This window comes from Mesorhizobium sp. B2-6-4, from assembly GCF_006441495.1.
GTDB lineage: Bacteria > Pseudomonadota > Alphaproteobacteria > Rhizobiales > Rhizobiaceae > Mesorhizobium.
The window spans coordinates 1-55,785 of sequence record NZ_VFUE01000008.1 but is presented as its reverse complement, the minus strand read 5'-3'; the positions used below and the strand labels follow the sequence as shown (position 1 = coordinate 55,785).

The window sequence follows — 55,785 nt, the reverse complement described above, 5'->3', positions numbered from 1 at the left end:
TGTCTACCTGGCGCGCACGCCCGAGGGCTGGACGGTGATGCCGGGCGGGTTCGCCCGCGTCGGCCTGTCGCTCGATCCGACCGCGATCGCCATGCAGCGCGGCGGCCAGGCGGCCGACGTATGGGTGGTCAGCGACCGGCCGGTGGAGCGCGAGACGCTGCTGCCACAAGAGGGTGACAGCTTCAGCCGCACCAGGCCGGGCAGCCTGCCCAGCCGCGCAGCGGAAAACCTGACCTGGCTGGGCCGCTACATCGAACGCTCGGAAGACACGGTGCGCATCCTGCGCGCCTATCATGTGCGGCTCGCCGAAACCTCCGACCCGGATATGCCGTTGCTGGCCGACATCAGGGATCATCTCGAACCGTTCGGCATCGATGTCGAAACAGCGATCCCATCGGGGCTGATCGGCACGCTGGACAGCGCCGTCTACAGCGCCGGCCAGATCCGCGACCGTTTCTCGCCGGATGGCTGGCTGGCCCTCAAGGACCTGTCGAAGACCATCCATCAGTTCGCGACGACGGTGGCGCCGGGGGATGATGCGACACGGGCCATGACCGTCATCCTGCGCAAGCTCGCCGGTTTTTCCGGCCTGCTGCACGAGAACATGTACCGCTTTGCGGGCTGGCGCTTCCTTGAGATCGGCCGGCGGCTGGAGCGCGGCATACAGATCGCCAGCACGCTCGCCCGGCTGACCAGTGACAAGGCGCCGGACGGCTCGCTCGACATGATGCTGGAGATCGGCGACAGCGTCATGACGCACCGGCGGCAGTACCCTGTGCAAGCCGGCCGCCGCACGGTGATCGACCTTCTTGCGCTCGATCCGCTCAACCCGCGTTCCATCCTGTTCCAGCTCGAACGGCTGAAGGCCGAGATCGGACTGCTGCCGGCGATCGGTGGCGAGGGGCACATGTCGCCTGCTGCCAAGGAAATCCTGCAGCTCAACACAGCCATCGCCATCAAGGAGCCAGCGGACATGACGGTGAAGGCGCTGAACGATCTCGCCGGCGAGATAGGCGGGCTCTACAGCAGCCTAGCCAAGGCCTATTTCGGATAAGGCGGCGCTCCGGCATGCTCTACGACATCAGGCTTCACCTTCACTATGACTACGCCGCCGTCGCCGGCGGCGGCCGTCACCAGGTGCGCGTGTTGCCGCCGACCATCGACGGCGTGCAGCGCGTCGTCGCAGCGTCGCTATCCTTCGCGCCGGCGCCAAACGAACGCTCGGATTTTTCCGATTTCTTCGGCAACAACATCACCTCGATCGCCTTCCGCGACGCGCATGACGCGCTCGACATCAGGATGAGCGCGCGCGTGGCGGTGTCGCGACCGGAACCCGGGCTCGACGTGTCGCCCGACCTTAGCCGGCTGCGCCGGGAGCTCGCCGCCGTGCGCTCGCTGGCACCGGATACACCGCACCATTTCCTGGCCCCCAGCGGTCACGCCGGCATCGATGCGGCGATCACCGCCTATGCGCGCGATAGCGTCGGCGGCTCGGCCGCCGGTACGGCGATGAACCTCTGCAATCGCATCCACCGCGATTTCACCTATGATGGCGAGGCGACAACCGTGCGGACCCTGGCTGGCGACGCATTCCGGCTGAAGCGCGGGGTGTGCCAGGATTTCTCGCATATCATGATCGCCGGCCTGCGCGGGCTTGGCATACCGGCCGGCTATGTCAGCGGCTTCCTGCGCACCATTCCGCCCAAGGGCAAGGCCAGGCTGGAGGGCGCCGACGCCATGCATGCATGGGTCAAGGTGTGGTGCGGGCGCGATGCCGGCTGGCAGGAGTTCGACCCGACCAACGGCATGCGGGCCTCCAACGATCACATCACCGTCGGCTATGGCCGTGACTATTCGGATGTCGCGCCGATCGTCGGCGTTCTCAAGACCACCGGCGGACAGGTCGGAGAGCAAGCCGTCGACGTTATTCCGGTGGTGCTGGAGAAGACCTGACGTCAGGCCTGCTTGCGCAAAGCGCCTTGCAGGGTTCCGCCCCGGCGTGGGTGGCCGCCGACTTTTCGGACAGGAATGGAACCAGTGCTCGGCCCAGAGGCTTATCTACGGGTGTTTCCGTGGGGCCAGCATGCTGCAGAAATCCGGATTGACTATCGACGGCGAGGCCGCACCAAAGAACGGCGCTCAGATCTCTGCCGAGGATGCCGCACTGAACTATGTCAGCGATACCGAGCCCGGTATCCGCCGACTGAAAGCGGGCAAGGGATTTTCCTACAGGGGACCTGACGGAAGGCCGGTCTCGGATGCCACCCGAGCGCGCATCGAGGCGATCGTTATCCCGCCGGCCTGGACGGATGTGTGGATCTCGCCCGAGGCGGACGGCCATATCCAGGCAACCGGCAGGGATCAGCGCGGGCGCAAGCAATATCGCTACCATCCGCGTTGGGCCGAGGAACGCGACAGCGCCAAATATTCGAGCCTTGTCGCTTTCGCCGAAAGCCTGCCGGAGCTTCGGCGCAGGATCGACAGCGACCTGCGCCGCCATGGCCTGCCGCTCGAACGCGTCGTCGCCGCGATCGTCTGGCTGCTCGACAACACCATGATCCGAGTCGGCAACGCCGCTTACGCCCGCGACAACAAGAGCTTCGGCCTGACGACGCTGCGGGACCGCCATGTCGACATCAAGGGATCGAGCCTGCGGTTCGCCTTCAAGGGCAAATCGGGCAAGGAATGGAAATTGAAGCTGGTCGATCGCCGCATCGCGCGAATCGTGCGGGGCGCGCAGGACCTGCCGGGCCAAAAGCTGTTCCAGTATCTCGATGAGGACGGCAACAGACACCCGGTGCGCTCCGAGGACGTCAACCGCTACATCCGCGAGGCCATCGGCGATGCATTCAGCTCGAAACATTTCCGTACATGGGGCGGCACCATTCACGCCGCGTCGCTGTTCGCGCAAACGGTGCTGCCCGACAGCCAGGCACAGCAGAAACGGGCGATGAACAGCGTCATCGACAGGGTCGCCGAGCGGCTGGGCAACACGCGCGCCGTCTGCCGCCAATGCTATATCCATCCGCAAGTCTTCGAAGCATGGCTGCAGGGACGGCTGCTTGCCGAAATGGCGGAAGCCAACAAGCGCAAACGGTCGATAGACGGTCTCGATGACGAGGAAGCGCTCGTGCTGCGATGGCTGAAGACGCACGAAAGCGGACCCGCGGCAACCACCGGCCGCTGAATCCGTGGCTCCTCGATTTTTTTATCGACGCCGTGTCGGGATCGGTCCTAGTGTTTCGTCCTTTGACACAGAAGAGGACAAACCATGCTCTACGCGATCTTGTGCTATGCTTCCGAAGACGTCGTCTGCTCCTGGAGCAAGGAGCAGGATGACAAGGTCATGGCCAACATCCTCGATGTCCAGCAGAAATACGCGGACGCCGGCCGGCTTGGCCCGGTGGCGCGGCTTTTGCCGACGACGGCGGCGACGACGCTGAGGAAGGTCAAGGGCGAATCGATCGTCATCGACGGGCCGTTCGCCGAGACCAAGGAACAGTTCCTCGGCTTCTACACGCTCGAATGCGCCGATCTCGACGAGGCGGTGGAGTTCGCGCGCGAACTTTCCGAGGTCAATCCGAGCGGCGGCTCCTACGAAATCCGGCCGGTATCCATCTTCAATCCCACTAGGGTCGCCGTATGACCGAACTTGCCTGGATCAGCTCAGCGATCAGCGCCGCTCGCCCGCAGGCGATGGGTGCGCTGCTGCGCTATTTCCGCGACCTCGATACGGCGGAGGAAGCTTTCCAGGACGCTTGCCTCAGGGCGCTGAAGAACTGGCCGCAGAACGGTCCGCCGCGCGATCCGGCGGCCTGGCTGATCTTCGTCGGACGCAACAGCGGCATCGACGCGGTGCGCAAGCGCGCCAAGCAGGCGCCGATGCCGGAAGAGGACCAGATATCTGATCTCGAGGACGCAGAGAGCGACATCGCCGAGCGGCTCGATGGCGCGCACTACCGCGACGACATATTGCGGCTGCTGTTCATCTGCTGCCATCCCGACCTGCCGGCAACGCAGCAGATCGCGGTGGCGCTGCGCATCGTCTCCGGCCTTACGGTCAAGCAGATCGCGCGCGCCTTCCTGGTCGGCGAAAGCGCCATGGAGCAGCGCATCACCCGCGCCAAGGCACGTATCGCCGACGCAGGCGTGCCGTTCGAGACGCCGGGCGCGGTGGAGCGCTCGGAGCGGCTCGCCGCGGTCGCGGCCATGGTCTACCTGATCTTCAACGAGGGCTATTCGACCAACAGCGGCGAGGCGCCGGCCCGCGCGCCGCTGTGCGAAGAGGCGATCCGGCTGGCCCGGCTGCTGCTCAGGCTGTTCCAGACCGAGCCGGAGATCATGGGGCTGACGGCGCTGCTGCTGCTCCAGCATGCACGCGCACCGGCTCGTTTCGATGCGGACGGCGAGATCGTGCTGCTCGAGGATCAGGACCGCAGCCTGTGGAGCCGCAAGATGATCGACGAGGGGCTGGCGCTGGTCGACAAGGCACTGCGCCACCGCAAGCCCGGCCCTTACCAGGTGCAGGCGGCGATTGCCGCGCTGCATGCGCGGGCCGCGAAGGCCGAGGACACGGACTGGGTGGAGATCGACCTGCTCTACGGCCTGCTCGAACAGATGCAGCCGTCGCCCGTCGTCACCCTCAACCGTGCGGTCGCGGCCTCCAAGGTGCGTGGCCCGGAGGCCGCGCTCGCCATGATCGAGCCGCTGGAGCAGAGGCTTTCCGGCTATTTTCATTTCTTCGGCCTCAAGGGCGGGCTTTTGATGCAGCTCGACCGGGGCGAGGAGGCGCGGGTGGCCTTCGACCGCGCCATCGCGCTTGCCAACACGGCGGCGGAAGCGGCCCATATACGCATGCATATCGACCGGCTGATGAAGGACAGCGCAGCGCGCACCGCAAGCTGACGCTGGTTCAATGGTCTGGCCCGGGCTTGGACCATGCCGGGGTGGCGATTTTTTCCTGAAACCGCTATTGGCACGCCAAGACAGCGCCACCCTGCGCCTCATCGCATAGGGAACGCACGGCGCAATGCTTTGACCACGCCACATGAATGGCGGGATCTGAAAGGGACAGACATGACGATAGCGAAGGAAACCGCCGAGCTGCTGGCGAAACTGGGTGTTGCCAAGGAGGTGCTTGCCGGCGGCGACCTGATCGTGCGCAGCCCGGTGACGGGCGAGCAGATCGCGGCATTGAGCACGATCTCACAGGCCGATGCGGCCAGGACCATCGATGCCGCGCACAAGGCGTTCCAGGCCTGGCGGCTGGTACCGGGCCCGAAGCGCGGCGAGCTGGTGCGGCTGCTCGGCGAAGAATTGCGCGCGCACAAGGCCGAACTTGGCCGGCTGGTGTCGATCGAGGTCGGCAAGATCCCCTCGGAAGGGCTCGGCGAAGTGCAGGAGATGATCGACATCTGCGACTTCGCCGTCGGTCTTTCCAGGCAATTGTACGGGCTGACCATCGCCACCGAGCGTCCGGGACACCGGATGATGGAAACCTGGCATCCGCTCGGCGTGGTCGGCGTCATCTCCGCCTTCAACTTCCCGGTCGCGGTGTGGTCGTGGAATGCGGCGCTGGCGCTGGTCTGCGGCGACGCGGTGGTATGGAAGCCTTCCGAAAAAACGCCGCTGACGGCGCTTGCCTGCGAGGCGATCTTCAAGCGCGCCGTCAAGCGCTTCGGCACTGATGCGCCGGAAGGGCTAGCGTCGGTGCTGATCGGCGACCGCGCCGTCGGCGAGATCCTGGTCGATCATCCCAAGGTGCCGCTGGTCTCCGCCACCGGCTCGACCCGCATGGGCCGCGACGTCGGCCCGCGCCTGGCCAAGCGTTTTGCACGCGCGGTGCTGGAGCTCGGCGGCAACAATGCCGGCATCGTCTGCCCGACCGCCGATCTCGACATGGCGTTGCGCGCGATTGCCTTTGGCGCGATGGGCACGGCGGGCCAGCGCTGCACGACGCTGAGGCGCCTGTTCGTGCATGACAGCGTCTACGACGCCTTGGTACCGCGGCTGAAGAAGGCCTATCAGAGCGTCTCTGTCGGCAATCCGCTGGAGACGTCGGCGCTCGTTGGGCCGCTGATCGACAAGGCAGCCTACGAAGCCATGCAGAAGGCGCTGCAGGAAGCGTCCGCCCACGGCGGCAAGGTGACCGGCGGCACGCGGGTCGAGAATGGCCATCCGGACGCCTATTACGTGCATCCGGCGCTAGTCGAAATGCCCAGCCAAGTCTCGCCGGTGACCGAAGAGACGTTCGCGCCGATCCTCTATGTGATGAAGTATTCCGATTTCGACGCCGTGCTTGACGAGCACAATGCGGTGGGAGCGGGGCTGTCGTCGTCGATCTTCACCCGCGACCTGCAGGAGTCCGAGCGCTTTCTCGGCGTCGACGGCTCGGACTGCGGCATCGCCAATGTCAATATCGGCACGTCGGGCGCCGAGATCGGCGGCGCCTTCGGTGGTGAAAAGGAAACCGGCGGCGGCCGCGAGAGCGGCTCCGATGCGTGGAAAGCCTATATGCGCCGCGCCACCAACACGGTGAACTATTCCAAGGCGCTGCCGCTCGCCCAGGGTGTCTCCTTCGACATCGAGTGACATTGCGGGTTCCGGCTCGGGTGACCTTGCGCACCCGGGCCGTTCTGCGGCCTGAGGTTCACTGCTGAGGGCAGTTATGCTGTCATTCTTCGTATGGTGCTGACGTCCCGCCGCCGAGGCGGCTTTTTTGTTTCGAGGATACGCAGCGGCACGGACCGCCTTCATAGCCTGGGCAGCGGCGAGTCTCTCAGTGGTCGGTGGAAAAGCATGCTGCGAAGGCGGCATCCACGATGGCCAGCTTGGCGGCCTGGACGGTCATGTATTCCTGAAAGAAGCGGTGCGAGACCCACATCACGGAATTGCCGCGCTGGCCCAGCCAGCCGATGCTGCCGAGCGCCTCGGCATCGCGTAGTTTTCGGGCGAGGTGGGTGCGCGACAGTTTGAGCCAACTGGCGAATTCCGCCACCGAGACCACGCTGGTCGGAATCCGATCTAGGCCGGCATGGTCGGGGTCGATGCCGGACATGAGCCGATCCATGACGATGCCGCCATTGTTGAGCCAGATGAACAGGGAAAAGGTCTGGTTGGGTTCGCGCACCGGTTTGGACGAAAGCAGGCCGTCGGCCACGAGGGGCTGCAGGGCGGCGAGCATATCGGGCCGCTCCAGGTATCTCGCCAGCCGGTCCGCGCCGTCGAGCCGGTCAAGGGTCCGTAGATGTGCGTGCACCCATCCGGTGAATGTCCGCACCGTGTCCGCTGTCGGCTGCAACGGGTGGGTGCGCCCGTCTCCGCCCGCGACGTATTCGGCGATGCGGTAATTCAGCATCTCCTTGATGAAAGCGTCGGCGGTGTTGCGGCTGGCGATCTTGTGCTGATGCACGAACTCGATGAAGCGCGACACCGTCAACGCGGTGCGACGGTCGCCCGGGTCGCGCCTGAAATGCATGGCAAGGCCGACATGGCCCATCAGCCAGCGCTGCTGCGTGGCGAATATGGAAGCAAGCCGCGGGCTGGCTTCGTAGATGTGGATCAGCGCCAGCGACTGCTCCTGGACGTGGCGGTGCAGATCCGGATGAGCGGCTATGTCCTCGATGTCCAGCATCCGCCTCCTTCTGGTTGGCCAAGCTTACTGCGCTCCAAGAGCGGGTCGCGTCGAAGCGGATTCATGCGACGCGCTTTTGGCTTTTTTCGTGCATGTCGTCCTCCCAAAACCGAGGTTACTTTTGGGCGACATGCATTAAGACATTTTCAGCCTTGCGCTTTTGTGTCCAGATGAGACAGCTCGGACTAAAGTCCAGTTCTGTAGCCAATGATGGCGGCGAGACGTCGGCGGCAACCCACACGGCGGCAAGTACGGCGCGCTTAGCGATCTGGACAACCGCAGCTACGCCCCGGGTGTCGTCCTGCCGCCCGGCTATGATGGGCTGACGCGGGGTCCGCCGGCGCGTACGCATCGGGAGGCCGCCGATGGCGGGTTCTGCCGCCTACTCGGCCGCCTGAACGCGATGTGCCTGAATGATGGCGCGGATCTCAGAGCGGCAGGAGCCGCAATTGGTGCCTGCCTTCAGCGCGGCGCCGATGGCTTCCACGTTCGTGCAGCCGGAAGCCACCGCCGCCGTGATCTGGTTGATCCCGACGTTGAAACAGGAGCAGACGGTCGCGCCGGCATCGGGCCGTTCGGCACCGGCGCGGCCGGCGACGATGCGGAAGCGCTCGCGTTGGCTGGCATGGGCCTCTTCGAGCTGCTGCGTTGCCCATCCGCGCGACACGGCGACCGGGCCGGGAGCGACGAACAGGGCGCCCGCGAGCTGTACGCCATCGAAGGCGGCGATGCGATGCTGGCCGGCATCGCGGTCGTGATAGGCGAGTATTTCGGCATCGGTCGAGGCGCCGAACAGGGATTGGGCAAAAGTCGTCCAGTCAATTTTGTCGTCTGCAAAGGCGAGCTCGACCCGCCAGCCATCCCTGCAGCGGGCCACGGCCCAATAGTCGCCGGCGACCGCTTCGGGCCTTTGTCGGGTCACGGCGAAGCCGAACGCCATCGCGGCGAATTTCTCGATGTGCACCGCGACGTGCTTCAGTGCCGGCTGGCCGGAAACCGGGTCGGTGAGCGGCGCCGTGAGCGTGTCGAGTCGGCCCTTGGCGGCGAACTGGTCCGTCCAGTGCATCGGCGCAAACACGCTGCCCCGGCGCTGGCGGGACGTGACCAGCGCGCGCACGAGCACGGCTCCGCGCGGGCTGGAAACGCGCGCGATGTCGGCGTCGCCGATGCCGTATCGCGCGGCGTCGTCGGGATGGATCTCGACGAAGGGTTCGGCCATGTGCTGCGACAGACGCGGGCTTTTGCCGGTGCGCGTCATGGTGTGCCAATGGTCGCGGACACGGCCGGTGTTGAGGACGAGGGGGAATTTCTCGTCCGTGCGGGTTTCCGTGACAGGGCGGACGGCGATGAAGCGCGCCTTGCGGTCGGGCGTGTAGAAATTGCCGTCGGCGAAGAAGCGGGTGTTCGGTGGCCCTGCTTTATCGTTCTCCGGTTGGGGCTCAGCTTGAACGTTCCCCTCCGAGAGATGTCGAGCCCAGGCGCCCCCCTCTGTCCTGCCGGACATCTCCCCCTCTAGGGGGGAGATCGGCAGTTTTGTCGACGGCGCTCGTCCTGAGATATCGGCGATTGGCGAAGGCCGTCGTGGCATCCAATCTCCCCCCTTGAGGGGGAGATGGCCGGCAGGCCAGAGGGGGGTGGCCGGGCTCGGTGCTGGCCATTGGAAAGGCGCCAGCGCGTCGTATTCCTCCCCATCGAGGCCGGCATAAACCCCAATGTCGAAATCGCGCCCACCGTCGTTTTCAAATCCCGACAGCGCGGCATGCTCGCCAAAAACCTCCGCCGGGGACGCATGCGCGAACGCTTCGCCAAAACCCATCCGCTGCGCCACTTCGGCGATGATCCACCAATCCGGCCGCGCCTCGCCGGGCGCGGCCAGGAACGGGCGCTGGCGCGAGATGCGGCGCTCGGAATTGGTAACGGTGCCGTCCTTCTCGCCCCAGGCGGTGGCCGGCAGCCGGACATGGGCATGGCGCACCGTGTCTGTGTCGGCCTGCACGTCCGACACCACCACAAACGGGCAGGCCTTGATCGCTGCTTCGACGGCGTCGGCATCGGGCATCGAATCGACAGGATTGGTGGCGAGGATCCACAGCGCCTTGATCCGCCCGTCGGCGACCGCCCGGAACATGTCGACCGCTTTCAGGCCGGGCTTTTGCGCGATGTCAGGTGCATTCCAGAAGCGCTTCACGCGTTCGCGATGCCCCGAATTTTCAATCTCCATATGCGCGGCCAGCATGTTGGCCATGCCGCCGACCTCGCGTCCGCCCATGGCGTTGGGCTGGCCGGTGACCGAGAACGGCCCGGCGCCGGGCCTGCCGATGCGACCGGTGGCGAGGTGGCAGTTGATGATGGCGTTGACCTTGTCGGTGCCAGACGACGACTGGTTGACGCCTTGGCTATAGACCGTGACGGTCTTGGCGGTCGCGGCGAACAGGCCGTAGAAGCGGGCGAGCTCGTCCTCGCTCAGGCCCGTGGCGGCAGCGATGCCGGCAAGGTCGAGTGCCGAGGCGGCGAAAAGGGCTTGTCCGAAGCCGGTCGTGTGAGCGGTGATGTAGGCGCGGTCGAGCGCATTGTGCTGGCCGAGCCAGGCGAGCAGGCCGGTGAACAGGGCGACGTCGCCATCCGGTGCGATCGCCAGGTGCATGTCGGCGATATCGGATGTCATGGTGCGGCGGGGGTCGACCAGGACGATCTTCATTTCCGGGCGCTTCTCACGCGCGGCAGCTATGCGCTGGTAGAGCACGGGATGGCACCAGGCGAGATTCGAGCCGACCAGCACGATGAGATCGGCAAGCTCCAGATCCTCGTAGGTTCCGGGCACCGTGTCGGAGCCGAAGGCGCGGCGATGGCCGGCGACCGAGGAGGCCATGCAGAGGCGCGAATTGGTGTCGATATTGGCCGAGCCGATGAACCCCTTCATCAATTTGTTGGCGAGATAATAGTCCTCGGTCAGCAACTGGCCGGAGACATAGAAGGCGACCGCATCCGGCCCATGTTCGGCAATGGTTTGCGAGAAGGTCGACGCGACAAGATCGAGTGCCTCATTCCAGGAGGCGCGGCGGCCGTGGATCTCGGGGTGGAGCAGCCTGCCGTCGAGGCCGATGGTCTCGGCAAGAGCAGAGCCCTTGGAGCAGAGCCGGCCGAGATTCGCGGGATGGTCGGGGTCGCCGCGGACCGACACCTGTCCGTCCGCGGCGACCTTCGCCAGCACGCCGCAGCCTACCCCGCAATAGGGGCAAGTGGTCCTCACCTCGCGTGCTTCGCCAATCTGCATGGGTCAGGCCGCGCGGCTTGCCAGCGCTTCGAGCGCGATGAACAAACGCTCGCCCTCGATCTTCACCGGAATGGTGCGCACCGCGCCCTCGTCGGCGCCGAGCGCCTTGCCGGTCTCCAGCGAGATGACCCAATTGTGCAGGGGGCAGGTGACCGCCGCGCCATGCACGATGCCCTGGCTCAGCGGCCCGCCTCTGTGCGGGCAATGATCGTCGATGGCGAAGACCTGGTCCTCGGCGGTGCGGAAGATAGCGATCTTGCCCTGCGGCGTGGCAACACAGCGCGCGCCCCGGCGGGGGATGTCGGACAGGGAGCCGATCGGTGTCCAGGTCATTGGGTCGCCTTTATTTGATACGAATGCGCCCAGGCACCCCCCTCTGTCCTGCCGGCCATCTCCCCCTCAAGGGGGGAGATCGGCAGTTTTGCTGATGGCGTCCGTTCTGCGAAGTTGGCGATTGGCAAAGGCCGTTGTGGCATCCAATCTCCCCCCTTGAGGGGGAGATGGCCGGCGGGACAGAGGGTGGCTCGCGCGAACATCTCCATCACTCCGCCGCCTCCGCGAACCCGACCGAGGCCATCGGCCGGAACTCGTGCTTGTCCTTGCCTGACACGCGTTCCGACCACGGATCGACCTGGGCGAATTTCTGGGAAAAGACGAAGCGGTCGTAGAAGGCCTTGCGCTTGTCGCCATCGTCCATGATCTGGCGCTTGATCTCGGCGATGCCGACGCGCTTGGCCCATTTGTAGATGCGTTCGAGATAGCGGGCCTGCTCGCGGTACATCTGCGTCAGCGCCACGATATGCTCCAGCGCTTCGTCCTCGGTCTTGACCAGGCCAAGCACTTCGGTGCCCTTGATGTCGAGGCCTGCCGCACCCGCGAAGTGGATCTCGTAGCCACTGTCGACGCAGATGACGCCGACGTCTTTGCAGGTCGCCTCGGCGCAGTTCCTCGGACAACCCGACACCGCCATCTTGACCTTGGCCGGCGTCCACGAGCCCCACATGAATTTCTCGATGCGGATGCCGAGACCGGTGGAATCCTGCGTGCCGAAGCGGCACCAGTCGGAACCGACGCAGGTCTTCACCGTGCGCAGTCCCTTGGCATAGGCGTGGCCGGAGACGAAGCCGGCCTGGCCGAGGTCGGCCCACACCGCCGGCAGGTCTTCCTTGCGGATGCCCAGCATGTCGATGCGCTGGCCGCCGGTGACCTTGACCATCGGGATATCGAACTTATCGACGACATCGGCGATGGCGCGCAGTTCGGCGGCATTGGTGACGCCGCCCCACATGCGCGGCACCACCGAATAGGTGCCGTCCTTCTGGATGTTGGCGTGGACGCGCTCGTTGATGAAGCGTGACTGGTAGTCGTCCGCGTATTCGTCCGGCCAGTCGCAGACGAGATAATAGTTGAGTGCCGGCCGGCATTTGGCGCAGCCGCAGGAGGTTTTCCATTCCAGTTCCTGCATGATCGCGGGAATGGTCTTCAGCGCCTTGGCCTTGATCAGCCGGCGCACCTCGTCATGGCCGAGCGTCGTGCAGGAGCACATGGGCTGTACGGCGGCCGGGTTGTACTTGTCGCCGATGGTCAGCACCATAAGTTTTTCGACCAGCCCGGTGCAGGAGCCGCAGGAGGCCGACGCCTTGGTGTGCGCGCGCACGTCGTCGAGCGAAGTCAGCCCCTTGGCCGCGATCGCGCCCGTGATCTTGCCCTTGCAGACGCCGTTGCAGCCGCAGATTTCCGCATCATCCGGCAAGGCTGCAACGGCCGCCATAGGGTCCAGTGGGGCACCCCCCTGGTAGGACTGGCCGAAGATCAACGTATCGCGCATTTGCGATATGTCTGTTTGCTTCTTCTTGAGGTCGTTGAACCAGGCGCCGTCCGCGGTCTCGCCGTAGAGCACGGTGCCGATGATGCGGTCGTCCTTGAGCACGAGGCGCTTGTAGACGCCGGCCGCCGCGTCGCGCAGCACGATCTCCTGGCGGTCCTCGCCCTCTGCGAAGTCGCCGAGCGAGAACAGGTCGATGCCGGTGACCTTGAGCTTGGTCGGCGTGTCCATGTGGACAAAACCGGCCGCCTCGTCGCCGGCGAGCTGGCGGGCGGCGACGCGGGCCATCTCGTATAGGGGGGCGACCAGCCCATAGATCTGGCCGTTGACCTCGGCGCATTCGCCGAGCGCGTAGATGTCCGGGTCGTTGCTGCGCATGCCGGCATCGACGACGATGCCTCTGTTGACGGCGATGCCCGCCTCCTTCGCCAGCGCTGCGTTCGGCCGGATACCGACGGCCATCACCACCAGCGTCGCGGGGATGACGGTGCCGTCGACGAGTTCGACCTGCTCGACCTTGCCGTTGCCCGTGATCGCCTTTGTATTGGCCTTGGTGACAACCTTGATCCCGCGCTGCTCGACGGCGCGCTGTAACAGATAGCCTGCCGCCGGATCGAGCTGGCGCTCCATCAGCGTCGGCATGACATGCAGCACGGTGACGTCCATGCCTTGCGCGTTGAGGCCCGCGGCTGCTTCCAGTCCGAGCAGTCCGCCGCCGATGACCACAGCCTTGGCGCGCGACTGGGCCGCGAGCATCATCGCCTGGACGTCGTCGAGGTCGCGATAGGTGAGAACGCCGGGCAGGTTGTGGCCGGGCACCGGGATGATGAACGGCACCGAGCCGGTGGCGATGACAAGCTTATCGTAGGGTTCGGTGACGCCGTGGTCCGACGTGACGGTCTTCGCTGCGCGGTCGATGGCGACGATCTTGTGGCCCTTGTAGAGGGTGATGTTGTTGGCGATGTACCAGCCGTCGCCATGGATGATGATTTCTTCGTAGGCCTTCTCGCCCGAGAGGACCGGCGACAGCATGATGCGGTCGTAATTGACGCGCGGTTCGGCGTTGAAGATGGTGACGCTGTAGCGGTCCGGCGCCTGTTCCAGCAGGTGCTCCAGCATGCGCCCGGGGGCCATGCCGTTGCCGATGATGACGAGTTTTTGGGTCATGGCGTTACTCCGCGGCTTCGACGAAGCGGTGGCGTTCGTAGAGGAATTTCAGCACCGCCTCGCGGCAGTGCAGGAAGGTGCGGTCGGAAGAGAGCTCGATGCGCCTACGCGGCCGCGCCAGCGGCACCGGAAGCACCTCGCCGACGGTCGCCGCCGGACCGTTGGTCATCATGACGATGCGGTCGGAGAGCAGCACCGCCTCGTCGACATCATGGGTGATCATGATCGTCGTCGAGCCGAGCCTGGCGTGGATGTCCATCACCGCGTCTTGGAGGTGGGCTCGCGTCAGCGCGTCGAGCGCGCCGAACGGCTCGTCGAGCAGCAGGATCTTCGGCTCCATGGCGAGCGCGCGCGCAATGCCGACGCGCTGCCTCATGCCGCCGGAGATCTCGGCCGGTCGCTTGTCCCTGGCGTGCGCCATCTGCACGAGGTCGAGATTGCGCATGATCCAGTCATGCCGCTCGGCCTTGCTCTTCGAACGGCCGAAGACTTTCGACACCGCCAGGCTGATGTTCTCGTAGACTGTCAACCAGGGCAGCAGCGAATGGTTCTGGAACACCACGGCGCGTTCGGGACCGGGGCTGTCGACCTCCTTGTCCTCGAGCAGCACGGCGCCGGCGGACACTGTGGTCAGGCCGGCGATCAGGTTCAGCAAGGTTGACTTGCCGCAACCGGAATGGCCGATGATGGAGACGAATTCGCCCTTGTCGATGGTCAGCCTGATGTCTCTCAGGACCTCGCTGACCTGGCCGCCGCGGGCGAAGGATTTGTCGATATGGTCAAGTTTCAGATAGGCGGGCATCAGCGTCCCCTCACTTTGCCGTTGTGCCGCGGGTGACGAAGGCGCCGACCGCCGCGACCATGCGATCGAGGCAGAAGCCGGTGACGCCGATATAGGCGAGCGCGACGATGATGTCGGGCAGCCGCGACGAGTTCCAAGCGTCCCAGATGAAGAAGCCGATGCCGACGCCGCCGGTCAGCATTTCGGCGGCGACGATGGCGAGCCAGGACAGGCCGATGCCGATCCTCAGGCCGGTAAAGATGTAGGGCGCGGCCGCCGGCACCATGATCTTGACGAAGAATTCGAACTGGTTGAGCCGCAGGATGCGCCCGACGTTGCGATAGTCCTGCGGAATGTTGCGAACGCCCACGGCGGTGTTGATGATGATCGGCCAGATCGACGTGATGAAAATGACGAACAGCGCCGATGGGCTGGAATCGCGGAACGCCGCCAGTGAGAGCGGCAGCCAGGCCAACGGCGGCACGGTGCGCAGGATCTGGAACACAGGGTCGAGGCCGCGCATGGCCCAGATCGACTGGCCGACCAGCGCGCCGAGCGCGACGCCGACGATCGCCGCCAGGCCAAAGCCGATGGCGACGCGCTGCAGCGAGATCAGCACCCGCCAGGCGAGCCCGATGTCCTGCGGGCCGTTGTCGAAGAAGGGATGCGCGATCAGGTCGTAGGCCTCGTTCCACACTTGGCTGGGCGGCGGCAGGCTCGATGTGGGCGACGAGCAGGCGATCTGCCAGACGACGAGCATGAGGGCGATGACGATAACCGGCGGCACCAGCGTGCTGGCCAGCCTGCCGGCGATCGCGAGCGGATCGAAGCGCCGCCGCGCCTTGGCGGTGAAGGTGATGATTTCGGCCGGCTTGGCGGGGGACGCCTTCACCTTGCTGTCCTCGATAGTCTGGATCGACATGTCTGGGAAAAACTCCTTGGGCGGGTCTTGGTGAGCGACAACCGCGCTCCGCGCCATTGCGCTGGAGGCGGCCTTAGCGCCTACGCCGCGACCTTGATCTTCAGGCTGTCGAGATAGGCGGACGGATTGGCCGGATCGAAGACCTTGCCGTCGAAGAAGGTCTCGACGCCGCGCGAGGAGGACGCCGGAACGTCGGCGGCCGCCACGCCGAGGTCCTTGGCCGCCTCGCGCCACAGATCCTCGCGGTTGACCTGGTCGACCAGCGCCTTGATGTCGGTGGTCGGCGCGAACTTGCCCCAGCGTATGTTCTCGGCAAGGAACCAGGAATCATGGCTCTTGAACGGGTACGAGACGCCGCCCTTCCAGAATTTCATGTAGAGATCGGTGCCGGTGGCGACACGACCGTTGCCGTAATTGATGTCACCCTGGAGGCGGCCGATGATGTCGGCGGCTGGCACGTTCATCCATTGCCGCTTGCCGATGATGGCGGCCATCTCATTCTTGTTTTCCGCGGCCTCACACCATTGCTGGGCTTCCATGACCGCCATCAGGATCGCCTTGGTGGCATTCGGATATTTGTCGATGAATTCGGCGCGCAGGCCGAGCGCCTTTTCGGGATGCCCCTTCCACAATTCGCCCGTGGTGGCGGCGGTGAAGCCGACGCCCTGATGGACGAGCTGCTCGTTCCACGGCTCGCCGACGCAGAACACGTCCATGTTGCCGACTTTCATGTTGGCCACCATCTGCGGCGGCGGCACGACGATGGTCGAGACGTCCTTGTCGGGATCGATGCCGCCGGCGGCAAGCCAGTAGCGCAGCCATAGATCATGCGTGCCGCCCGGGAAGGTCATGGCGGCCTTGACCTCCTTGCCGGCAGCCTTCTTGGCGGCGAAGGCCTCCTTCAGCTTCGACGCGTCGAGGCCGACGCCGGTGACGGCATATTCCTGCGCGACCGAAATGCCTTGGCAGTCGTAGTTGAGCCGCGCCACGATCGCCATCGGCAGCGGCTGGTTGTTCTGCGTCACCTTGCCGGTGTGCATCAGATAGGGCATGGGCGTCAGGATATGGGCGCCATCGATGCCGTTGGCGGCACCGCCGAGCATCAGATTGTCGCGCGTCGCGCCCCAGGAAGCCTGCTTGAGCACTTCGACATCGGGCATGCCGAATTTGGCGAACAGGCCCTTTTCCTTGGCGACCATCAGCGGCGCGGCATCGGTCAGCGCGATGAAGCCGAGCTTGGCGCCGGTGACTTCGGGAGCGGAGGTGGCGGCATAGGCGCCGGAGGGGAAGAGCTTGCGGGCGGCCACGAACAAGCCTGCCGTCATGGCGCTGCTGATCAGGAAATCGCGGCGCGTCACATCACCGAGCGATGTACCGGTGCCGAGCCATTTCTTCATCGTCTTCTTCATCATCGTCTCCGGTTGAACGGGAAAACAAAAAAGCCGCCGGCCAGGTCTTCGCGTCCGGGAATCCGGATCGCGTCTTGACCTGAGCGGCAGCTTTGCCTGTGGGCGCCCGCCATTGGACGCCTGTTCCGTGACCCACTAAGGGTCCGGTTATTTCAATGCAGGAACCGTGCCAGTCTCGCCTTAGAAAGGAATTTCGAATGAATTCAGCTGAATAGCCGATTCACGGGCAGATCCGGCCACCAGGTGACAAGGCCAAACATTGGTCAGCTATGCGATCAGTCCGCATAAATTTTGTGCAATGCACAAGAATGGCGCGGAAATGATCACCCTTGCCGCTGCGCCCCGATATAAGCGTCGATCTGGTCCGGATCGAAGATGCGGCCGTCGAAGAAACCGTCGGGGCCGAGCACCAGGCTTGCCCCGGCCGAGCCGACGGGCGTTGCGATCTTCAACGCCCCCTCGACCTTGGCATTGGCGCCCGGCAGCGCTACGCCGAGTGGCTTCAGCGCCGCCCGATAGAGGTCGGGCCGGTAGCAGTCGCGGGCGACGGCGAGGTTTTCAGGCGTGTGCGCGATATCGCCCCAGCGCACCATCTGGGTGTAGAACCACAGCGCATGGCTCTTCCAGGGAAAGTTCGCCGCCTTGTCGAACGGAACGAAGAAGTCCTCGACGTTCCGCTCGGCGCCGCTGCCGAGGCGGAGATGTCCGGTCAGGACCGGCATCTGGATTTCGGCGGACTGGCCAAGGAGGCCGGGCTGCGCCATCAGCGCCGCCAGTTCGCCTCGATTGGCCGGGTCCTGGCACCAGCGGGCGGAGTGGTGCAGTGCCCTGAGCAGCGCCGCCAGCGCCTCCGGCTGCGCTTCGGCCCAGGCCTTGCGCGCACCGATCACCTTTTCGGGACTGTTGCGCCACAAAAGCGCCTTGACGGTGACGATGTGGCCGGTGCCGGCCGCGACGGACGCACTGTTCCAGGGTTCGCCGACGCAATAGCCGTCGATGCGGCCGGCGGCCAGCGCGTCGGCCATGAAGGGCGGCGGCACGATGACGATCTCGATCTCACCGTCGGGGTCGATGCCGCAGGCGGCGAGCCAATAGCGCAGTTCGTAATTGTGCCCGGAATGCGGATGCACGACGGCGAAGCGTAGCGGGTCGCGGCCGGCCGCCGCGCGTTCGCGGATAAACGCGCCGAGCGCCGCGCCGGCGCGGGCCGGATCGAGATCCGATACGGCGCCGTGCGCCGCCATGCCTTCCCAGACGGCGTTGGAGATGGTGACGCAATTGCCGCCGAGGCCGAGCGAAAAGGGCACGATCGTCTCGGATGCCAGCGGCGTGAGCCCGAGGTTGCAGGCGAGCGGCATCGGCCCAAGCATATGGGCAAGGTCGAAATGGCCAATGGCGATGCGGTCGCGGATGTTGGCCCAGGAGGTTTCGCGGTGGAGGACGAGATCGACGCCTTCGCGCGCGGCAAAGCCCATTTCGCCGGCCGCGACCAGCACGGCGCTGTCGAACAGGGGCATGAAGCCGGCGGTGATCTGATGCGCAGCTGTCATGCTCATTCATCCTCCAGCGGCCCGAGCAGCCCGGCTGTCGTCACCAGGCTATGGGCGATGTCGCTGATCTTGCGGTTCTGGTTCATCGCCGTCTTGCGCAGCAGCGTGTAGGCCGCGTCTTCGCTCAGACCCCGCGATTTCATCAATATTCCCTTGGCGCGGTCGATGACCTTGCGGTTCTCGAGTTCGCTGCGCGCTTCCTCCAGTTCGCGTGCCATGCGAGAAAAGGCGTTGAAGCGGCTGACGGCCATGTCGAGGATCGGCTTCACGCGTTCCTGCCTGAGGCCATCGACGACATAGGCGGACACGCCGGCATCGACCGCGGCCTCGATAGAGGCCTGGTCGGAACGGTCGACGAACATGGCGATCGGGCGCTTCACCGCGCGCGACAGCTGGAACATGTTCTCCAGCATGTCGCGGTTGGGATTTTCGAGGTCGATGACAATCACGTCGGGTTCGATCTCGGCGATGCGGCGCGCAATGCCCGCCACGTCATGGACGACGGTCACCCGCTGATGGCCGGCCTCGCGCAGTCCCGCCTCGATGATCGAGGCGCGGATACGGTTTTCGTCGATCACCAGGACGGCTAGGGAGGATAGGACCATGCCCCGCATTGTGGGCAAGGTCGCGGAATTGTGCAATGCGGCATAGCCAGTGCAGCAGAAGGGGCGTGGCCGCAGCTTACCGCATTGCAATCAGGCCACGCAGATGCACTTCAGCGATCCTCGGGTCAGGTGCAGACACGAACCTCTTCGATCACCCTGTGATGGTGGCGCCAGTGTTTCACCAACTCGATGTGGCAGCGGTGGTGACGATGGTAGCGGCGGTATTCGCGGTCGCTGTAACGAACATCGCTGTCCTCGTCGTCGTTATAGCGATTGTCGATATAACGCTGGCGATCGTGATGGCGGCGCACGACGACCTCGCCATTGTCATAGTCGTCGTCGGGCGAATACTGGGGCTCGTCGCCGGACTGGATGGTGACGCTCGCGGCCTGCGTCGGCGCAATGACGGAAGCCGAAGCGGCCAACGCCATCATCGAGGCCAGGAAAAAGCTTCTCATGTCTCGTCCTCCTGTTGTCCAAGCCATATCAACTCGCAAAAGGAGCCGCCGTTCCGATACCGCCCTACACGCTTTCCAACGCGGTCGACATCAAGGCGTTATCGGCGCGTGGCTACAGGCGGACAAAGGCGGTCAGCGGCAGATGGTCGGAGGCGACCCGCGACAGCGGCGTGTCATGCGCTTCGACGGCCGCGATCATTCCGTGCCGGTTGGCCATGATGCGGTCGAGCGCCAGCAGGGGCAGGTTCGAGGGGAAGGTGGGAACAGCCGGAGGCAACGGTCCAAACGTCAGATGCAGCGTGTTCAGCGCGGAGCGGTTTCCGAGGCGCCATTCGTTGAGGTCGCCGAGCAGCAGCGTCGGCTTCTCGTCGGGGCTGTTCATGATATCCAGTACGACCTGTGCCTGCTGCGACCGCGAACGGCGCAGCAGGCCCAAATGCGCCGCGATGACGCGCAGGGACTGGCTTCCGTCGAGGTCGATTTCTGCCACCAGAGCGCCACGCGGTTCCAGCCCGGGAAGCCTGATCTGATGCACGTCGCGCACGACGCCCTTTTTGAAAAGCAAGACGTTGCCGTGCCAGCCATGGCCCTTGCCGGTTGCCGAAATCGGCACCGGCACCAGGCCGGTTTCCAGTTCGAGCCGGGACAGGTCGAGAAGTCCGGTCCGGTCGCCGAAACGATTGTCCGCTTCCTGCAGGGCGATGACATCCGGGTCGATCTCGCGGATGACGCGACTGGTGCGCTCGGGATCGAACTTGCGGTCGACGCCGATGCATTTGTGGACATTGTAGGAGGCGACCAGCGTTCCGGTGGCGTCCGCCTTGTTGGTCGACGTGGCATTGGCCTTCCGCATCCGCTTGTCGCGAATGGACAAAAGCATGCTTGCCGGCAGGCTGCGCCCGTTCACCCGCATCGTTTGCCCGCCATTCCTGCTGCTTGCACCATGCACCTCAAAAAATAGAACCTTTCGGCATCTGTTCCATCATCGATTTCAAGCTATCTGGCAAACACGTCCTTTTGTTAAAGATAGGGCGAGCCCAGCCACAGGATGCGATCGAACAGACGGATGACGAATGGCCGCGCCCGCAATGCTTCCAGCGTGACAGGGACGGCCGTCTCGATCGCCGCCGCGATCCGCTTTTCGACCTCGCTGGCGAAGCCGGCGTCGAGTACCTCCAGGTCGATCTCGAAATTGAGCCGTAGCGACCTGGCGTCAAGGTTGGAAGACCCGATATAGGCCCATGCGCCATCGATCGAAAGCAGCTTCGAATGGTCGAAAGGTCCTTCCGTGCGCCAGACGCGGCAATAGTGCTTCAGAACCTGGTCGAATTGCGCCGTCATCGCACGGTCGACAAGGAAAAGATTGTTCACCGCCGGCACCACGATATCGATTTCGACACCGCGTCTTGCCGCGGTCGTCAGGGCGCTGATCAGTTCGCGGTCCGGCAGGAAATAGGGCGACATGAGGCGGATCGATTTGCGCGCGACGGAGAAGGCGCCGATCAGCAGCTTGTGATTGGTCTCGACGCTGGCGTCCGGGCCGGACGCGACCGCCCGCACCAGCATGGGCGTGGCGGGCGCCGGCGACAGCGGGGCAATTCGCCAGGCATCGCCCGTCAGCGCCTCGTTGCTGGCGAAACGCCAATCTTCGGCGGCAACCGAAAAGAGGTCGGCTACCACTGGACCGGTCACGCGAAAATGCGTGTCCCTGGAACTGTTGGAGCCGGCAAACTCGGCGGAAAAGCCCTTGCGAATGTTCATGCCGCCGGTAAAGACAACCGTGCCGTCGACCACCAGGATCTTCCGGTGGGTCCTCAGATTGGCATAGGGCAGGTGCAGGCCCATGACGATGTTGCCGTTGAAGAGCCCGGCGGTGATGTCGGCGCCGCGCAGGTGGCCCAATATGCTGGGCACGGAATAGCGGGCGCCTACGGCGTCGATCAACACGCGCACGCTGACGCCGCGGCGGACCGCCCGGGCAAGGGATTCCACGAAGAGCAGGCCGACGGGGTCATTGTCGAAAATATAGGTTTCGAGCAGGACGCTGCGTTCGGCGCCGTCGATGGCCGCACACATCGCGGTATAGGCTTCGTCGCCTGTTTCCAGGACCGTGATGGCATTTCCCGGATGAAGCGCGCGCCGCGCCACCCTGTCGCCCAGCGTCCTGAGGCCGATGAAGCGCGGCCCGTATCGTTCGACGATCAGGGCCTCCTCGGCGGCAATGTCGCGGTCGTGCCTGGCGGACGCCAGATCGCCGGCAAGCGAGCGCTGTGCGCTGATCGAGGCGCGCCGGATGCGGTTGATGCCGGCCACGGCATAGATCAGCACGCCCAGGATCGGCGACAGCACCATCACGCCGACCCAGCCGGTGGCGGCCCGGACGTCCTCCTTGGTCATGACGGCATGGGCAATGCCAACGCTGGCGATCATCACCGAGATGATCGCCAGGATTTGAGGCCAGTGAGTCGTCAGGCTCTGCAGCATGGCCGGAACTATCCAGCGAGCGGGTACAGAAGGCAATGCGGCGGGTCATTCGCCCGTTCTCATGCTTCCGCGGGTTATCGCGTCCGCACGCCGGCTACGCGCTGGCCATTCCTGATCGCGTCAGACCGCGCGGCCCTCGCCGTCGAAGAAGTGCAGGTTCGTCGGGGCTGCGTCCAGGCCGATCTCGGCGCCGATCTCGGGCGCCGTTCCTTGATTGTGGATGACAAGACAAGTCTGGCCCGCGTCCAATTCAACGTGGATGAGCGTGACGGCGCCAGTGTATTCGGCAAGCTTTACCTTGCCGCGCAGCGTGGCGGACGAAGGCTGGGCCAGCGACAGGTGCTCGGGCCGAACGCCGATCGAGACGGCCGCCGCAGGCACGGACGCCCCGTGGGTGATTGGCCGTCCATCGGCGAGCGGCAGGATGTTCATCTTCGGGCTGCCGATGAACTGGGCGACGAAAATGGTTCGGGGGCTGTCGTAGAGCTCGCGCGGTGAGCCGACCTGTTCGATCTTTCCGTCGCGCAACACCACGATCTTGTCGGCAAGCGTCATGGCCTCGATCTGATCGTGGGTCACGTAGATCATCGTCGTCGACAGGCGCTGGTGGAGCGCGGCGATCTCGGAGCGCATGTGCACACGCAGTTCGGCGTCGAGGTTCGAAAGCGGTTCGTCGAAAAGGAAGACGTCGGGATTGGCGACGATGGCGCGGCCGATGGCCACGCGCTGGCGCTGCCCGCCCGACAGCTGACGCGGGAAACGGTCGAGCAACGGCTCGAGCTTCAGCGTCGCGGCGGCCTCCGAGACGCGCCGGGCGCGCTCGCCGGCCGGCACTTTGCGGACCTTGAGGCCGAAGCCCATATTGTCGCGGACGGTCAGGTGAGGGTAGAGCGCGTAGGACTGGAACACCATGGCCACGCCGCGCCTGGCCGCCGGAACCTCATTGACCAGACGGCCGCCAATGTGGAGTTCGCCCTCGCTGAGATGCTCGAGGCCGGAGATCAGCCGCAACAGCGTCGACTTCCCGCATCCCGACGGGCCGACGAAGACCACGAACTCGCCATCCTCGATCTCGAGATCGACGCCACGGATCACCTCGACCGTTCCGAACCGCTTGCGGATGTCCTTGAGCAGAAGCTTTGTCATGACTCCCCTTATCCCTTGACGCCGGAGAGGGCGAAGCTCTCGATGATCTGGCGCTGGGCGATCAGATAGATGATGAGGATGGGAACCACGGCCAGGCTCGTCGCCGCCAATTGCAGGTTCCACAAGGGCAGGCCGTAACTGTCGTTGAAGTTGGACAGCGCCAGCGGCAGCGTGAATTTTTCAAGCGAACTGAGGAAGATCAGCGGTTCGAGGAACAGGTTCCACGAATGCAGGAAGGTGATGATCGCAACCGCCGCAAGCGCCGGCCGCGCCATGGGCAGGGCGATCTTCAACCAGACGCCGAAGCGCGAGAGGCCGTCCATCTTGCCGGCCTCTTCGAGTTCCCTGGGCAGCGCCAGGAAGAACTGACGCATCAGGAAGGTCGCCACCACGCCCTGCGGGCCGAAGACCGGCAGAAGGATGAGCGGCCAGTGCGTGTCGATCAGGCCCATGGCGCGGATCAGGAAGAAATTAGGGATGATGGTGACCTCTTCCGGCACCATCAGTGCCATCATCAGGAACAGCATCAACAGCCCGGCGCCGGCAAAGCGGATGCGCGCCAGCGCGTAGCCCGCGAGCGAGGCGATGAACAAGGTCAGCACCGTCACCGTCGCGGCGATGTAGAGCGAGTTGAAATACTGCCGCGCGAAGGGCTGATAGGTGAACACTTCCGCGAAGTTCTCGAAGCGCCAGACGCGGGGAATCAAGGTCGGCGCGCCGAAGATTTCGGTGGTGCTCTTGAAGCCGCCGGAAATCATCCACAGGAACGGGAACACGAAGGGCACGGCCAAAAGCAGCAGCGCCATGGTCCAGCAGATGCGATAGAGAATCTCGGTCCGGCGCTGGGTCACTCCATCTCCTTCCGCCGCAACATCACCTGCACGAGGGTGAGCGCCATCACGATGACGAACATGATCAGGGCCAGCGCGGCCGCGTAGCCGACGTTGAAGAATTTGAAGCCTTGCTGATAGATGTAGAAGGCCAGCACCAGGGTGCCGTTTTCCGGGCCGCCGCCGGTCATCTGGTAGATGTGGTCGAACACCTTGAACGAGCCGATCGTCGTCAGAACCATGATGACCAGCGTCGTCGGCGCGAGCAGCGGCCAGGTGATCATGCGAAAGACCTGCCAGCGCGAGGCGCCTTCCAGCGCCGCTGCCTCCTCGTAGTCGCGCGGTATCGATTGGAGCGCGGCGATGTAGAGGATCATGTTGAGGCCGACCATCTTGATGACTCGGGTGACGATGACGGCCGCCATCGCCCAGTTGGGCTCGCGCAACCAATTCGGGCCATCGATGCCGATCCAGGCGAGCATCTGGTTCACGGCGCCGCCTTCGCCCTGCAGCATGAATTTCCAGACGATGGCCCAGGCGATTGCCGATGTGACCACCGGCGCGAAGAAGACCGTGCGAAAGAAGACGACACCGAAGAACGGCCGCGAAAGCGCCAGCGCGAGGGAGAGCGCCAGCGCCATGTTCAGGGGAACGAGCCCCAGCGCGAAGATCACGGAATTGCGCACGACATGCCAGAAGTCGGGGTTCTCCAGCAGCGCATTCTGGAAATTGCGAAGCCCGACGAAGGTCGCCTGCTGGCTGAGCAGGTTCCACTCGGTCGTCGAATAATAGAAGATGGCGACCAGCGGCCCAAGGAAGAAGACCAGGAAGCCGATCAAGGTCGGGCTGACGAACAGCCATGCCTCCAGCATCTCCCTGGCCTTCAAGCTCAGCCACGGCGCGCTGGCAGGGCGCGCCGCATTGTCCCGGGATGCCATGCCGGCCATGAACCGAAATCCTGTCAGAGCAATGGCTGAATGGCGGCGCAGACGCCCTTCAGCGCCTCTTCGACATTGGCGTCGGCCCGCCACAGCGCGTCGACGCGCGGCGCCATCGCGGCGAATATCTGCGGCACATGCTCATGCGAAGGGTGAACGCGGCCGTTGACGATCGCTGCGGCGACGCTTTTCATCTGCTCGGGCGGGATCAGCTTGTTGGAGTTGACGAAGGCGTCGCTCTCCAGGACGCTCTTGCGGGCCGGCGGAAAGAACTGGGCCATGACAGCCACATTGTCCTTGCTGGTCATGTCGGCCACCAGTTGCGCGGCAAGCTCCTTGTTCTTGCCGGACGCAAAGACTGTCAGCGCGGCCTGGCCGATGACCGGAGCTTCGCCGGCGGGTCCCGAAGGCAAGGGGGCGATGCCCCATTTGAAGCCTGCCTCGGGCATCTTCGAGGCTCGCGAGATCTGGTTCACGGTCATCGCCGAATTGCCGGAGAAGTAGTCGCCCTGCTCTCCCGGCGGCACGATCGACCTGTCCTTGAACACCATATCATGGAGCTGCTTGATGGCAGCCACCGCTTCAGGCTTGTCGAGGCCGCACTGGCCGTCGGCCCACAGATCGCCGCCGTAAGCGCGCACGGGCGGCAGCAAGGCGTGCGTCATACGCGATGCGTAACCTTCGCCATCCTTGAATTCGAAGCCCCATTTGCCGGGATTGGCCTCAGTGATCTTCTTGGCGACCTCCTGGAATTTCTGCATGTTCCACTCGCCCTTCGCGGCGAGATGGTTGGGATCTTCGACACCTGCTTTGTCGAACATGTCCTTGTTGTAGTAGATCAGGAAAGGCGAGGTGGAGAAGGGCACGCCGTAGACCTTGCCGTCCTTCCGCCAGAGCGCCATGGCCGGCTGGGAGAAATCGTCGAAATTATATCCCTCGGTCGCCTTGAGCGTCGGGCCGATGTCCATCAGCAGCCCGGCGTTCTCGAAGGCGGGTGCGGCATCCTCCATCATCCAGGCGATGTCGGGGGCGTTGCCCCCGGCGACCTGGAAAGTGAGCTTCTGCGTGTAGTCGGCGACCGGAACGGTCTCGAATTTCACCGTGACGCCCGGATGCTTGGCGATGAAGCCCTGAGCGATGCCGTTCAGCATCTTGAGGTGGGCCTCGCTGCCGGTCCACACGGTCACTCGGAGTTCCTGGGCCAGCGAGTGCGCCGACAGGGCGCACAGCGCCAAGGTCGATAGTGCAAGTTTGATTGCGGTCTTCATGGTTTCCTCCCGAAACGCCGATGGTCCAATCAACAGCTGCGGGCGCGCAACGAACGGGCCGGCAGGCGGCGGCGACTTGTCATGCTGTTGTCCCCGGCAGCGCGCCGGGCGCGTCGCCGATCGTCCAGCCGCCGTCGACGGGCAGGTCAGCCCCGGTGACGTAGCGGGCGGCGTCGCTGCACAGAAAAACGAAGGCGCCGACGAGGTCGTCGGCCTGGCCGTGGCGGCCGGCGGGAATCTTCGTCGCGACCGCTTGGCGGAAGGCTGCGTCCCGGTAGCGCTCGGCGGTTGCCTCCGTCTCGATCGCGCCGGGCGATACCACATTCATGGTGACGCCATGCGGCGCAACCTCGCGCGCCATGGCGCGCACCGCCGTAAGTTGCGCCGCCTTCAGCGAGGCATAGACGATCGTTTCCGCGCGCGGACGCCTCGCCATCACGCTCCCGGTCGCGACCACGCGTCCCCATCCGCGCTTGGCCATGGCGGGAACGAGCCGCGTGGCCAAGGTGAGCAGGGCCGTGAAGTTTGCCGCCACATGGGCCTGGATATGCGCTTCGTCGATCTCGCTCCATATACGGCGTCGCTCGATCGCGCCGTTCGAGACGAGGATGTCGATGGGCCCGGCGCCGGCGGCTTCATCGGTAAAGGCCGACATTGACTTGCTATCGGTGAAATCGGCCTCGAGAACCGAGGTGCCCGGGCCGATGGCGGCAGCCGTTTCGCGCGCGCCGGCGGCGTCACCGAAGTGATGCAGCGCGACGCTGGCGCCATGCTGCGCCAGGGCGATCGCAACTGCGCGCCCGATGCCGGAGCTGGCGCCGGTCACCAGCGCCCGCCGTCCGGCAAGGGAAAAACGGTCCTTGCTCACGGCGACGGCTCCCCGAGCTTGCCGGCCACCTCGAACGAGGCGATGTCGGCCGCGTCGAAATGCTCGTGAATGCGCCGGTCCGCGAGATCGGTGTCGCCCGCCATGATCGCGTCGTAGATCGCCTGGTGCCGTTCGACGGTGGCCCTCCAATCCGTTTCCGTGCGGTTGGAGCGCTGGGAGAACAGTTCCGAAACCTCGCGTTGGACAGACCGCATCCCTTCCATCTGAATACGGATCATGGAGTTGCCCGTGGCCGTCGCGAGGCCGAGGTGGAACAGAATGTCGGCTTGCGTGAAATCGCCAGGCCTCCCGATGCCGGCGTGCATGTCGAGCACGGCCTGGCGCATCATTTCCAGGCCGCGCGGATCGCGGCGCTCGGCGGCCAGCCTGGCTATGCCAACCTCGATGACGCGGCGCATCTCGTTGGCTTCCTGAAGCCGCGTCAGGCTCGAACGGACCGCATAGGCGTAGATGCGCTCCATCGGCTCGCCGCTGAGTGCCTTGGCGCGGGCAACTTTTCCTTGCTGCGTCGAAACGAGGCCGGCGCTGGTCAACTGGCGCAGCGCCTCGCGTGCGATGGGCTTGGAGACGCCGAATTCCCGGGCGATCTCGCCTTCCGGCGGCAGCGCTTCGCCAGGCGCGATGCGTCCGTCGAACAACGCCGCGGCGATCGCATCCGAGACGCCGTCCGCGAGGCGGGAAGGGCTCGCGAGTTTCGCGGAGAAAATCGGCTTGCGTGCTTCGTCCAGGGGCATTCGGAATCCTTTCCGAGCTCACTAGCACGGTTTTCCCGAACATAGCAACTAAGTTTTTTGGTTGCTAAGTTTACAAGTGAAAGCTATGAAGGCGGTGCGAGAGGACCAAGGGAGAAATCTGGAGCCGATGCACGTGAGCGATCCAATCGCGGCGGGGCCGCTGAAGATTGCCGAGGTGATTGCCCATCCCCTCAGCCAGACATTGCCCCGGCCCACGGTCACGTCCTGGGGCGTCTATGAAAAGGTCTCGCTGGTCCTGGTCGAAGTGCGCACGAGCGAGGGCATTGTCGGCGTAGGCGAAACCCTGGCGCGGTTCTCGCCCAAGGCTTATGTCGAGCTGATCGAAAGCTCGCTCAAGCCGCGCCTGCTCGGCCAGGACGCGCGCAACATCGGCGCCCTATGGCAGTCCATGCGCCGCGTGCTTTCGGGCAGGGCGGGCGGCGTGCTGATCGAGGCCATCGCCGGCGTGGACATCGCGCTATGGGATATATTGGGCAAGGCGACCGGGCAGCCGATCGCGAAGCTTCTCGGCGGTGTCGGACGCGACCGCATCGACGTCTATGCCGCCGCGGTCAACTGGGTCGACGACGATGCCGCCGACGCTGAACTCGATCGTTATCTCGGCGAGGGCTTTACGCGCATCAAGGTTAAGATGGCGCGGCCCGTGCGCGAAGCCTGCAAACGCATCGAGCGCATCCGCAAGCGCGCCGGCGATGCGATCGGGCTCTGCGTCGATGCGAACTGGGCCTACAATCTGGACGAGGCGGTCGAGGTAGGTCATGCGCTTTCGGCAAACGGCTATTTCTGGTTCGAGGAGCCGCTGCAACCGGAAAACGAGCAGGGTTATGAGGAACTGCGCCGGCGCTGCGACGTGCCGCTGGCCGCGGGCGAGAGCAATTTCACGTTGGACCAGGCGCAGCGCCTGATCGCCAACCGGACGCTGTCCGTGCTGCAGCCCGACGTGGCGCGCGCGGGCGGCATCTCCGAGACGCGTCGCATGGCCGACTACGCCGCCGCGCATGATGTCCGCTACGCGCCGCATATCGGCATGTCGGGCATCGTCTGCGAGACCGCAAGCGTCCATCTGTCAGCCGCGATGCCGAACTTTGGCGTCATGGAGTGCGAGTGCGACGCCAGCCCGTTCAAGGCCAGCCTGGCCGATCTCGCGCCCGGTTGCGTCAGGCAGAAGAACGGCACGCTCGACGTCCCGCAGAAACCCGGGCTCGGCATCGAGATCGACTGGGACGCCGTCAAGAAACTGAAAGCCGGATGAGGCCGAGATGAAGAACCAGGTTCCAAACCAGGGCGCTGACCTCGCCGAGGCGATGCGGCTGGCGTTGTTGCGCGCGGACCCCGCGCTCAGCCGCTTCGACCCGCTGCCGCGGATATTGTCGTTCGACGATTTCGCGCGCGGCCATTGCGGCTGGTCGCAGCTTGTCGGCAACTATGAGAACGATCTGGACACCATGCTGCCGGGCTACGCGCAACATACCAGCGCGATGCTGTCGACGCTCGCGCACTGGGACGCCGGCTCACACGGGGGGATGGATTCATCCTATGCGTTGAAGGTTGCGACACGTCCCCTGCCGGGAGCCCGCAACGTCGCCATCAAACGCCACACATTCAGGAAGCGCGGACCGATCCGCTTCGAAATGTATTTCACCTTCAAGCCCGAAGCCAATGCGCTGAAGCTGTCCGAAACCGATGTGCGCTCCGTCGGCTTCCTGTTCGACCTGCAGGGCGGAGACCAGGATAGCAACAGCGATCGGGTCATGCCGCATCTGCGCTTTTTGAACGCGCTCGACGGCCAGCACTTGCAAAAATGGCAATACAAGCGTGAGACCGAGAAGATCATCCCGATCGGCAGCGACGACAAGACGATCAGCCACTATCACCTGTCGCCGGAGGGATGGCTCGACCTTCCCGGCGGATCGCAGCGCCTGTGCTACAACGAGATCCCCACCAAGGTGAACTGGACTTATCTGTGCTTCGATTTCGATCTGGAATCGATGACGGCGCTCGGGCTGCGCTGCAACGATCGCAGCTTCGATCTCTCGGGATTCGATTCGATCCGCATTCCGGCGATGAAGAACCTGTGGTGCATGCTCAATTTCGGCCTCTTCGCTGAAACCGACGTTGCCAAACGGGCCTTCCTCTATGTCGATTCCATCTGCATTTCCGGAGACTTCTGATGCTGCCCGAGAACATCACCGCGGTCGTCTCGCGCAACGAGCGCTGGCGCGGCGAGGCCGCCAGCGAGCCTTACGAGGCAGGATGGGCGCGCGAGGCGATCTTCTTCGTGCGCGCGTTGAAGCAACCTGTCGGCCCTGCGGCAACGGCGTGGATCGAGATCTCGCCGGATGGAATGCACTGGCTGCGCGAAGGCACCGAGTTTGTCATGCCGGCCGAGCGCGACGGCATGGCAATGGCGCGGCTTAGCCATTTTGGCAACTGGCTGCGCGTCGCGGCGCGTTTCGACAGCGGCGCGGAGTGCAGCGTGCTCGTGACACTGCACCTGAAGGCCTGAACACGCCGTGCCAAACCTTGCCGCCGGCCAACCCTTACTGTTCACGGAGACATCATGATCGATCCCTATCCGACGTTTGCCCAGGACAGTTTTGCCGGCAAGACCGTGCTGGTGACCGGTGCCGCGAGCGGCATGGGTTTCGAGACCGCCCGTGCCTTTCTCTCCAAGGGCGCCGAGGTCGTGATGTGCGACCGCGATACCGAGGGGTTGGCGAAGCGCCATGACGAATTGAGCGGAACGGCCGGGACACCACCGCACAAGGTGGTGGCCGACATGGGCGACCCCGACAGCATCGCGCGCATGTTCGACTATTGCGACGCCAAGCTGGCGCGGCTCGACAACGTCGTGACCTGCGCGGCGATCATCACTGCCAAGAGAATCGCGGAGCAGGATTGGGCGCACTGGCAGCGCGTCCTCGGCGTCAATCTGCTGGGCACCTTCTTCACCGTTCAGGGGGCGGTGCAGCGCATGCAAGGCAATGCCGGCGGGGGGAATATCGTGTGCGTGGCCTCCGACGCCGGTGTGCATGGCGGCGGCGGGCTCATCGCCGACACCGCCTATGCGGCGTCCAAGGCCGGCACGCTGTCGCTGGTGAAGTCGGTTGCGCGCGAATTGGCGGGAAAGAAGGTGCGCATCAACGCCCTCAATCCGGGGCCGACCGATTCGCCGATGCATTCCCATATCGACCAGGCTCTCAAGGACCGCATCGCGGCCAATTTGCCGATGCGCCGCATGGGCCGGCCCGACGACATGGCCGCCGCGATCCTATTCCTTTGCTCGGACGCCGCGAGCTTCGTCTATGGCGCGGCGCTCGACGTTGATGGCGGCTCGATGTTCCGCTGACCGGCACCGCCAAGCATGGTGACCGGCGTTAGCACCGGTCACCGCACCCTGCCGGCGGCACGACCTACGGAATTAGGCGCTCTCCATGACTTTGCTCGGAACCTGACATACTTGAAACCGAAGGTTCGGCGAACGTTCTCCTCAGGCGGAAATGCGGCCTCTGCCCGTCTTGATCCCCGCCATCCAGGGTATGGAGGTCGAGACGTCTTCAAGGATCCTGGCCGAGCGCGCAAAGCCGGCAAAAGCATCGCGTGCCAGCGAGGCTGGGACATGGCCGTCATAGGCGCGTTGACACGCGCGCAGGGCGGTTTCGAAAATCGGGCCTCTGCGGTTCCGGCGCCAATTCTGCAGAAACTCGAATGCATCTTCGAGGCACGCTACTTCCTCGATCATGAAATCCCCGTTCTTCACCAGAACAGGCTGCTCGAACATTTTGTCATTCATGAACTTCCTCCATTGGCTGGATGCTTTTGAGGGGTTGGCCCCAACCCCTTCATTGGGGCAGTTCATCGTTTCACGAGACGCCGAACTGCTCTAACTGTTTGTTTCTACGTAATTTCCAAGGAAAAAGCGGTATGCGCTTTTCCCGGGATTGCTCTAGGCTGCTTCAGGTTCCGGCAGGGAAAATGCCCCGCCACCGCCTGCCCTCGGCGGGATCGCCGCGCAGACCGGGCTCGGAGGTGGATCGTCATCATCGTCTTCACCTCGGATGCCCGCGATCCAGCGGGACCAACTCCCTCGACGGAAGCGGCCGAAAGACCGCCGCTGGGACCGAGACGCCGCCCTGTGCGGCGGATGCCCTTGCTCGCGCTCATCCAGTGCCTTCAGCGCGCGAAGGATCTCATCCACATTCATGACCGAGCCGTCATCCAGCCTGCGCAGCGACGGAGCGTCGTCAACCGCATGCGCGTCCGAGGCCCATGAGGCAAGCAAGCCACGCTTCGCCTCAAGGCTCATGGTTGAGCAGTTGAGAACGTCGCCGGGGTTTTTCGGCACCAGCGAGACGTCGATGCGGGTCGGTTTTCTTGTGCCGGCTTGAAGAAAGATATCAGCTTCGCTTCTCATCTCCGTTCTCCGCAATCTTGGCTTCCCGGCGTTGCCGGGAGGCGGACCGCAGGTTGTTGCGACATTCTAGGCCGCCTTGCGCGACACATCCTGGCTTATCGACTTCGTTGTATTTTCAGGGTCGCGGACGCCAATCTCGATGCGACGCGGCTTGAGTTCCTCGGGCACCTCACGCACGAGCTCGATGGCGAGCAAACCGCAGTTCAGCGTCGCAGCCTTCACCCTTACGTGGTCGGCCAGCCTGAAGGCCTGTCTGAAATTACCTATCGCAAGGCCTTGGTGGAGAACTTGCCGCTGCTCTGGATCGGGCTTCTTGCGTCCGGTAACGCACAGTTCGGCGCCGTTCTGCACGAGTTCGAGCTCGTCCAGGTCGTAGCCTGCTACCGCCATGGTGATGCGGTAATTGTTCTCATTCTTCTTTTCAATGTTGTAGGGAGGCCAGTCCGAGCGAATGCTGCTGTCGAGCATGTCGAAAAGACGGTCGAAGCCGACCGTCGTGCGGTAAAGGGGTGCAAAATCCACGCTTCTCATATCCATATCCTCCGAAAAGCAACATGGGACGCCGCAGGTGTCGCGACGCCTTTTTCATCGAGCCGAAGCCGCGACGCGAAACGATCTGGGAACGGCCAGAAATCTCTTCAAGAGGGGTCCCAAAAATTTTTTGATGCTAAGTTGCCATGCAAGAACAGTGGCTTGCGGTAGTTTTGCCGCACGACCCTTTCACTCTTGCAACAGCAGGATCTGCCCCGAAGCGGTACATGGCCCGAGACTTCCGCGATGGTCGGGGCGCCGATACCGATCCCACGGACTCGGTAGAAGTATCCCTATGCAGTGTCGCCGCGCACGTCGCCATCCGTCGCGGACGTGGGGCGAGATCGGCTGTGCCTACGCTTCCTCGGAAACTTCGTTTATCATGGACTTCAGCGGCTCCTCGCCGACATTGTCCTCGATCTGGTCGTGTCCAGGCGTGTCCGGCAGCGCCTTGCGGAAATTCCTCGCATAATCCGGCGGCATCCTGGGCGGCATCATTGGCTCATAGGCGTCCACGACGGCCTCGATGATCACCGGTCCCTGCGTGGCGAAGGCCGCCTCAAGCACGCCCTCGACCTCTTCCGGCCGCGAGACGCTGTAGCCGATGCCGCCCATGGCCTCGGCGGCCATGGCGAAATCGATGGGCTGCAGCTCGCAGCCGAATTGCGGATTGCCAAGGAACATCATCTGCTCCCAGGCGATCTGGTTCAGCATGCCGTTCTTGAGCACGAGGACCTTGAGGGGAATGCCGTGCCGTACCGCAGTCGAGAATTCGCCGAGTTGCATGGCAAGCCCACCATCCCCAACCACTGCGAAGATAGGGCGCCCCGGAAAGGCAATGCCGGCGGCAATCGCATAGGGAAGGCCGCAGGCCATAGAGGCGAGCGCTCCAGAAACCCCGAATGCCTGTCCGGCCTTCATGTCGATGTGCCTGGCAGCCATCTCGGTATTCTGTCCTGAATCGGCTGCCAGGATCGCGTTCTCAGGCATACGCCTGCCGAATGCCTTGACCACGAGTTGCGGCTTCAGCGGCACATCCGGCTTGGCTTCGGATAATGCCATTGCATCGCGCCAGCGGGTCATTTCCTGCCGCGCCTTTCCCAGGAAGGAGCGGTCGCTCTTGCGCTCGAGGCGTTCGTTGAGAAGACGCAAGGTTTCGGCGGCATCGCCTACGAGCCCTGCCTCGACGGGATACCGCAGGCCGATCCTCTGCGCGTCACGGTCGATCTGGACGCCGCGCGCCTTGCCAGGTTCGGGATAGTATTCGATGTAGGGGAACGTCGATCCGACAATCAGCAGGGCGTCGCATTCGCTCAGCGCATCCTGCGAGGCGCGGGTGCCGAGAATGCCGATGCCGCCGGTCGTATTCGGATGGTCGTCGGGCAGCACGGCTTTGCCGAGCAGCGCCTTGGCGACGGGCGCCGCCAGCAGGTCCGACGCGCGCTCAAGTTCTTCGCGCGCGCCGAGTGCGCCGCGTCCGGCCAGGATAGCGACTTTTTTCGCCGCATTGAGAATCTTAACCGCCTGGTCGAGCTGGTCGGCAGCCGGAAGCCGGCTGCCTTCGAACCATCGATCGGGGGTGTGCGAGGGCCGGTTTCGCTTCGAGCGGTCTGCCTCGGGCAACTCGTTTTCCTGTACATCGCTGGCAATCGACAGATGGGCGACGCCGCGCCGGGCAAGAGCCGAGCGGCAGGCGAGACTGGCCAGGTTTTCCATATGGGCGGCATCGGAGACCTGCGCGTTGAAGATCGCGACGTCGTTGAAGGCGCGGGTCAGGTCGACGTCCTGCTGCGTAAAAGTCTCGATAAGGTCGTGGAACTGCATGCCGGTGATGGCAAGCACGGGAGCCTGGTCGAGCTTGGCGTCATAGAGGCCGGTAAGGAGGTGTGTGCCCCCCGGTCCCGAGGTGGCCAGGCAGACGCCCAACCTGCCGGTCCATTTGGCATAGGCGCACGCCATGAAGGCGGCAGATTCTTCGTGCCTGACCTGGACGAACCGGATGCGGTCCTGACGGGTGCGCAACGCCTCCATGATGCCGTTTATGCCGTCGCCCGGCAGGCCGAAGACGACCTCCACTTTCCAGTTGATCAGCGTGTCGACGAGGATTTCGGCGGCATTGGGCATGGCGGATTTCCTTTATTGAGCACGCCGCCCTCTCGAACCGAGAGGAGGTTCAGTGTTTCGTATCGGGATCGGGACAGAGCTGCCGTACGTCCTCAGGCAGCGAGGCGCGGACCTTTCTGATCTGACCAGGGTCGATATGATGAAAGAGGACCTTGAAGACCGATTGAACCGCGGCTTTCGGGTCGACGGGACGCGTATCGTTCATGCCCTGCTCAACCGGGCCGAGAAACTCTTCAAGAGAACGGCTCTTTTGCGGCAGGCGTGACGGCTCGAACTGCTCATAGTAGGTGCCGCGCACGAGCAGCGGCAACTGCGCTCCAAGATGCGAAGCCATGTCGACCGGCAGCCGGTCCCTGACGGTGCGCAGGACGACGCCGAGCAGGTGCCAAGCGAACTGGCGATCCTGTCCGTGGTCGGCCATGATCTCGTCCAGCCAGACGTTGGTGGTGTGGGTGGTCTTGTCGAAAATCTCGAGTCCGGTAGCGCTCATCGCCGCCTCCTCAATCGAATCGCTCACCCGCAAAACCCGTCGGCAAAACCATCGGTGGCAGGGAAAGTTTCATGCCGGGCCGAAATTTCTTCGCTTCGGCAGTTCACGCGAGATGCTGCACCGGCTGTCGCAGTCGCTGTCCGACGATCACAACGGCCGGAGCGTCCGCAACGTGATCGAATAGCGATGCTCTTTCACCGGCGGTATGCTGTGCTCCCACTCGGTCCGGGCGGCCCCAGCCATCAGATATGCGGACCTCGGCTCGACCGTGACGGTTTCGCGGTCCCATTTCGCACCGTTCCTGCGGCGCAGGCGGAAACTGCAAGCAGCCAACAGCGACACTCCGGCGACAATGCCGAAGTGCGGCTTGTCGCTATGCCATCCGATGCCGGCGCCCGGTCGATATTCGTTGATCAGGACCTGCACGAAATCGGTGGCAGGCAGGCCGGCAAAGCCGGCTACCTTGTCCCTCAAGGGCAGCAAGAAACCTGGTATGGGCGGCGCCTCCATCACCTGGCGCCGCTCATAGTCGTAGCGCAGGCCGAAGCCTGCCACGCGCCTGTTCGCGAGATAGCCGTGGAAATCGAATGGCTGGAAGGACAGGCTCTCGAGCTCCCGCACCAGTTCAGCTTCCTGCGCCGGCGTGATCAGTTCGGGCAGGTAACGAAATCCTTCCGGCAAGCTGTCGGGCGCACCAAAGAGGTCGTCCTGGCGAGGGTCCGTGGGATTGCTGGATCGGGGCGATGGCATCGCCTTTAGATGGTGAAATCCGCGGCTGAGGCAAGATTTCCCCGGCCGGCTGTGTGGGGCGGCTCGCATTTGATGGGAACCTCGACTTCGCTGTCGGATTATTCAATGCGGGCGGCACGCATCGTATTTCAACCAGCTTTGCCAAGGAGAAACTCGTGCGGGCAATGCGTAGCCGGCCTGAACAAGGAGAGCTCGATCTCATCGACCGTTATTGGCGGGCGGCGAATTTTCTGTCGGTCGGACAGATCTATCTGATCGACAATCCGCTGCTGAAGGAGCCGTTGCGGCCGGAGCACATCAAACCTCGCCTGCTTGGCCACTGGGGGACCACGCCCGGGCTGAATTTCATCTACGTCCATCTCAATCGCATCATCAGGCAGCGTGATGCCGACGTGATCTACATTTGCGGCCCAGGCCATGGTGGACCGGGGATGGTCGCCAATACCTATCTCGAAGGGACCTACAGCGAAATCTATCCCGAGGTCAGTCGCGACGAGGATGGGCTGCGCAAGCTCTTTCGCCAATTCTCCTTTCCGGGCGGCATCCCGAGCCATGCCGCCGCGGAAACGCCGGGGTCGATCCATGAGGGCGGCGAACTCGGCTATGCGATGGCTCACGCCTATGGCGCCGCGTTTGACAACCCGGACCTCGTCGTGGCCTGCGTGATCGGCGACGGCGAGGCGGAAACGGGGGCGCTGGCAGCCTCCTGGCATTCGAACAAATTCCTCAATCCGGTCCATGACGGCGCTGTCCTGCCGATCCTTCATCTCAACGGCTACAAGATCGCGAATCCGACGGTGCTCGCCCGGATCGACGCGCAGGAGTTGCGAAGCTTGCTGGCTGGATATGGCTATGAACCTTTTTTCGTCGAAGGCGACGAACCGCAGGCGATGCACCGGCTGATGGCCGAAACGCTCGATACTGTCTTCGATCGGATCGATGAAATCCAGAAGGAAGCGCGCGAGACCGGCAGAGTGGATCATCGGCCCCGCTGGCCGATGATCGTGCTGAGAAGCCCGAAGGGCTGGACCGGCCCGAAGGAGCTGGATGGCAAGAAGGTCGAGGGTTTCTGGCGCGCGCACCAGGTGCCGATCACCGACCCGCGAAACGATGCAGGCCATCTCGCAGCTCTGGAAAATTGGATGCGCGGCTATCGGCCCGAGACGCTTTTCGATGAAGCGGGCAGGTTTCGAAACGAGCTACAGGCCCTGGCGCCGGACGGCGAGCGGCGCATGGGCAGCAATCCACATGCCAATGGAGGGATGCTCAAGCAGGAGTTGCGATTGCCGGATTTCCGCCACTTCGGGGTCGCGGTCCCGAAACCCGGCGGCGCAAGGGCCGAGGCGACGAAGCTCATGGGAGCGTTCATCGAGGAGGTCATACGGCTGAATGCCGATGCCCGCAATTTCAGGCTCATGGGACCGGACGAGACATCGTCCAACAGGCTGGATGCGGTCTTCGACGCGACCGAGCGCGTCTGGATGGAAAAGATCGAGCCTTATGACGAGCATCTGGCGCGCGACGGCCGCGTCATGGAGGTGCTGAGCGAACATCTTTGCCAAGGCTGGCTGGAAGGATACCTGCTGACCGGCCGGCACGGCCTCTTCTCATGCTACGAGGCGTTCATCCACATAGTCGATTCCATGTTCAACCAGCACGCCAAATGGCTGAAGGTCTCGCGTGAACTTGTCTGGCGGCGGCCGATCGCGTCGCTCAACTATCTGTTGACCTCCCATGTGTGGAGGCAGGACCACAATGGTTTCAGCCACCAGGATCCCGGCTTCGTCGATCTCGTCGCCAACAAGAAGGCGGACATCGTGCGCATCTACTTCCCGCCGGATGCCAATACGCTGCTCTGGGTCACGGATCACTGCCTGCGAACCTACAATCGGGTCAACGTGATCGTTGCCGGCAAGCAGCCGGCTTCCCAGTGGCTGCCGATGGACGACGCCATACGTCATTGCGAGGCCGGCATCGGGATCTGGGATTGGGCGGGAACCGAGCGTGGAGGGGAGGATCCCGACGTGGTGATGGCCTGCGCGGGAGACGTGCCGACGCTGGAGACGCTCGCCGCTGTCGACCTTCTTCGCCAGGCGATACCGGATCTCGCGATACGCGTCGTCAATGTAATGGACCTGATGGCGCTGCAACCCAAGGAGCAGCACCCCCACGGCCTGGCGGACGCGGAATTCGACAGGCTGTTCACGACCGGCAGACCGGTGGTCTTCGCCTACCACGGCTATCCCTATCTCATTCACCGGCTGACCTACAAACGGGCCAATCACGACAACTTCCACGTTCGCGGCTACAAAGAAGAGGGCACGACGACCACGCCCTTCGACATGGCGGTGCTCAACGAACTGGACCGTTTTCACCTAGCCATCGAGGCGATCGACCGGGTGCCGGGGCTGAGCGCCAGGGCAGCCGATGCGAGGGCCCGATTTGCCGACGGCCTGAACGAGCACACGCGCTATGTTCGCGAACATGGCGAGGACATGCCCGAGATCCGGAACTGGGCCTGGCGCGACAAAGCGGGCGCGGCGGATGGTTAAGGCTGTGCCCGCCGGGGAGTGCCGCTCGTGACCAGCGCAATACTCGCCCTCAATGCAGGCTCGTCCAGCCTGAAGTTCGGCCTGTTCGAAGCCGGATCACAGGAGGGGCCGGTGCTCACGGTGAGCGGTGCGTGCGAAGACTTGGATGACGAGCCAAGCCTCGTCGCCAAGGACGCGTCGGGCAAATCCATCTTCAAACGCGCCGTCAAGCCCGCAAGCCCGCCCGTAGAGGTTCTCCTGCGGGACTTGTTCGATGTCCTCGATCCGTATCTTGCGCAGGCTCCGCTGAGCGCGGTCGGCCATCGCATCGTCCATGGTGGCAAGCGGTTTTCGACTCCGGTCCTGCTGACCGGCGAGATCGTCGAGGCGCTCGACGCGCTGACGCCGATGGCACCGCTCCACCAGCCGGCCGGCCTGGCGCCGGTTCGTGCGATCTCCAAACTGCTGCCCGGCCTACCCCAGATCGGTTGCTTCGACACCGCCTTTCACCGCACGCTGGAGCCGCCCGTCAACCGCTATGCGCTGCCGCGCGAGTTCGAGGAAAGCGGGATCCGCCGTTACGGCTTCCACGGCCTTTCCTACGAATTCGTCGCAGGCCAGCTGCAGGCGCTTTCGCCCGGACTCCGGGGCAAGCGTTGGGTGGTCGCGCATCTCGGCAGCGGATGCAGCCTGTGCGCCATGCGCGAAGGCAGAAGTCTCGACACCACCATGGGGTTCACCGCGCTTGACGGGTTGATGATGGCCACGCGGCCGGGCGCCATCGACCCCGGCGTGCTTCTCTACCTTCAGCAGGCGCGCGGCATGTCCGTGAAAGAGTTGGAGACCTTGCTCTATCACAAGTCCGGCCTGCTCGGCGTTTCGGGAGTGTCGGCAGATGTGCGGACATTGCTTGGCAGCAAGGATCCTCGTGCGGCGGAGGCGATCGATCTCTTCACGTTTCGGATCGCCCGCGAGATCGCGGCGATGGGAGCCACGCTCCAGGGTATCGAGGCGCTGGTGTTCACGGGAGGGATCGGAGAGCATTCCTGGCAGATCCGTGAAGCGGTTTGCGAGCGCCTGCGATGGCTGGACGTGTTGCTCGACGCGAATGCAAACCGGTCGGGAAAAGGGCGGATCACCGGCGAGGGCAGCGCAGTCGATGTTTACGCAATCGCCACTAACGAAGAATTGATCATCGCCCGCCAGGTGCTGGCGACCGTGCCGATCTGACCGCTGAACTCGGTCCGCGGCGACCCGCCGGGACCATCAGGCAGGAACCTCCGGCCTTGGGGATTGTTTATGGGCCAACCAAGAGTTGATATGGAAGGACTTCCTCATGGCAAGGGAGAATCCGGCTTCCACGGCCAGCATCGCCGGCCATCCCATCCATCCGATGCTCGTGCCCATTCCCATCGCCTGCTTCGTCGGCGCATTGCTGACGGACCTGAACTACTGGCGGACGGCGGAGATGATGTGGGCGAATTTCTCCGCCTGGCTGCTGACGGTCGGGGTGATCGTCGGCGTCCTAGCCGCCATTGCCGGCTTCACCGACTTCCTGGGCGATCGCCGGGTGCGCGCACATAAAACTGCGTGGCTGCACATGCTGGGCAATGCGCTGGCGGTCATACTCTCCTTCTTCAACATGCTCATACATACCCGTGATGCCTGGACCTCGGTCCTGCCCACAGGCCTGATCCTGTCGGCGCTGGTGGTACTCATCCTGATATTTACCGGCTGGCTGGGCTGGGCCCTTGTCTACCGCCACCACGTGGGAGTGGCCGATGAAACCGTTTGATCGATCCGGCAAGCGACGCGCTTATGGTACAGGGCTTGCGTTCCTTTGCTTTGCCACGCTCGGCGCCGCGGGCTGCAGCGACGACGCCGCCGACCCAAGCACTCAGATCGGCCCCAACCCGAATTTGCCGGAGATAAAGCAATATCTGTTCCCGCCGATGCATCTTGCATCCGTCGTCGGTTGGAAGAAGGACGAAACGCCGACGGTAGCGCAGGGCCTGCAGATCCATGCGCTGGCGACCGGGCTTCAGCATCCGCGCTCGCTCTACATCCTGCCGAACGGCGATGTGCTGGTCGTCGAATCGAAGGCCCCGCCGGAACCGCCAGCCAAACGGCCGAAGGATATCGTGATGGGCCTGATCGAATCGCTTGTCACCTCGGGCGGCGATACGGGACCGAGCAACCGCATCACCTTGCTGCGTGACAGCAATGGCGACGGCGTGCCTGACGTCCGGGATGTGTTCCTCGATCACCTGAATTCGCCCTTCGGCGTCGCCCTGGTGGGAAACGACCTCTATGTTGCCAACACCGACGCGATCATGCGCTACCCCTACAAACCAGGCGACACCAAGATCACCGCGCCGGGTGTCAGGTTGACGGAATTGCCGGGCGGTCCGATCGATCATCATTGGACCAAAAGCCTCGTCGCCAGCCCGGACGGTTCGTTGCTCTATGTCGGCGTCGGTTCGAACAGCAACATCACCGAAAACGGCATCGGCGCGGAAAAGGATCGTGCCGCGATCTGGCAGGTGGACAGGGCCACCGGACGATCGCGCATTTTTGCCAGCGGATTGCGCAATCCGAACGGCTTGAGCTTCGAGCCGCAGACCGGAGCACTCTGGACTGTCGTCAACGAGCGCGATGAACTTGGGCCAAATCTGGTTCCAGACTATATGACTTCGGTGAAGGATGGCGGCTTCTACGGCTGGCCGTACAGCTATTACGGCCAGCATGTCGATCCCCGGGTAATGCCGCAGCGCCCCGATCTGGTCGCCAAGGCGATCGTTCCCGACTATGCGCTGAGCTCGCATGTGGCACCGTTGGGCATGGCCTTCTACACCGGAACCAGCCTGCCGCAGACATATCGAGGCGGCGCCTTTGTCGGCGAGCACGGCAGCTGGGACCGTCCCGGGCTGAATGGCTACAAAGTCGTCTTCGTGCCATTCAGCAGTGGCCGTCCGAGTGGCATGGCTCAAGACGTCGTCACAGGTTTCCTCAACGACCAGGAGGAGGCGCGTGGTCGGCCGGTCGGCGTTGCCATCGACAAAACCGGAGCGCTGCTGATCGCGGACGATGTCGGAAACACAGTGTGGCGCGTCACACCCTCGGGGTGATGATCGCTGCTTCAGGCATGTCGCTCTCCCGCGGGTCGGCATCAAGCTCGGTCCGCCTTTGTCCCTTTGGCAGGATGTCACGAAATATTACGTGAGGGAACGTCGGCGCCGAAATCTGCATTCTCCGGGGGAGACGACCGTCGTCTCGAAGTTGGATTGAAAGGAGAATTACCATGCCCAATCAAGGTGGTAGCCACGAGCAACATGTGAAGGCGGGCCAGCAGAGCCACAAGAACACGGAAAACAAGAACCGCCAGCAGCAACAGGCCGCAGGCAACAATGAGCGGCAACAGGGCGACGGCTCCAACATGCGGGGCGGCTCGCACGAACAACATGTAAGAGCGGGCCAACAGAGCCACAAAAACCGCTAGGGCATTTCAGCCAGGCGCGCTGACGCTCGCTCCGTATCATGACATGAGAAAGGTCCATCCCGAGGAATCGGGATGGGTTTGTGTCTACCCCGGCTCAAGGTCAGTCCGCGGGAGCTGTGTAACGGCGGCCAATGGCCTCGGCGATGGCCGCGCGGCTCTCCTGCATGTCCGTGCCGGTATCCGTTTCTATGTCCGCCACCTCGTCGGCGAGGTTCTTGTCCTTGATCTTGCTGCGGAACCATTTCGAATAGTCGCCGGCGCGCAGGTGATGTTCCCAGGTGCGATCGTCGATGCCTTCTGCGATGTGAAGGAACATCATCAGGTTCTGCGCTTTCAGGTTAAGCGCTCCGTCCGGCCCCCGGAAATAGAAGCTGTTGCCGCCAAGGTCGCCCTCGGCATATTTGCGCATGTGCCGCTTGCGAACCTGGCGGGGCCGTTCGACCTTGACCGTCCTGATCGGCTCGCCCGATGATCGGTTCCAAAACAGGACTTCGTCCTTTGGAGGCGGCACGGCGCCGTCGGGAACGTCGATGCCGGTAGCGGCACAGAAGCTTGCGACGATCTTGTCGGCTTCCGGTCCAAGCGCCAGAACGGTTTCGACGCCAGCCAGGACGTCGCGCGAAACCAGATCGGGGTGCACGGTGATCAGAATGGTCGCGGGGAGGCTCTTGGGCAGCGCGAAAGACGCGCCGTCCCGGGCCTGAGGCAAAAGATGGTGCGCCTCATCGATGATCAGCCAATGCGGTCGGCCGGTGCGCGCTCGAATGCTGGCCATGTCCGGCAGCAGCTTGGCAAAATTGCCGGGCCGTTCGGCGGTCTTCAGCCCCAGCATGTTGACAGCGACATTGTTGGTTGGCTTGGACAGAAGATCGAAGACCTCACGCGAGATCGGCGGGGTCTTGGCGTCGCCAACCACCACCACATTCTCGAGTTCCTGATAGTCGCCTTCGGGGTCGAGAACGCAAAACTGAAACCCCTTCTCGACAAAGCGCTCGGTCAACGCGGTGGCAAGCGTGGATTTGCCGATGCCGGACGTGCCGGCCAGCAGCACGCCGCCGCCATGCGGTGAAAGGTGCACCTGCGCGCCCGCTATGTCGGTTCCCACTTCCACGTGTTGGCGAGCCGTCTCCACGAAGCCGGCATCGCGCGATATGAGCTGTTCAATCAGTTCCACCACGCCGGCACCTCGAGGGCTGGCTGTGACGAAATCCGCCGTCTCCTTAACGGTCGGCAATGCGTTGGCCACGGCGACGCCGAAGCCGACGGCGCGCAGGAATGCATGGTCGTTCTCGGCATCGCCGACGCCGACGACGTTGTGGGCGGAAAACCCCAATTCCTCGAGTGCGCAGGCAAGGCCGGTGGCCTTGTTGACCCCGCTTGGCAGCACCATCACCGCGCCCTTGTTGAAGATGATCTCGAGCTCAAGTCCAAGCTCCTTGATCTCCGACAGCACGGCGGCTTCCTGTGGTTCCCAGGTGGCCACGACGCAGCGTCCGACCGACAGGGGCGCGACCCCGCGACGCTTCAGCCGGTCGACGAATTCAGCCGGAGGCGCCGGCGCCAAAAGCCGTTCCTTCTTCGAAGCGGGCGTATAGATCAACGCGCCGTTTTCGGCGACCACCCTGTCGAAGATGTCGAGTGCCGGAAAGACCCGCTCAAGATCGGCAAGCTCGCGGCCGGTCACCATGATCAGCTTGCGGCCCGTCTGCTTCAGCCGTTCGAGCGCAGCATAGGTCGCATCGGAGACGACCCCGTCTTCGGCGAGCGTGCCGTCATAGTCTGTCGCTAGGGCAAGAACATACATCCTGGATATCGTCTGCGCTTGAAACCAGACACCCCGATCGCCCGAAGGCAGCTTCGGCTGTCCGGGCTAACGATGCCGAATGGCGATGGTTCCATGCAGGGAAACGGCCCATGCAACCATATTGAAACCCAGGACTCCGCGGGTAATTTTGCCCGTCGCGCCCGATTTCCTTCAGGCCGCAACGCGACCGTGGCGGAACCAGGCAGGGTTCCCGCTGTTAACAACGCGGGCGATCAATCGGTTGCCGATGTGTGGGAGCCATGCGTGCCATGATCAACGATCCGTTGCCGGGAACTGTTCCGGCATCCCTTCCCGCGATCGACGCAAAGGCCGCCCCGACGCTCAAGAACGCCGAGGCGGAGGTGTTCTATACCGAAGCCATTCGCGAACTCGCCGCCACCGACATTCCTTTCCTTGTCGCCGGAACCTATGCGGTAAGCGCCTACACCGGCGTCATCCGTCAGACCAAGGATCTCGATATCTTCTGCAAGGCAGGCGACTTCTCGCGCATCCTGGCCCATTTCAAGCAGCTCGGCTATGCGGTCGAAATCGAGGATGACCGGTGGCTTGGGAAGGTCTTCAAGGGCACGCATTTCTTCGACATCATATTCGCCTCGGCGAATGGAACGATGCCGGTAAGTGACCAGTGGATGGAGCATGCCCGCCAAACCGAACTGCTGGGAAGCCGGGTGAGGATCGTCGGCCCGACCGAGCTCATATGGTCCAAATGCTTCATCCAGGACCGAGGGCGTCATGACGGGGCGGACATCGCCCATACGATCCTCAAGGCGCAGGACCAGATCGACTGGCACAGGCTGCTGTCCTACCTGGAAGTCCACTGGGAAGTGCTGCTGATGCAGATTCTCAGTTTCAGATGGATCTATCCGAGCGAGCGCGACCGCATCCCCACATGGCTGCTTGACGAACTGCTCGACCGCCTTGCCAAGCAGCGCCAATTGCCTTCCCCCAGAATGAAGATCTGCCGCGGGCGCCTGCTTTCGCAGACCGATTACGAAATCGACGTCAAGGAATGGGGCTTCGCCGGCGTCGGCGGTACAGGAGAATTTCGTGATGGCTGAACGGACCGAAGACGCTCCGGCGATGGAGGGCACCGCCACGATCAAGGTGGCGGCCGTTGGCGACCTGCATGTGAAGGAGGACGCCCAGACATCGTATCGCGATCTCTTCGGCGAAATGTCGCGCGAGGCCGATATCCTCGTTCTTCCAGGCGATCTGACCAATCTGGGCAAGCCCCGCGAAGCCGAGATCCTCGCCGAAGACCTGCGCGCCTGCTCTATCCCGGTGGTCGGCGTGCTCGGCAACCATGATTATGAATCCGGTGCGGTCGAGGACGTCGCGGAAATCCTGCGTCAAGCGGGCGTCCATCTCCTCGACGGGCAGACGACCGAAATAGAGGAGGTCGGTTTTGTCGGCGTGAAAGGGTTCGTCGGGGGGTTCGGTTCACGCATGCTCGGCTCCTTCGGCGAGCCGGCCATCAAGTCGATGGTCGCCGAGAGCGTCAGCGAGGCCATGCGGCTTGAGAACGCGATGCGCCAGGTTCGCGCAAAACGCACGCTTGTCATTTTGCACTACGCTCCGATCGTCGAGACCATCGCCGGCGAACCCCTGGAGATATTTCCGTTTCTGGGCTCGTCGCGGCTGGCGGAAACGATCGACCGGTTCCAGGTCAGTGCTGTCGTGCACGGCCATGCGCATCGGGGAAGCTATGAGGGCCGCACGCCCGGCGGGGCGAGGGTCTACAACGTCGCCATGCACGTTTCCAAACCGACCGGCCGACCCTATGCCTTGCTTGAAATCTGACGGAGTCGGGGCGCCGTCCCGACGGTCAGCTTACCGCTTTGATCGATTTTGCCAGTTCTTCGAGCTTGTGCGGATCGTTGCCGTGACGGCGCACGAGCTCGCGTGCCTGATTGGACGGCAGATCGGCTGTCGCCACCAGTTGCCGGACCTGTTCACTGTCGACCGCGACTTGGGGCAAGTTGCTGCCGGAAATTCTCTCGTCACCAGCCATCGTCTTTCTCCTCGATCGATGTCGAGACAACGGATTGGAAAACCGTCCGGTTCCGAAAGACGGGGCTGAAGTCGACCGGCGGATCCGATCGGCAGCGCGCCGTCTCGATCCGTGGCGGCAAGGCCGGAGGCGACCGCGAATTGGCCATGGAACAAATGACGCCGGCCAGGAGTTGCGTCCCGAATGAAGGGAGGTGATCCCGATGCCAAACCCAGGAAAACCAGATCCCAATCGCGACGTGCCGATGCCGGCGCCGACCTGGAAGCCCGAACCGATCGAGGAGCCTGATCCGGAACAACTCCCGGACGAGGCGCCTCTGCCCGATCCCGACGAGAACGAAGAGTCGCCGATGCATGCCGGCAGCCGCGTCGTCTGAACGTGCGACGCATGAATCCCGATCCCGTGGCAATGGAACCTCTTGGGCCGGCGCCATTGTCCCTCCATCGTGTTTCCATCACAGCAACGGCAAGGGGCGCTTCAACCAAAGGAGAACATCATGAAAGTTGGCAACTGCATGACGCAAGGCGTTCAGGTCGCCAGTCCGGACCAGACCCTGCGGGAGGCCGCCGCCGCCATGGCCAGCCTCGATGCCGGCGCTCTGCCCGTAGGCGAGGACGACCGGCTGGTCGGAATGATCACTGATCGCGACATCGCCGTCCGTGGCGTCGCCCAGGGTAGGGGCCCGGATACGCGGATACGCGAAGTGATGAGCGCCGAGATCAGGTACTGTTACGACGACGAGGAGATCGAAGACGTGCTCCAGCAGATGGGGGACCTTCAGGTTAGACGGCTGCCGGTGATCAGCCGTGAAAAACGGCTGGTTGGCATCATCTCGCTTGGCGATCTCACGAAAAACGGCGAGGCAGCACGAGCCGGCGAAGCGCTGAACGGCATCTCACAGGCAGGCGGCGCGCATTCGCAGACGGCACACTGACCATCGATGACATTGCGAGAGCGCTGCCCGCGTCCCGCGGGCGGCGACGGCGGCTCAGCGATCGATCTCTCCAAAGACGATGTCGAGGGAGCCGATGATCGCCGAGACGTCGGCGATCATGTGCCCCCGGGACAGATAGTCCATCGCCTGCAGATGTGCGAAGGACGGCGCGCGAATCTTGCACCGGTAAGGAACATTGCCCCCATCCGAAACCAGATAGACGCCGAACTCGCCTTTCGGCGCCTCGACGGCGGCATAGACCTCGCCCTCGGGCACGTGATGGCCTTCCGTGTAAAGCTTGAAATGGTGAATGGTCGCTTCCATGGAGCGTTTCATCTCCGCGCGGCGTGGCGGCGTGATCTTCCGGTTGGGAATTGCGACCGGTCCTTGGCCTTGCGGCGACCGTAGCTTGTCAAGACATTGCCTCATGATCCGGACCGACTGGCGCATCTCCTCCATTCGTACGAGGTAGCGGTCATAGCAGTCGCCGTTCTTGCCGATGGGAATATCGAAATCCATCTGCGGGTAGCATTCGTAAGGCTGCGCCTTGCGCAAATCCCATGCCGCGCCCGACCCACGCACCATTACGCCCGAAAATCCCCAAGCCCAGGCATCGTCGAGACCGATGACGCCGACGTCGACATTGCGCTGCTTGAATATGCGGTTTTCGGTGAGCAGTTCTTCGAGATTGTCGCAGACCTTGAGGAACGGATCGCAGAAATCCCACATATCGTCCAACAGGTCCGGAGGAAGATCCTGATGTACGCCGCCGATCCTGAAATAGTTGGCATGCATGCGGGCGCCCGATGCCCGTTCATAAAACACCATCAGTTTCTCGCGTTCGGCGAAACCCCAGAGCGGCGGCGTGAGGGCGCCGATATCCATCGCCTGCGTGGTGACATTGAGCAGATGGGACAGCAGCCGGCCGATCTCGCAATACAGCACGCGAATGAGCTGGCCGCGCTGTGGAGCCGAGATCCCGAGCAGCTTCTCCGCCGCCAGGCAGAAGGCGTGCTCCTGATTCATCGGCGCCACATAGTCAAGCCTGTCGAAATAGGGCAGGGCCTGTAGGTAGTTCTTGTACTCGATCAACTTCTCCGTGCCTCGATGCAGCAGCCCGATATGCGGATCGACGCGTTCGACGACTTCGCCGTCGAGTTCGAGCACCAGCCGCAGGACGCCATGCGCCGCAGGGTGCTGCGGCCCGAAGTTTATCGTGAAATTGCGGACCGTCGCGTCAGCCATGACGCCCTCCTTCGACCGTTGCCGCCTGGCACCGGGAATGGGACATCCGCCGAAGCACCGGGTTCTGCCCCACGCCGTCAGGTCGTGGTCTGGATGATCAGCGTCAGCGTGCCGTCGCCGTCAATGTTGGCCGCCACCACTTCGGAGGCATCAAGTCCATTCGCGGCCAGGACCGAGGAAGCTTCCGGCGATGCGCTGACCGAACGCTGCAGGACGTGAAGGTCTTCCTGGCTGGTCTGGGCAACCACGGTCTCGACCTTAGCCTTGAGGTCGGGTGGCAAGTCCGCCAATGCGACGATGGCTATGTTGGTGAATGTCTGTCCGGTGATGCCCTGGTCGGGGCCGGTCTGACCTGGCACGGCTTCCGGTGCCGGTGCGTCCGGGGGAAGGGGTGCGTTTTGGGACTGAGCATGGGCAGGCAAAGCCAGAGTGAGTGCCGCCAGGATGATGATTGCCTTGTTCATGATATCTTCCTTCCTTGTTCGAGGAGGGTCGATCGGGATGACGCGCGACAGGGACAGCAAGCCATCGCCTCGAACAGTGTTGCGTGTTCAAAGCGCGAAGTCCGGATTTGTTCCGGCTCCGGTCGAATCCGAGGCAGGGACGAGGACGCATCGCTGCCCTGCCTATGGTCGGGGACCTTTATCGCTGATCGCGTCAAACCGTTCGATGTCGTAGCGCGGACTGATCCGAGCCAGTATCTCGACGGAGGGTTTGGCCGCGTCGGGCTGTTTCCAGCTCAGCTCGAAGGAGAATACGAACCGGCCGCGCTCGATGTCGTGCTGCATTCCGAGAAAGCGCCAGCGATAGCCCAGCGGTTGAACCAGCGCGTCGAGGTCAGGCGGAACGCCGTTCGCCAACGAGATCGCCAGGATCGCATGATGGGTTCGTGGGATCCACAGATCGACCTGCTTCAGCACCTGAAGCGTTATCAACGTCAAAACCGTCCCCGCTGTGCCAAGTGCCAGTTGTCCGCCGCCGAAGGCGAGGCCGATTGCGGTCATGACCCACAAGGTGGCGGCCGTGGTGACACCTGTCACGAAGTCGCCGCGGCGGAGAATGGCTCCGCCGCCAATGAAGCCGACGCCCGTCAGCACGCCCAGCGGAAAACGCAGCACGTCCATCACACTGAACGAATCGGGGCCCTTGCCGCCCACCTCGAGCAGGATATTGGCCTGCATCATCGCGATCGCGGCCGCCAGGCCGACCAGGATGGTTGTTCTGAGCCCGGCGGTGTGGCCGCGGGCTTCCCTGTTCATTCCGATGATCACGCCGGCAACAAAAGCAAGAGCCAGGCGCAGGGCTAGGTCGGTCAAGGTTGGATGAAGCGGCATGGTCATAGCGGGGACGACTCACGCAACGGGCTCGTTCTCCAACACCGCGGAGCGTTCGATGGTTCCCTAGGTGGAAGGTGAAGCTTCTTGTCGGGTTCAGGCAACCCACGACGTCCCGGTGCGTTTGGCACAGAACGCACTCGGGAGATCTTTCCATGCCGCTCACCGCCTTTGCGCTCAATTGCACCTTGAAGGCCTCCGACGACGCCGAGAAATCGTCCACGGACCGCCTGCTGGCGGATCTGCTGGCGGCAATGGTGCCGCATGGGGTGCGCGGCGAGATTGTTCGCGCCCTCGACCATGACGTCAAACCCGGCGTGCTGTCGGACATGGGCGAGGGAGACGGTTGGCCGCAGCTCCGCAGGAAGATCCTCGACGCCGACATCTTCGTGCTGGGCCTGCCCATCTGGCTCGGCCAGCCGTCGAGTGTCGCCAAGCGCGTCCTGGAACGCATGGATGCGTTTCTATCGGAAACCGACAAACAAGGCCGGATGCCGGCCGCCGACAAGGTCGCGATCGTGGCGATCGTCGGCAATGAAGACGGCGCTCACGCCTGTCACGCGGCGTGCTTTCAGGCGCTAAACGACGTCGGCTTCACGATTCCTGCCAACAGCGGCGTGTATTGGGTTGGGCAGGCTATGGGCGACGTCAACTATGTCGACCTGCCCGGAACGCCGGAAGCCGTGGTCGAGATGATCGAAATGGCGGCTTCGAATGCGGCCCATCTGGCCAGCGTGCTGAAGGAAAGGCAATATCCCGGCGTCGGAAAGTGAAGAGATTTTCGTGGCGGCACGGAGTGCCCGTTGCCCTGACACCCTCGGCCACTCGATGGTTGCCGGGCGCCAGATCAGTGTAGGCGCCCCTGGGGTCACGTCTCGTCAAAAGGCCCGGCTCGCCTGGCCAGATCGCGCGATATGGCACCTTCCTCTTCGTCGTCGGGCAATGCCTCGTCGCTGTTCTGGTAGGCGTTGTCATCGTCCTCCTCCGGCAGGTCGCCTTCCTTCTCGACGTCGACGACGGCGTCGACGTTGTCGGACACCTTGTCTGGAAGAACCCTGCCGCCCTTGATTGCATCCCAGTCCGCCTGCTGGATTGCCGGGGCTTCAGTTTCGTCCCGTTGTTCGGATCGTTGCTTCTTGCGCGGTTCCATCTCATGTCTCCGATATGAACGGGTGCCTCATGTGGCCCCTTTGTCGCCAGTTGCATCTCTTTCCGCCGCCAGAACTCGGCTATCCTGATGGATCGTGGAATCGGAAAGGCTAACGGATAACCGCCGACCCGGCCCGTTGTTCCTCTCAGTGGGATCGGTTGGTGTTCCGCCTTGGGCCTGGGATGCAGCATCGCGGGGTAGCCGCCGCATTCGCGCAACCAATCCCGCATTACCTCGTTTTGCCTTTGAGACCGGCCCTTGAACTTTACCAATTGGAAATCTCAGAGACACTCAAATGAACCCTTCAGCCGAGCCCCGATCACCGTCGGGAAACAATCTCCATATTCAGCCTTTCCATGGAACGGTGACTGTCAGATTCTCCGACGCCATCATCGCCTCCACCGAACATGCGCTGCAGGTCCAGGAAACGGGGAGGGATCCTGTGTTCTACATCCCGTTCCAGGACATCTATTTCGACCTGCTCGAGAAAACCGATACCACCTCGATATCGCCAAAAGGCACTGCGAGCTATTGGCGTGTGCATGCCGTTGGCGGATCGGCGGATGATTTCATGTGGGCGTATGAAGAGCCCGCGGCGCCTGTCCGGGTGCTTGCTCGCCATGCCGCCTTCGATCCCGGCAAGGCTCGCATAGACGCCGATCCCGCTGAAGACGAGCGCCACACGCCTCACATAGTGGAATAGCAGGGCAGCGGCAGGATCTATCCAAGGGAACCGATTCCATTGGGTTGTCGTGCGATGACACCGGCCCAGGTCGCCTTCACGCTGCGCGGTCTTCGTCGAGAATGCGCAGGCCCTCTTCAAATTTCGCGAGAGGAATCCCGGCCCGGCGCGCTTGCCACAGGTTGTCGGCCAGATCGGCACGCTTGACCGCCCGCGCCAGGGGATTTGACGCAGCCCGGCGCACGAAAGCGATTTCGTTCTCGCCAGGCCTCTTCGTCAGTGCATCGACCGCGGCGACAATCGAGGGGCCAAACCCCGCCGATTTCAGCCTTGTCCTTGTCCAGCCTTCCCCTTTTTCGAGGACGTCATGCAGATAAGCCACGATCTTCTGGTCAAGGGTTTCGACCGTGTCGACCACGCGCCTGCAGTGTTCGATATAGGGTTGCCCGGTCTTGTCGGTCTGCGATCGATGCGCGTCCTCGGCAATCTTGGCCGCGCGGTAGAGCATGCTCATTGCCAGCCTCCCTTCATTCAATCTGTTCGAACCCGCATTGCCGGGGCGCCTTGTCCGGCCGCCATCGCAGCAGTTTCGTTCCATGGCGAAACCGATTGCCGGTGACATGATCGAAACGGACTTCGACCACCAACTCCGGCCGCACGGGCTCCCACTCCCCGCTGCGTTCGGTGCTCCAGCGGCTCGGCCCGCCGGGAGCCTTGCCGGTAAAGCCGGGTCCGCCTCTCAGGTTCTCGAGCTTCGCGGTAATTTCTGCCCTGTCGTCCTTGCCGATCGTCGACGTAAACCCGACATGGTCGAGTTTGCCGTGGTCGTCATAGAGACCGAGCAGCAGGGATCCGACCTGGCTGCTGCCCGTCAGGTAGCGGAACCCGCCGACGACACAGTCCGCGGTGCGCAGCCGCTTCACCTTGATCATGGTGCGCTCGCCCGGCCGATAAGGGTCCATCAGCAGTTTGGCGACAACTCCATCGGTGGAGCCGTGGCCGGCCTCGCCCAGCCAGCGCCTGGCGGTGGTCACGTCGGTGGTGCGCGGCGACAACCGCAACGAGGAAACGCCCGACCTCATGACGAAGCGCTCGATCGCGGCCCGTCGTTCCGTCAAGCTCTTGTCGAGCATGATCCCCCCGTCCGGATCGGCGAGAATATCGAACAGGACGAGACGGGCCGGGGTTTGCGCGCTCAGCATGCGAATCCTGCTTTCGGCAGGGTGAAGCCGCATCTGCAAGGCCTCGAAGGAAGGATCGCCATTCACTTCGATGACTATCTCGCCGTCAAGAACGAAAGACTGGGTATCGAGATCGCGCAACAGTGTCGTTATTTCCGGAAAATACCGGCCGAGCGGCTTGCCGGACTTGGCCCTGAGATCGACGCTTGCGGTGCCTTTGAAGGCCAGGCAGCGGAATCCGTCCCACTTCGGCTCATACTGCCAGAGACCGTCGTCGCCCGGCAGTGCGTCGGCCGCCTTGGCCTCCATGGGGCGGGTATCCAAAGGCAGCGGAAAAGCAGCGGCCACGGCTTCTACCACCGCTCTTCGGCGTCGTGGTGCGGCAGGTCCACACCGCAGCATGTCCATCCGAGCCGTTGCGCGGATCCGTAATTGTAGCGTGGCTCGAGATCGGCGGGATCGTCGAAGGTTCCGACATGCAGGGCGATCTCATCCGGCGATGCATCGTAGGCCAACGCGACGGGCGATCCGCAGTCGCGGCAGAAGCTTCTTTGTGCAATGGGTGATGACCTGCGGCAGAAAGGCTTGTTGGAAAGCCATTCCAAGCTGGCTGATGGTACCCACGCCAGGACTGCGAACGCACTGCCGGTCGAGCGTCGGCACATGTCGCAGTGGCAATAGTGAGTGCGCGGCCTGGAGATGGTGCGATAGCGGACGTTGCCGCACAGGCATCCCCCGGTTCGTTCTCTCATTTCTTGCTGCGCGACCATTGGCCGATCTCTCGAACCTCGATGCTGGTCAACGTTCCACCGATGATGTGGTTTCCGAGAGCCCGAGGGGAACGAGTTTCGCTGCCTCGCGTTTGGTCGGCACTCGAGAAACTGGGGACTAGCGCAAGGATGTCGACTTGAACGGAACCCCTATCCGGCTGGCATGTGCGTTCAGGTATCCGTCCCTGGCCGCCTTGTGCCGGCTCGACGCCGAAGACGACAAAGCGGGTCGCTGCTGATGTCGGCTCCGGGTCTGGCATATGGACCTCTGGGCGATCATTGTGCCCATCTGTGTGTCGACATGCAGCGGCTGTTCGCCGAGCCGTCGGAGTGGGCGACACCCTGGATCACCCGTGTCCTTCCCCGGATCGTCAGCCTTGCCGAAAGATATCCTTCACAAACGATCTTCACTCGCTTCCTTCCGGCGCGACGCCCGGGGCAGGGCACCGGCACCTGGAAGCGGTACTATGAACGCTGGGCATCGATGACCATCGACAGGATCGGCGAGGAGATGATCGAACTCCTGCCGCCGCTGGCGGCATGCTGCCCGCCGGCGATCGTTGTCGACAAGCACATCTACTCACCGTGGCCCGAAGGGCATCTGCACACGCTGCTTTCATCCCGCCGGATCGACACTCTCGTCATCACCGGCGGCGAGACCGACGTCTGCGTTCTGGCGACAGTGCTTGGCGCGATCGATATCGGCTACCGCGTGGTTCTGGTGACGGATGCCCTGTGCAGCTCTTCGGATGCAACACACGACGCGCTGATGACCGTCTATCATCAGCGGTTCGCGCAGCAGGTCGAAACGGTCGAGATGGAGACGGTTCTTTCCAACTGGACCTGATCTCGAAGCAATGTCCAGGTCAGGCGCTCAGGTCGATCAAGGCGATGCCGAGATCGGCGTGTTTCGTGCGGCGCAGATGAGCGGGGGACTCGACCAGTGTGACCTCCAGGGTCGGTCGCACCACGCCGCCCAGCAGATGTCCGCCCCGCGTCGCTCCGTCGCTCAGTCCGAGCACGGCATGCAGGTGGAGGCTGGGCTTGCCGTCATCGCCCAAGGCAATGTCGCCGATCGCGCTGAGAACCTCGCACTGCTCGTTGACCGGTATCTTGCGATAGTCCTTTGCCTCGAAATCGAACCAACCGACCGCTGCTCGCTCGAACGCGCCGAGCGCGGTCAGCGATGCGCCGTCGATCTGTTCTTCGCTGGCAAAGGCAGTGAGCACGCCAATCGCCTCTTCGCCAGGCTCGAGCACCACCACGAAGGTCCTCTGTCCCGCGACTTTCGAAACCAGTTTCGATTTCATTGCCGTTGTCCTGTGGCCAAGGTGCAGAAACCTTGGCGGTGAATTTTCAGGCCGGCCCACTTATTCGAACGAACCGTTCGCGTCCCGGTTCCATATTGCGGCAGGCGCGCGGCGTCGAAGCGGCCGGCAGTATCCGCCCGAACGCCTACCCCTCAGCCTTGAAGTTCTTGGCTTCCTTTTTCACCTCTTTCCTGTCGTTGTCGTGCTTGCGGATAAGATCTTTCGCCTGCTTGGGCGAGACGTCGGTCGTTTCGGCCAGATGCACGGCTTCGCGATCTTCGTCTTGTGGCCGGATCTTTTCCTTGGCCATCGGTCTGTCTCCTTTTTTCCGTGTCATGGGACGTAACCAGACAAGCGCCGCCCGGTTCCATGAAACTGCCTTGCTCGAAGGAGCGCCTGCCTCGGTAGAAGCTATTTCGCGGAGGAACTCGACTTGGGAGAGCGCAGCAAAAGTGCGAGCGGCACGAGCAGGGCGGTCGCGATCGCGGAGTAGCGAAACAAGTCCACGTAAGCCAGAAGCGTCGCCTGCCGGCCTATCGTCTGGCCAATCCAGCCGACCGCCTGGACTTTCGCCTCGACCGCGGGCGAGCCCTGAGCGACGAAATAGTCAGTCATGCGCCGAAGCATCTGCTGATAGACAGGCGAGGACTGCGCCGTGTTGCCGATCAGATGGGTCTGATGCAGTTGTGCGTTCTGCGCCACGACGGTGTTGGAGAGCGATACGCCGACGCTGCCGCCGATATTGCGGGCGACATTGATCAGCGCCGAGGCCTGGTTGGTCTTTTGCGGCGGCAGGCCGACATAGGCGGCCGTCGAAATGGGGATGAACAGGAAGGGAAGCCCTACCGTGATGAAAATGCGGGCATAGGTGAAATAGCTGAAACCGGCATTCGGCGACAGTGAAGTCAGGTGCCACAATCCCACGGCAACCGCCGACATGCCGATCATGATCAGGTATTTCGGCTGCACGAAGCCGGAGGCGAAGCCGGAAATCGGCATCAGCATCAGCATGGCGATGCCGCCAGGCATCATCGAAAGTCCCGAAAGCGTCGCGGTGTAGTCGAAGGTGG

Annotated in this window: 57 protein-coding genes and 1 pseudogene (1 of these 58 only partly in view); 22 read left to right on the top strand and 36 right to left on the bottom strand. The window is 63.5% G+C overall.

What is annotated here, in order from left to right:
• The 6 genes from FJ426_RS12760 to FJ426_RS12735 all read left to right on the top strand — a co-directional run.
• On the top strand, positions 1-1,054 hold the end of the coding sequence (locus FJ426_RS12760) for a circularly permuted type 2 ATP-grasp protein (RefSeq protein WP_140560347.1). It extends 1,358 nt beyond the left edge of the window; 1,054 of the gene's 2,412 nt are visible here — the last part of the coding sequence; the start codon falls outside the window, past its left edge; it ends in the stop codon at positions 1,052-1,054.
• A 14-nt stretch (positions 1,055-1,068) separates the two neighbouring features.
• A complete protein-coding gene (locus tag FJ426_RS12755) occupies positions 1,069-1,953 on the top strand; it encodes a transglutaminase family protein (protein WP_140496186.1) in 885 nt (294 codons plus the stop codon).
• 130 nt (positions 1,954-2,083) lie between these two features.
• Positions 2,084-3,187: a DNA topoisomerase IB gene (locus FJ426_RS12750; RefSeq protein WP_140560348.1), complete on the top strand. Its 1,104-nt coding sequence runs from the start codon at positions 2,084-2,086 to the stop codon at positions 3,185-3,187.
• Positions 3,188-3,271: 84 nt separating this feature from the next.
• Positions 3,272-3,646, top strand: coding sequence for a YciI family protein (locus FJ426_RS12745; protein WP_140496184.1), 375 nt, complete (start codon positions 3,272-3,274; stop codon positions 3,644-3,646).
• The gene (locus FJ426_RS12740) at positions 3,643-4,905 is read left to right on the top strand and encodes an RNA polymerase sigma factor (protein WP_140556641.1); all 1,263 of its coding nucleotides are present in this window, start codon (positions 3,643-3,645) and stop codon (positions 4,903-4,905) included. The genes FJ426_RS12745 and FJ426_RS12740 overlap by 4 nt, the downstream gene beginning before the upstream one ends.
• Positions 4,906-5,076: 171 nt before the next feature.
• Positions 5,077-6,591: an aldehyde dehydrogenase family protein gene (locus tag FJ426_RS12735; RefSeq protein WP_140556643.1), complete on the top strand. Its 1,515-nt coding sequence runs from the start codon at positions 5,077-5,079 to the stop codon at positions 6,589-6,591.
• A gap of 187 nt (positions 6,592-6,778) precedes the next feature.
• Here FJ426_RS12735 and FJ426_RS12730 read toward each other — a convergent pair whose 3' ends face one another.
• The 18 genes from FJ426_RS12730 to FJ426_RS12645 form a co-directional block, all read right to left on the bottom strand.
• Positions 6,779-7,633: a hypothetical protein gene (locus FJ426_RS12730; RefSeq protein ID WP_140560349.1), complete on the bottom strand. Its 855-nt coding sequence runs from the start codon at positions 7,631-7,633 to the stop codon at positions 6,779-6,781.
• A 382-nt stretch (positions 7,634-8,015) separates the two neighbouring features.
• Positions 8,016-10,907, bottom strand: coding sequence for a nitrate reductase (locus FJ426_RS12725; protein WP_140560350.1), 2,892 nt, complete (start codon positions 10,905-10,907; stop codon positions 8,016-8,018).
• A 3-nt stretch (positions 10,908-10,910) separates the two neighbouring features.
• Positions 10,911-11,240: a nitrite reductase small subunit NirD gene (nirD, locus tag FJ426_RS12720; protein ID WP_140522291.1), complete on the bottom strand. Its 330-nt coding sequence runs from the start codon at positions 11,238-11,240 to the stop codon at positions 10,911-10,913.
• Positions 11,241-11,448: 208 nt separating this feature from the next.
• The gene (gene nirB, locus FJ426_RS12715) at positions 11,449-13,899 is read right to left on the bottom strand and encodes a nitrite reductase large subunit NirB (RefSeq protein WP_140522289.1); all 2,451 of its coding nucleotides are present in this window, start codon (positions 13,897-13,899) and stop codon (positions 11,449-11,451) included.
• Between the two features lie 4 nt (positions 13,900-13,903).
• Positions 13,904-14,701 carry an ABC transporter ATP-binding protein gene (locus tag FJ426_RS12710; protein WP_140560351.1) on the bottom strand — a complete coding sequence of 266 codons (798 nt, stop codon included), beginning with the start codon at positions 14,699-14,701 and terminating at the stop codon, positions 13,904-13,906.
• A 10-nt stretch (positions 14,702-14,711) separates the two neighbouring features.
• Positions 14,712-15,602, bottom strand: coding sequence for a nitrate ABC transporter permease (gene ntrB / locus FJ426_RS12705; protein ID WP_140560352.1), 891 nt, complete (start codon positions 15,600-15,602; stop codon positions 14,712-14,714).
• An 80-nt stretch (positions 15,603-15,682) separates the two neighbouring features.
• On the bottom strand, positions 15,683-16,999 hold the full coding sequence (locus tag FJ426_RS12700) for a CmpA/NrtA family ABC transporter substrate-binding protein (RefSeq protein ID WP_140560374.1): 1,317 nt from the start codon (positions 16,997-16,999) through the stop codon (positions 15,683-15,685).
• 335 nt (positions 17,000-17,334) lie between these two features.
• Positions 17,335-18,561 (bottom strand): CmpA/NrtA family ABC transporter substrate-binding protein, encoded by a 1,227-nt coding sequence (locus tag FJ426_RS12695; protein WP_181167297.1) that lies wholly within the window; start codon positions 18,559-18,561, stop codon positions 17,335-17,337.
• A 2-nt stretch (positions 18,562-18,563) separates the two neighbouring features.
• The gene (locus FJ426_RS12690) at positions 18,564-19,166 is read right to left on the bottom strand and encodes an ANTAR domain-containing response regulator (RefSeq protein WP_140496174.1); all 603 of its coding nucleotides are present in this window, start codon (positions 19,164-19,166) and stop codon (positions 18,564-18,566) included.
• A 125-nt stretch (positions 19,167-19,291) separates the two neighbouring features.
• A complete protein-coding gene (locus FJ426_RS12685) occupies positions 19,292-19,624 on the bottom strand; it encodes a hypothetical protein (protein ID WP_140496173.1) in 333 nt (110 codons plus the stop codon).
• Positions 19,625-19,736: 112 nt separating this feature from the next.
• The gene (locus tag FJ426_RS12680) at positions 19,737-20,537 is read right to left on the bottom strand and encodes an endonuclease/exonuclease/phosphatase family protein (protein WP_140549708.1); all 801 of its coding nucleotides are present in this window, start codon (positions 20,535-20,537) and stop codon (positions 19,737-19,739) included.
• Positions 20,538-20,644: 107 nt separating this feature from the next.
• Positions 20,645-22,108: a phosphatidylserine/phosphatidylglycerophosphate/cardiolipin synthase family protein gene (locus FJ426_RS12675; RefSeq protein WP_140560354.1), complete on the bottom strand. Its 1,464-nt coding sequence runs from the start codon at positions 22,106-22,108 to the stop codon at positions 20,645-20,647.
• Positions 22,109-22,228: 120 nt separating this feature from the next.
• Positions 22,229-23,254, bottom strand: coding sequence for an ABC transporter ATP-binding protein (locus tag FJ426_RS12670; RefSeq protein ID WP_140496170.1), 1,026 nt, complete (start codon positions 23,252-23,254; stop codon positions 22,229-22,231).
• An 8-nt stretch (positions 23,255-23,262) separates the two neighbouring features.
• On the bottom strand, positions 23,263-24,105 hold the full coding sequence (locus FJ426_RS12665; RefSeq protein WP_140496169.1) for a carbohydrate ABC transporter permease: 843 nt from the start codon (positions 24,103-24,105) through the stop codon (positions 23,263-23,265).
• On the bottom strand, positions 24,102-25,022 hold the full coding sequence (locus FJ426_RS12660) for a sugar ABC transporter permease (RefSeq protein WP_140496454.1): 921 nt from the start codon (positions 25,020-25,022) through the stop codon (positions 24,102-24,104). The genes FJ426_RS12665 and FJ426_RS12660 overlap by 4 nt, the downstream gene beginning before the upstream one ends.
• A gap of 23 nt (positions 25,023-25,045) precedes the next feature.
• Positions 25,046-26,290 carry a sugar ABC transporter substrate-binding protein gene (locus FJ426_RS12655; RefSeq protein ID WP_140560355.1) on the bottom strand — a complete coding sequence of 415 codons (1,245 nt, stop codon included), beginning with the start codon at positions 26,288-26,290 and terminating at the stop codon, positions 25,046-25,048.
• A 79-nt stretch (positions 26,291-26,369) separates the two neighbouring features.
• Positions 26,370-27,158, bottom strand: a complete 789-nt coding sequence (locus tag FJ426_RS12650) for an SDR family oxidoreductase (RefSeq protein WP_140560356.1) — start codon at positions 27,156-27,158, stop codon at positions 26,370-26,372.
• Positions 27,155-27,913, bottom strand: coding sequence for a FadR/GntR family transcriptional regulator (locus FJ426_RS12645; protein WP_140496166.1), 759 nt, complete (start codon positions 27,911-27,913; stop codon positions 27,155-27,157). Before FJ426_RS12645 ends, FJ426_RS12650 begins: the two co-directional genes overlap by 4 nt.
• 133 nt (positions 27,914-28,046) lie before the next feature.
• Between FJ426_RS12645 and FJ426_RS12640 the strand changes: the two genes are divergently transcribed.
• From FJ426_RS12640 to FJ426_RS12625, 4 genes are read left to right on the top strand one after another with little or no spacing between them, the layout of a single operon-like run.
• The gene (locus tag FJ426_RS12640; protein WP_246671676.1) at positions 28,047-29,186 is read left to right on the top strand and encodes a mandelate racemase/muconate lactonizing enzyme family protein; all 1,140 of its coding nucleotides are present in this window, start codon (positions 28,047-28,049) and stop codon (positions 29,184-29,186) included.
• Positions 29,187-29,238: 52 nt separating this feature from the next.
• On the top strand, positions 29,239-30,105 hold the full coding sequence (locus tag FJ426_RS12635; RefSeq protein ID WP_140556704.1) for a DUF6772 family protein: 867 nt from the start codon (positions 29,239-29,241) through the stop codon (positions 30,103-30,105).
• Positions 30,105-30,440, top strand: a complete 336-nt coding sequence (locus FJ426_RS12630) for a hypothetical protein (protein WP_140496164.1) — start codon at positions 30,105-30,107, stop codon at positions 30,438-30,440. The genes FJ426_RS12635 and FJ426_RS12630 overlap by 1 nt, the downstream gene beginning before the upstream one ends.
• 54 nt (positions 30,441-30,494) lie before the next feature.
• Positions 30,495-31,283, top strand: coding sequence for an SDR family oxidoreductase (locus FJ426_RS12625; protein ID WP_140556663.1), 789 nt, complete (start codon positions 30,495-30,497; stop codon positions 31,281-31,283).
• A gap of 141 nt (positions 31,284-31,424) precedes the next feature.
• Here FJ426_RS12625 and FJ426_RS12620 read toward each other — a convergent pair whose 3' ends face one another.
• The 6 genes from FJ426_RS12620 to FJ426_RS12595 all read right to left on the bottom strand — a co-directional run bounded on the left by FJ426_RS12620 (position 31,425) and on the right by FJ426_RS12595 (position 36,243).
• Positions 31,425-31,727 (bottom strand): DUF982 domain-containing protein, encoded by a 303-nt coding sequence (locus FJ426_RS12620; RefSeq protein ID WP_140556665.1) that lies wholly within the window; start codon positions 31,725-31,727, stop codon positions 31,425-31,427.
• A 153-nt stretch (positions 31,728-31,880) separates the two neighbouring features.
• Positions 31,881-32,348: a hypothetical protein gene (locus FJ426_RS12615; RefSeq protein WP_140560357.1), complete on the bottom strand. Its 468-nt coding sequence runs from the start codon at positions 32,346-32,348 to the stop codon at positions 31,881-31,883.
• A 66-nt stretch (positions 32,349-32,414) separates the two neighbouring features.
• Positions 32,415-32,879 carry an Hsp20 family protein gene (locus FJ426_RS12610; protein ID WP_140496161.1) on the bottom strand — a complete coding sequence of 155 codons (465 nt, stop codon included), beginning with the start codon at positions 32,877-32,879 and terminating at the stop codon, positions 32,415-32,417.
• Between the two features lie 354 nt (positions 32,880-33,233).
• Positions 33,234-35,003 (bottom strand): thiamine pyrophosphate-dependent enzyme, encoded by a 1,770-nt coding sequence (locus FJ426_RS12605; RefSeq protein WP_140560358.1) that lies wholly within the window; start codon positions 35,001-35,003, stop codon positions 33,234-33,236.
• Positions 35,004-35,052: 49 nt separating this feature from the next.
• Positions 35,053-35,493, bottom strand: a complete 441-nt coding sequence (locus FJ426_RS12600; protein ID WP_140560359.1) for a DUF2267 domain-containing protein — start codon at positions 35,491-35,493, stop codon at positions 35,053-35,055.
• Between the two features lie 147 nt (positions 35,494-35,640).
• Complete coding sequence (locus FJ426_RS12595; protein ID WP_140560360.1) at positions 35,641-36,243, bottom strand: alpha-ketoglutarate-dependent dioxygenase AlkB; 603 nt, start codon at positions 36,241-36,243, stop codon at positions 35,641-35,643.
• A gap of 164 nt (positions 36,244-36,407) precedes the next feature.
• Here FJ426_RS12595 and FJ426_RS12590 point away from each other — a divergent pair, with 164 nt between their 5' ends.
• From FJ426_RS12590 to FJ426_RS12570, 5 genes are all read left to right on the top strand, one after another.
• The gene (locus FJ426_RS12590; protein ID WP_140560375.1) at positions 36,408-38,795 is read left to right on the top strand and encodes a phosphoketolase family protein; all 2,388 of its coding nucleotides are present in this window, start codon (positions 36,408-36,410) and stop codon (positions 38,793-38,795) included.
• 27 nt (positions 38,796-38,822) lie between these two features.
• A complete protein-coding gene (locus FJ426_RS12585) occupies positions 38,823-40,004 on the top strand; it encodes an acetate/propionate family kinase (RefSeq protein WP_140560361.1) in 1,182 nt (393 codons plus the stop codon).
• A gap of 106 nt (positions 40,005-40,110) precedes the next feature.
• Positions 40,111-40,569 (top strand): DUF2231 domain-containing protein, encoded by a 459-nt coding sequence (locus FJ426_RS12580; protein WP_140496157.1) that lies wholly within the window; start codon positions 40,111-40,113, stop codon positions 40,567-40,569.
• A complete protein-coding gene (locus FJ426_RS12575; RefSeq protein WP_140560362.1) occupies positions 40,556-41,902 on the top strand; it encodes a sorbosone dehydrogenase family protein in 1,347 nt (448 codons plus the stop codon). Before FJ426_RS12580 ends, FJ426_RS12575 begins: the two co-directional genes overlap by 14 nt.
• A gap of 173 nt (positions 41,903-42,075) precedes the next feature.
• On the top strand, positions 42,076-42,273 hold the full coding sequence (locus tag FJ426_RS12570; RefSeq protein ID WP_140496155.1) for a hypothetical protein: 198 nt from the start codon (positions 42,076-42,078) through the stop codon (positions 42,271-42,273).
• Positions 42,274-42,373: 100 nt separating this feature from the next.
• Here the strand turns inward: FJ426_RS12570 and FJ426_RS12565 are convergent, their stop codons facing one another.
• The gene (locus FJ426_RS12565; RefSeq protein WP_140825221.1) at positions 42,374-44,077 is read right to left on the bottom strand and encodes an HAD family hydrolase; all 1,704 of its coding nucleotides are present in this window, start codon (positions 44,075-44,077) and stop codon (positions 42,374-42,376) included.
• A 269-nt stretch (positions 44,078-44,346) separates the two neighbouring features.
• On the opposite strand from FJ426_RS12565, the gene FJ426_RS12560 reads away from it, so the two are divergent.
• Both FJ426_RS12560 and FJ426_RS12555 read left to right on the top strand, forming a co-directional pair.
• Positions 44,347-45,156 (top strand): nucleotidyltransferase family protein, encoded by an 810-nt coding sequence (locus FJ426_RS12560; RefSeq protein WP_140496153.1) that lies wholly within the window; start codon positions 44,347-44,349, stop codon positions 45,154-45,156.
• Positions 45,149-45,898 carry a metallophosphoesterase gene (locus tag FJ426_RS12555; RefSeq protein ID WP_140496152.1) on the top strand — a complete coding sequence of 250 codons (750 nt, stop codon included), beginning with the start codon at positions 45,149-45,151 and terminating at the stop codon, positions 45,896-45,898. Before FJ426_RS12560 ends, FJ426_RS12555 begins: the two co-directional genes overlap by 8 nt.
• A gap of 25 nt (positions 45,899-45,923) precedes the next feature.
• On the opposite strand, the gene FJ426_RS12550 is transcribed toward FJ426_RS12555, so the two are convergent.
• Entirely contained in the window at positions 45,924-46,109 is a 186-nt protein-coding gene (locus FJ426_RS12550; protein WP_140496151.1) for a hypothetical protein, read from the bottom strand.
• A gap of 202 nt (positions 46,110-46,311) precedes the next feature.
• On the opposite strand from FJ426_RS12550, the gene FJ426_RS12545 reads away from it, so the two are divergent.
• Entirely contained in the window at positions 46,312-46,485 is a 174-nt protein-coding gene (locus FJ426_RS12545; RefSeq protein ID WP_140825220.1) for a hypothetical protein, read from the top strand.
• Positions 46,486-46,605: 120 nt separating this feature from the next.
• Positions 46,606-47,043, top strand: coding sequence for a CBS domain-containing protein (locus FJ426_RS12540; RefSeq protein WP_140496149.1), 438 nt, complete (start codon positions 46,606-46,608; stop codon positions 47,041-47,043).
• Between the two features lie 54 nt (positions 47,044-47,097).
• On the opposite strand, the gene FJ426_RS12535 is transcribed toward FJ426_RS12540, so the two are convergent.
• The 3 genes from FJ426_RS12535 to FJ426_RS12525 form a co-directional block, all read right to left on the bottom strand.
• Complete coding sequence (locus tag FJ426_RS12535; protein ID WP_140560363.1) at positions 47,098-48,288, bottom strand: NADH-quinone oxidoreductase subunit D; 1,191 nt, start codon at positions 48,286-48,288, stop codon at positions 47,098-47,100.
• 77 nt (positions 48,289-48,365) lie between these two features.
• Positions 48,366-48,752, bottom strand: coding sequence for a hypothetical protein (locus FJ426_RS12530; RefSeq protein WP_140513581.1), 387 nt, complete (start codon positions 48,750-48,752; stop codon positions 48,366-48,368).
• Positions 48,753-48,914: 162 nt separating this feature from the next.
• The gene (locus tag FJ426_RS12525; protein ID WP_224655833.1) at positions 48,915-49,628 is read right to left on the bottom strand and encodes an MgtC/SapB family protein; all 714 of its coding nucleotides are present in this window, start codon (positions 49,626-49,628) and stop codon (positions 48,915-48,917) included.
• 149 nt (positions 49,629-49,777) lie between these two features.
• On the opposite strand from FJ426_RS12525, the gene FJ426_RS12520 reads away from it, so the two are divergent.
• Complete coding sequence (locus FJ426_RS12520; RefSeq protein WP_140560364.1) at positions 49,778-50,395, top strand: NAD(P)H-dependent oxidoreductase; 618 nt, start codon at positions 49,778-49,780, stop codon at positions 50,393-50,395.
• A gap of 95 nt (positions 50,396-50,490) precedes the next feature.
• Here FJ426_RS12520 and FJ426_RS12515 read toward each other — a convergent pair whose 3' ends face one another.
• Positions 50,491-50,772 carry a hypothetical protein gene (locus FJ426_RS12515; protein ID WP_140513579.1) on the bottom strand — a complete coding sequence of 94 codons (282 nt, stop codon included), beginning with the start codon at positions 50,770-50,772 and terminating at the stop codon, positions 50,491-50,493.
• A 364-nt stretch (positions 50,773-51,136) separates the two neighbouring features.
• Here FJ426_RS12515 and FJ426_RS12510 point away from each other — a divergent pair, with 364 nt between their 5' ends.
• Positions 51,137-51,475, top strand: a complete 339-nt coding sequence (locus FJ426_RS12510) for a DUF427 domain-containing protein (protein WP_318013600.1) — start codon at positions 51,137-51,139, stop codon at positions 51,473-51,475.
• A 76-nt stretch (positions 51,476-51,551) separates the two neighbouring features.
• Here the strand turns inward: FJ426_RS12510 and FJ426_RS12505 are convergent, their stop codons facing one another.
• The 3 genes from FJ426_RS12505 to FJ426_RS12495 are packed head-to-tail and all read right to left on the bottom strand — an operon-like array spanning position 51,552 to position 53,405.
• The gene (locus FJ426_RS12505; RefSeq protein ID WP_140560366.1) at positions 51,552-51,968 is read right to left on the bottom strand and encodes an HD domain-containing protein; all 417 of its coding nucleotides are present in this window, start codon (positions 51,966-51,968) and stop codon (positions 51,552-51,554) included.
• Between the two features lie 13 nt (positions 51,969-51,981).
• Positions 51,982-53,037, bottom strand: coding sequence for an ATP-dependent DNA ligase (locus tag FJ426_RS12500; protein WP_140560377.1), 1,056 nt, complete (start codon positions 53,035-53,037; stop codon positions 51,982-51,984).
• Positions 52,989-53,405, bottom strand: a complete 417-nt coding sequence (locus tag FJ426_RS12495; RefSeq protein WP_140556685.1) for a GFA family protein — start codon at positions 53,403-53,405, stop codon at positions 52,989-52,991. The genes FJ426_RS12500 and FJ426_RS12495 overlap by 49 nt, the downstream gene beginning before the upstream one ends.
• A 238-nt stretch (positions 53,406-53,643) precedes the next feature.
• Here FJ426_RS12495 and FJ426_RS12490 point away from each other — a divergent pair, with 238 nt between their 5' ends.
• Positions 53,644-54,252, top strand: a complete 609-nt coding sequence (locus tag FJ426_RS12490; RefSeq protein ID WP_140522250.1) for an isochorismatase family cysteine hydrolase — start codon at positions 53,644-53,646, stop codon at positions 54,250-54,252.
• 19 nt (positions 54,253-54,271) lie between these two features.
• On the opposite strand, the gene FJ426_RS12485 is transcribed toward FJ426_RS12490, so the two are convergent.
• The 3 genes and pseudogenes from FJ426_RS12485 to FJ426_RS12480 form a co-directional block, all read right to left on the bottom strand.
• Complete coding sequence (locus FJ426_RS12485; RefSeq protein WP_140522248.1) at positions 54,272-54,715, bottom strand: PPC domain-containing DNA-binding protein; 444 nt, start codon at positions 54,713-54,715, stop codon at positions 54,272-54,274.
• A 145-nt stretch (positions 54,716-54,860) separates the two neighbouring features.
• Positions 54,861-55,025, bottom strand: coding sequence for a hypothetical protein (locus tag FJ426_RS31340; protein WP_181165226.1), 165 nt, complete (start codon positions 55,023-55,025; stop codon positions 54,861-54,863).
• A 101-nt stretch (positions 55,026-55,126) separates the two neighbouring features.
• A pseudogene (locus FJ426_RS12480) lies at positions 55,127-55,785 on the bottom strand (EmrB/QacA family drug resistance transporter); the annotation flags it as partial.

Coding starts and splice junctions, on each gene's coding strand:
- FJ426_RS12675 (WP_140560354.1), bottom strand. CDS start 22,108: ATGCTGCAGAGCCTGACGACTCACTGGCCTCAAATCCTGGCGATCATC.
- FJ426_RS12645 (WP_140496166.1), bottom strand. CDS start 27,913: ATGCCCCTGGACGAAGCACGCAAGCCGATTTTCTCCGCGAAACTCGCG.
- FJ426_RS12530 (WP_140513581.1), bottom strand. CDS start 48,752: ATGAACAAGGCAATCATCATCCTGGCGGCACTCACTCTGGCTTTGCCT.
- FJ426_RS12580 (WP_140496157.1), top strand. CDS start 40,111: ATGGCAAGGGAGAATCCGGCTTCCACGGCCAGCATCGCCGGCCATCCC.
- FJ426_RS12670 (WP_140496170.1), bottom strand. CDS start 23,254: ATGACAAAGCTTCTGCTCAAGGACATCCGCAAGCGGTTCGGAACGGTC.
- FJ426_RS31340 (WP_181165226.1), bottom strand. CDS start 55,025: ATGGCCAAGGAAAAGATCCGGCCACAAGACGAAGATCGCGAAGCCGTG.
- FJ426_RS12710 (WP_140560351.1), bottom strand. CDS start 14,701: ATGCCCGCCTATCTGAAACTTGACCATATCGACAAATCCTTCGCCCGC.
- ntrB (WP_140560352.1), bottom strand. CDS start 15,602: ATGTCGATCCAGACTATCGAGGACAGCAAGGTGAAGGCGTCCCCCGCC.
- FJ426_RS12560 (WP_140496153.1), top strand. CDS start 44,347: ATGATCAACGATCCGTTGCCGGGAACTGTTCCGGCATCCCTTCCCGCG.
- FJ426_RS12570 (WP_140496155.1), top strand. CDS start 42,076: ATGCCCAATCAAGGTGGTAGCCACGAGCAACATGTGAAGGCGGGCCAG.
- FJ426_RS12540 (WP_140496149.1), top strand. CDS start 46,606: ATGAAAGTTGGCAACTGCATGACGCAAGGCGTTCAGGTCGCCAGTCCG.
- FJ426_RS12630 (WP_140496164.1), top strand. CDS start 30,105: ATGCTGCCCGAGAACATCACCGCGGTCGTCTCGCGCAACGAGCGCTGG.
- FJ426_RS12495 (WP_140556685.1), bottom strand. CDS start 53,405: ATGGTCGCGCAGCAAGAAATGAGAGAACGAACCGGGGGATGCCTGTGC.
- FJ426_RS12725 (WP_140560350.1), bottom strand. CDS start 10,907: ATGCAGATTGGCGAAGCACGCGAGGTGAGGACCACTTGCCCCTATTGC.
- FJ426_RS12685 (WP_140496173.1), bottom strand. CDS start 19,624: ATGAGAAGCTTTTTCCTGGCCTCGATGATGGCGTTGGCCGCTTCGGCT.
- FJ426_RS12750 (WP_140560348.1), top strand. CDS start 2,084: ATGCTGCAGAAATCCGGATTGACTATCGACGGCGAGGCCGCACCAAAG.
- FJ426_RS12660 (WP_140496454.1), bottom strand. CDS start 25,022: ATGGCATCCCGGGACAATGCGGCGCGCCCTGCCAGCGCGCCGTGGCTG.
- FJ426_RS12525 (WP_224655833.1), bottom strand. CDS start 49,628: ATGACCATGCCGCTTCATCCAACCTTGACCGACCTAGCCCTGCGCCTG.
- FJ426_RS12485 (WP_140522248.1), bottom strand. CDS start 54,715: ATGAAATCGAAACTGGTTTCGAAAGTCGCGGGACAGAGGACCTTCGTG.
- FJ426_RS12620 (WP_140556665.1), bottom strand. CDS start 31,727: ATGAATGACAAAATGTTCGAGCAGCCTGTTCTGGTGAAGAACGGGGAT.
- FJ426_RS12520 (WP_140560364.1), top strand. CDS start 49,778: ATGCCGCTCACCGCCTTTGCGCTCAATTGCACCTTGAAGGCCTCCGAC.
- FJ426_RS12610 (WP_140496161.1), bottom strand. CDS start 32,879: ATGAGAAGCGTGGATTTTGCACCCCTTTACCGCACGACGGTCGGCTTC.
- FJ426_RS12735 (WP_140556643.1), top strand. CDS start 5,077: ATGACGATAGCGAAGGAAACCGCCGAGCTGCTGGCGAAACTGGGTGTT.
- FJ426_RS12550 (WP_140496151.1), bottom strand. CDS start 46,109: ATGGCTGGTGACGAGAGAATTTCCGGCAGCAACTTGCCCCAAGTCGCG.
- FJ426_RS12600 (WP_140560359.1), bottom strand. CDS start 35,493: ATGAGCGCTACCGGACTCGAGATTTTCGACAAGACCACCCACACCACC.
- FJ426_RS12500 (WP_140560377.1), bottom strand. CDS start 53,037: ATGCTGCGGTGTGGACCTGCCGCACCACGACGCCGAAGAGCGGTGGTA.
- FJ426_RS12730 (WP_140560349.1), bottom strand. CDS start 7,633: ATGCTGGACATCGAGGACATAGCCGCTCATCCGGATCTGCACCGCCAC.
- FJ426_RS12565 (WP_140825221.1), bottom strand. CDS start 44,077: ATGTATGTTCTTGCCCTAGCGACAGACTATGACGGCACGCTCGCCGAA.
- FJ426_RS12700 (WP_140560374.1), bottom strand. CDS start 16,999: ATGAAGAAATGGCTCGGCACCGGTACATCGCTCGGTGATGTGACGCGC.
- FJ426_RS12545 (WP_140825220.1), top strand. CDS start 46,312: ATGCCAAACCCAGGAAAACCAGATCCCAATCGCGACGTGCCGATGCCG.
- FJ426_RS12505 (WP_140560366.1), bottom strand. CDS start 51,968: ATGAGCATGCTCTACCGCGCGGCCAAGATTGCCGAGGACGCGCATCGA.
- FJ426_RS12690 (WP_140496174.1), bottom strand. CDS start 19,166: ATGGTCCTATCCTCCCTAGCCGTCCTGGTGATCGACGAAAACCGTATC.
- FJ426_RS12755 (WP_140496186.1), top strand. CDS start 1,069: ATGCTCTACGACATCAGGCTTCACCTTCACTATGACTACGCCGCCGTC.
- FJ426_RS12490 (WP_140522250.1), top strand. CDS start 53,644: ATGTCGGCTCCGGGTCTGGCATATGGACCTCTGGGCGATCATTGTGCC.
- FJ426_RS12515 (WP_140513579.1), bottom strand. CDS start 50,772: ATGGAACCGCGCAAGAAGCAACGATCCGAACAACGGGACGAAACTGAA.
- FJ426_RS12615 (WP_140560357.1), bottom strand. CDS start 32,348: ATGAGAAGCGAAGCTGATATCTTTCTTCAAGCCGGCACAAGAAAACCG.
- nirB (WP_140522289.1), bottom strand. CDS start 13,899: ATGACCCAAAAACTCGTCATCATCGGCAACGGCATGGCCCCCGGGCGC.
- FJ426_RS12605 (WP_140560358.1), bottom strand. CDS start 35,003: ATGCCCAATGCCGCCGAAATCCTCGTCGACACGCTGATCAACTGGAAA.
- FJ426_RS12595 (WP_140560360.1), bottom strand. CDS start 36,243: ATGCCATCGCCCCGATCCAGCAATCCCACGGACCCTCGCCAGGACGAC.
- FJ426_RS12680 (WP_140549708.1), bottom strand. CDS start 20,537: ATGCGGGTGAACGGGCGCAGCCTGCCGGCAAGCATGCTTTTGTCCATT.
- FJ426_RS12740 (WP_140556641.1), top strand. CDS start 3,643: ATGACCGAACTTGCCTGGATCAGCTCAGCGATCAGCGCCGCTCGCCCG.
- FJ426_RS12655 (WP_140560355.1), bottom strand. CDS start 26,290: ATGAAGACCGCAATCAAACTTGCACTATCGACCTTGGCGCTGTGCGCC.
- FJ426_RS12695 (WP_181167297.1), bottom strand. CDS start 18,561: ATGACAGCTGCGCATCAGATCACCGCCGGCTTCATGCCCCTGTTCGAC.
- FJ426_RS12745 (WP_140496184.1), top strand. CDS start 3,272: ATGCTCTACGCGATCTTGTGCTATGCTTCCGAAGACGTCGTCTGCTCC.
- FJ426_RS12555 (WP_140496152.1), top strand. CDS start 45,149: ATGGCTGAACGGACCGAAGACGCTCCGGCGATGGAGGGCACCGCCACG.
- FJ426_RS12575 (WP_140560362.1), top strand. CDS start 40,556: ATGAAACCGTTTGATCGATCCGGCAAGCGACGCGCTTATGGTACAGGG.
- FJ426_RS12625 (WP_140556663.1), top strand. CDS start 30,495: ATGATCGATCCCTATCCGACGTTTGCCCAGGACAGTTTTGCCGGCAAG.
- FJ426_RS12590 (WP_140560375.1), top strand. CDS start 36,408: ATGCGTAGCCGGCCTGAACAAGGAGAGCTCGATCTCATCGACCGTTAT.
- FJ426_RS12635 (WP_140556704.1), top strand. CDS start 29,239: ATGCGGCTGGCGTTGTTGCGCGCGGACCCCGCGCTCAGCCGCTTCGAC.
- FJ426_RS12535 (WP_140560363.1), bottom strand. CDS start 48,288: ATGGCTGACGCGACGGTCCGCAATTTCACGATAAACTTCGGGCCGCAG.
- nirD (WP_140522291.1), bottom strand. CDS start 11,240: ATGACCTGGACACCGATCGGCTCCCTGTCCGACATCCCCCGCCGGGGC.